Origin of the sequence: Streptococcus sinensis (genome assembly GCF_000767835.1) — a bacterium.
In the GTDB taxonomy this organism is placed as follows: domain Bacteria; phylum Bacillota; class Bacilli; order Lactobacillales; family Streptococcaceae; genus Streptococcus; species Streptococcus sinensis.
In genome coordinates this window covers 1-50,287 of the sequence record NZ_JPEN01000109.1, presented here as the reverse complement: position 1 = coordinate 50,287, position 50,287 = coordinate 1, and the positions used below count along the sequence as shown (strand labels likewise).

Annotated in this window: 43 protein-coding genes and 2 pseudogenes; 40 read left to right on the top strand and 5 right to left on the bottom strand. The window is 40.1% G+C overall.

Features of this window, described 5'->3' with window-relative positions:
* Together SSIN_RS09385 and SSIN_RS09380 are read right to left on the bottom strand one after the other, a co-directional pair.
* Nucleotides 1–544, bottom strand: a 544-nt coding sequence (locus SSIN_RS09385) for an RDD family protein (RefSeq protein ID WP_084578640.1), incomplete at its 3' end; no start/stop codon positions are given.
* A pseudogene (locus SSIN_RS09380) lies at nucleotides 528–1,031 on the bottom strand (helix-turn-helix domain-containing protein). The pseudogene SSIN_RS09380 and the gene SSIN_RS09385, both read right to left, overlap by 17 nt.
* A 169-nt stretch (nucleotides 1,032–1,200) precedes the next feature.
* On the opposite strand from SSIN_RS09380, the gene ruvA reads away from it, so the two are divergent.
* The 4 genes and pseudogenes from ruvA to SSIN_RS09360 all read left to right on the top strand — a co-directional run bounded on the left by ruvA (nucleotide 1,201) and on the right by SSIN_RS09360 (nucleotide 3,650).
* Entirely contained in the window at nucleotides 1,201–1,791 is a 591-nt protein-coding gene (ruvA, locus tag SSIN_RS09375) for a Holliday junction branch migration protein RuvA (RefSeq protein ID WP_037618313.1), read from the top strand.
* A 10-nt stretch (nucleotides 1,792–1,801) separates the two neighbouring features.
* A complete protein-coding gene (locus tag SSIN_RS09370; protein ID WP_037618310.1) occupies nucleotides 1,802–2,356 on the top strand; it encodes a DNA-3-methyladenine glycosylase I in 555 nt (184 codons plus the stop codon).
* Between the two features lie 4 nt (nucleotides 2,357–2,360).
* Nucleotides 2,361–3,021: pseudogene (locus SSIN_RS09365) on the top strand (CPBP family glutamic-type intramembrane protease).
* Between the two features lie 71 nt (nucleotides 3,022–3,092).
* The gene (locus SSIN_RS09360) at nucleotides 3,093–3,650 is read left to right on the top strand and encodes a GNAT family N-acetyltransferase (protein ID WP_037618307.1); all 558 of its coding nucleotides are present in this window, start codon (nucleotides 3,093–3,095) and stop codon (nucleotides 3,648–3,650) included.
* A 43-nt stretch (nucleotides 3,651–3,693) separates the two neighbouring features.
* Here SSIN_RS09360 and SSIN_RS09355 read toward each other — a convergent pair whose 3' ends face one another.
* Nucleotides 3,694–4,104: a helix-turn-helix domain-containing protein gene (locus SSIN_RS09355; RefSeq protein WP_037618303.1), complete on the bottom strand. Its 411-nt coding sequence runs from the start codon at nucleotides 4,102–4,104 to the stop codon at nucleotides 3,694–3,696.
* Between the two features lie 268 nt (nucleotides 4,105–4,372).
* On the opposite strand from SSIN_RS09355, the gene SSIN_RS09350 reads away from it, so the two are divergent.
* The 33 genes from SSIN_RS09350 (at nucleotide 4,373) to wecB (ending at nucleotide 37,640) form a co-directional block, all read left to right on the top strand.
* Nucleotides 4,373–5,629, top strand: coding sequence for a competence/damage-inducible protein A (locus SSIN_RS09350; protein ID WP_037618301.1), 1,257 nt, complete (start codon nucleotides 4,373–4,375; stop codon nucleotides 5,627–5,629).
* A 54-nt stretch (nucleotides 5,630–5,683) separates the two neighbouring features.
* The gene (gene recA, locus SSIN_RS09345) at nucleotides 5,684–6,832 is read left to right on the top strand and encodes a recombinase RecA (RefSeq protein WP_037618299.1); all 1,149 of its coding nucleotides are present in this window, start codon (nucleotides 5,684–5,686) and stop codon (nucleotides 6,830–6,832) included.
* 85 nt (nucleotides 6,833–6,917) lie between these two features.
* Entirely contained in the window at nucleotides 6,918–7,316 is a 399-nt protein-coding gene (spx, locus tag SSIN_RS09340) for a transcriptional regulator Spx (RefSeq protein WP_037618297.1), read from the top strand.
* A gap of 183 nt (nucleotides 7,317–7,499) precedes the next feature.
* Nucleotides 7,500–8,066 carry an SP0191 family lipoprotein gene (locus SSIN_RS09335; protein ID WP_037618295.1) on the top strand — a complete coding sequence of 189 codons (567 nt, stop codon included), beginning with the start codon at nucleotides 7,500–7,502 and terminating at the stop codon, nucleotides 8,064–8,066.
* An 89-nt stretch (nucleotides 8,067–8,155) separates the two neighbouring features.
* Nucleotides 8,156–8,713 carry an SP0191 family lipoprotein gene (locus SSIN_RS09330; protein ID WP_037618293.1) on the top strand — a complete coding sequence of 186 codons (558 nt, stop codon included), beginning with the start codon at nucleotides 8,156–8,158 and terminating at the stop codon, nucleotides 8,711–8,713.
* Nucleotides 8,714–8,880: 167 nt separating this feature from the next.
* Complete coding sequence (locus SSIN_RS09325; protein ID WP_005592119.1) at nucleotides 8,881–9,147, top strand: IreB family regulatory phosphoprotein; 267 nt, start codon at nucleotides 8,881–8,883, stop codon at nucleotides 9,145–9,147.
* Nucleotides 9,147–9,566, top strand: a complete 420-nt coding sequence (ruvX, locus tag SSIN_RS09320; protein WP_037618291.1) for a Holliday junction resolvase RuvX — start codon at nucleotides 9,147–9,149, stop codon at nucleotides 9,564–9,566. Before SSIN_RS09325 ends, ruvX begins: the two co-directional genes overlap by 1 nt.
* 22 nt (nucleotides 9,567–9,588) lie before the next feature.
* A complete protein-coding gene (locus SSIN_RS09315) occupies nucleotides 9,589–9,900 on the top strand; it encodes a DUF1292 domain-containing protein (RefSeq protein ID WP_037618287.1) in 312 nt (103 codons plus the stop codon).
* 144 nt (nucleotides 9,901–10,044) lie between these two features.
* Entirely contained in the window at nucleotides 10,045–11,277 is a 1,233-nt protein-coding gene (locus SSIN_RS09310) for a bifunctional folylpolyglutamate synthase/dihydrofolate synthase (RefSeq protein WP_037618285.1), read from the top strand.
* Between the two features lie 60 nt (nucleotides 11,278–11,337).
* On the top strand, nucleotides 11,338–11,823 hold the full coding sequence (locus SSIN_RS09305; protein WP_037618283.1) for an SP_0198 family lipoprotein: 486 nt from the start codon (nucleotides 11,338–11,340) through the stop codon (nucleotides 11,821–11,823).
* A 114-nt stretch (nucleotides 11,824–11,937) separates the two neighbouring features.
* Nucleotides 11,938–13,473: a cardiolipin synthase gene (gene cls / locus SSIN_RS09300; protein WP_037618281.1), complete on the top strand. Its 1,536-nt coding sequence runs from the start codon at nucleotides 11,938–11,940 to the stop codon at nucleotides 13,471–13,473.
* Between the two features lie 256 nt (nucleotides 13,474–13,729).
* On the top strand, nucleotides 13,730–15,307 hold the full coding sequence (locus tag SSIN_RS09295; protein WP_037618278.1) for a heme transporter CcmD: 1,578 nt from the start codon (nucleotides 13,730–13,732) through the stop codon (nucleotides 15,305–15,307).
* A gap of 121 nt (nucleotides 15,308–15,428) precedes the next feature.
* Nucleotides 15,429–17,624, top strand: coding sequence for an anaerobic ribonucleoside-triphosphate reductase (gene nrdD, locus SSIN_RS09290; protein WP_037618275.1), 2,196 nt, complete (start codon nucleotides 15,429–15,431; stop codon nucleotides 17,622–17,624).
* A 1-nt stretch (nucleotide 17,625) separates the two neighbouring features.
* A complete protein-coding gene (locus SSIN_RS10625; RefSeq protein ID WP_002894059.1) occupies nucleotides 17,626–17,766 on the top strand; it encodes a hypothetical protein in 141 nt (46 codons plus the stop codon).
* A gap of 52 nt (nucleotides 17,767–17,818) precedes the next feature.
* Nucleotides 17,819–18,316, top strand: a complete 498-nt coding sequence (locus SSIN_RS09285; RefSeq protein WP_037618272.1) for a GNAT family N-acetyltransferase — start codon at nucleotides 17,819–17,821, stop codon at nucleotides 18,314–18,316.
* A gap of 9 nt (nucleotides 18,317–18,325) precedes the next feature.
* Nucleotides 18,326–18,850: a GNAT family N-acetyltransferase gene (locus tag SSIN_RS09280; protein ID WP_037618269.1), complete on the top strand. Its 525-nt coding sequence runs from the start codon at nucleotides 18,326–18,328 to the stop codon at nucleotides 18,848–18,850.
* Nucleotides 18,837–19,436 (top strand): anaerobic ribonucleoside-triphosphate reductase activating protein, encoded by a 600-nt coding sequence (nrdG, locus tag SSIN_RS09275; RefSeq protein ID WP_037618267.1) that lies wholly within the window; start codon nucleotides 18,837–18,839, stop codon nucleotides 19,434–19,436. The genes SSIN_RS09280 and nrdG overlap by 14 nt, the downstream gene beginning before the upstream one ends.
* Nucleotides 19,437–19,807: 371 nt before the next feature.
* On the top strand, nucleotides 19,808–21,265 hold the full coding sequence (cpsA, locus tag SSIN_RS09270; RefSeq protein WP_037618264.1) for an LCP family glycopolymer transferase CpsA: 1,458 nt from the start codon (nucleotides 19,808–19,810) through the stop codon (nucleotides 21,263–21,265).
* Nucleotides 21,266–21,268: 3 nt separating this feature from the next.
* Nucleotides 21,269–22,000, top strand: a complete 732-nt coding sequence (gene cps4B, locus SSIN_RS09265) for a capsular polysaccharide biosynthesis protein Cps4B (RefSeq protein WP_037618261.1) — start codon at nucleotides 21,269–21,271, stop codon at nucleotides 21,998–22,000.
* A 62-nt stretch (nucleotides 22,001–22,062) separates the two neighbouring features.
* Nucleotides 22,063–22,758 (top strand): CspC family polysaccharide chain length determinant protein, encoded by a 696-nt coding sequence (locus SSIN_RS09260; RefSeq protein ID WP_037618258.1) that lies wholly within the window; start codon nucleotides 22,063–22,065, stop codon nucleotides 22,756–22,758.
* Nucleotides 22,759–22,767: 9 nt separating this feature from the next.
* Nucleotides 22,768–23,478, top strand: a complete 711-nt coding sequence (locus tag SSIN_RS09255; protein ID WP_037618256.1) for a tyrosine-protein kinase — start codon at nucleotides 22,768–22,770, stop codon at nucleotides 23,476–23,478.
* Between the two features lie 15 nt (nucleotides 23,479–23,493).
* Nucleotides 23,494–24,870, top strand: coding sequence for a sugar transferase (locus SSIN_RS09250; RefSeq protein ID WP_037618253.1), 1,377 nt, complete (start codon nucleotides 23,494–23,496; stop codon nucleotides 24,868–24,870).
* Nucleotides 24,871–24,900: 30 nt separating this feature from the next.
* Nucleotides 24,901–26,079: a beta 1-4 rhamnosyltransferase Cps2T gene (gene cps2T, locus SSIN_RS09245; RefSeq protein WP_037618248.1), complete on the top strand. Its 1,179-nt coding sequence runs from the start codon at nucleotides 24,901–24,903 to the stop codon at nucleotides 26,077–26,079.
* Entirely contained in the window at nucleotides 26,079–26,975 is an 897-nt protein-coding gene (locus tag SSIN_RS09240; RefSeq protein WP_037618244.1) for a LicD family protein, read from the top strand. Before cps2T ends, SSIN_RS09240 begins: the two co-directional genes overlap by 1 nt.
* On the top strand, nucleotides 26,976–27,695 hold the full coding sequence (locus SSIN_RS09235; RefSeq protein WP_037618241.1) for an IspD/TarI family cytidylyltransferase: 720 nt from the start codon (nucleotides 26,976–26,978) through the stop codon (nucleotides 27,693–27,695).
* Between the two features lie 2 nt (nucleotides 27,696–27,697).
* Complete coding sequence (locus SSIN_RS09230) at nucleotides 27,698–28,756, top strand: NAD-dependent epimerase/dehydratase family protein (RefSeq protein WP_037618239.1); 1,059 nt, start codon at nucleotides 27,698–27,700, stop codon at nucleotides 28,754–28,756.
* A gap of 10 nt (nucleotides 28,757–28,766) precedes the next feature.
* Nucleotides 28,767–29,723 (top strand): glycosyltransferase family 2 protein, encoded by a 957-nt coding sequence (locus tag SSIN_RS09225; RefSeq protein WP_156956322.1) that lies wholly within the window; start codon nucleotides 28,767–28,769, stop codon nucleotides 29,721–29,723.
* Between the two features lie 43 nt (nucleotides 29,724–29,766).
* Nucleotides 29,767–30,843: a glycosyltransferase family protein gene (locus SSIN_RS09220; RefSeq protein WP_037618237.1), complete on the top strand. Its 1,077-nt coding sequence runs from the start codon at nucleotides 29,767–29,769 to the stop codon at nucleotides 30,841–30,843.
* A 16-nt stretch (nucleotides 30,844–30,859) separates the two neighbouring features.
* On the top strand, nucleotides 30,860–32,119 hold the full coding sequence (locus SSIN_RS09215) for a hypothetical protein (protein WP_052076782.1): 1,260 nt from the start codon (nucleotides 30,860–30,862) through the stop codon (nucleotides 32,117–32,119).
* Nucleotides 32,112–33,017 (top strand): glycosyltransferase family 2 protein, encoded by a 906-nt coding sequence (locus SSIN_RS09210; protein WP_037618234.1) that lies wholly within the window; start codon nucleotides 32,112–32,114, stop codon nucleotides 33,015–33,017. Before SSIN_RS09215 ends, SSIN_RS09210 begins: the two co-directional genes overlap by 8 nt.
* A gap of 96 nt (nucleotides 33,018–33,113) precedes the next feature.
* Complete coding sequence (locus SSIN_RS09205; protein WP_037618231.1) at nucleotides 33,114–35,051, top strand: HAD-IA family hydrolase; 1,938 nt, start codon at nucleotides 33,114–33,116, stop codon at nucleotides 35,049–35,051.
* Nucleotides 35,041–36,486 (top strand): flippase, encoded by a 1,446-nt coding sequence (locus SSIN_RS09200; protein ID WP_037618229.1) that lies wholly within the window; start codon nucleotides 35,041–35,043, stop codon nucleotides 36,484–36,486. Before SSIN_RS09205 ends, SSIN_RS09200 begins: the two co-directional genes overlap by 11 nt.
* 65 nt (nucleotides 36,487–36,551) lie before the next feature.
* The gene (wecB, locus tag SSIN_RS09195) at nucleotides 36,552–37,640 is read left to right on the top strand and encodes a non-hydrolyzing UDP-N-acetylglucosamine 2-epimerase (RefSeq protein ID WP_037618227.1); all 1,089 of its coding nucleotides are present in this window, start codon (nucleotides 36,552–36,554) and stop codon (nucleotides 37,638–37,640) included.
* A gap of 131 nt (nucleotides 37,641–37,771) precedes the next feature.
* On the opposite strand, the gene SSIN_RS09190 is transcribed toward wecB, so the two are convergent.
* Both SSIN_RS09190 and tyrS read right to left on the bottom strand, forming a co-directional pair.
* Nucleotides 37,772–38,620 (bottom strand): methyltransferase domain-containing protein, encoded by an 849-nt coding sequence (locus SSIN_RS09190; RefSeq protein WP_037618316.1) that lies wholly within the window; start codon nucleotides 38,618–38,620, stop codon nucleotides 37,772–37,774.
* Between the two features lie 55 nt (nucleotides 38,621–38,675).
* Entirely contained in the window at nucleotides 38,676–39,932 is a 1,257-nt protein-coding gene (tyrS, locus tag SSIN_RS09185; protein ID WP_037618224.1) for a tyrosine--tRNA ligase, read from the bottom strand.
* A gap of 195 nt (nucleotides 39,933–40,127) precedes the next feature.
* On the opposite strand from tyrS, the gene pbp1b reads away from it, so the two are divergent.
* The 3 genes from pbp1b (at nucleotide 40,128) to rpoC (ending at nucleotide 50,220) form a co-directional block, all read left to right on the top strand.
* On the top strand, nucleotides 40,128–42,506 hold the full coding sequence (pbp1b, locus tag SSIN_RS09180) for a penicillin-binding protein PBP1B (protein ID WP_037618221.1): 2,379 nt from the start codon (nucleotides 40,128–40,130) through the stop codon (nucleotides 42,504–42,506).
* A gap of 462 nt (nucleotides 42,507–42,968) precedes the next feature.
* Complete coding sequence (gene rpoB / locus SSIN_RS09175; protein WP_037618218.1) at nucleotides 42,969–46,535, top strand: DNA-directed RNA polymerase subunit beta; 3,567 nt, start codon at nucleotides 42,969–42,971, stop codon at nucleotides 46,533–46,535.
* Nucleotides 46,536–46,575: 40 nt separating this feature from the next.
* On the top strand, nucleotides 46,576–50,220 hold the full coding sequence (gene rpoC / locus SSIN_RS09170) for a DNA-directed RNA polymerase subunit beta' (RefSeq protein ID WP_037618215.1): 3,645 nt from the start codon (nucleotides 46,576–46,578) through the stop codon (nucleotides 50,218–50,220).
* Nucleotides 50,221–50,287: the final 67 nt, after the last annotated feature.

Genomic DNA, 50,287 nt, shown 5'->3' with positions numbered 1-50,287 from the left:
ATTTGAGGTCGGACTTTTGTCCCAGACTCTGTTTTGAATTTTTGAGCTGAACTTGTGTTCCAGCAAGCAAATCAGCTGGATGACGTTTGTCCTTGCGAAGCAGTCCCATCAGCAAAAAACTTAAAAATAGAATCCCTGCTGAAGTTGACAAGAAAATTGACAGGGTATCTGCTTGATAAGCACTACGGATAGCTCCCATATGTCCCAGTTGCCAAGGGAAAAACTTGATAGCAGAGCGCAAAAGGCTGTGGGAAAGGCTCCTATATTTGTAAACCAACTGTAAACCTGCCCAACACTTGCCAAAACTGCCTTTTCGATAGTCTAGCCAAGCAAAGATGATAGTTAGAGGCAGGACTGAGGTAGAAAAAGCCAGAAGCTGGCTCTGGGCTTCAGTGAATACAGGAATGTCTCCTAGAATCAGATAGTAAAGACCCATAGCTAGTAAAAAAAGAGCAATGAGGTAGCCCGAGATGAAGAGCCAGTCGCCAAAGAGTTCTTTCAGACGAGTTTTGACGGGTATGGGATTGTCAGTTTTTAGTTTCATCTTTAGCATCTTCTTTTTTAGAATCATCAAAGCCGATAACCTTGTCCAGATACTTTTCCTTAATCTTTAGCGCCTTGTTAATAGCCATTGCTGATGCGACTAGGAGGAAAAAAGTTAACCAGACCAGGACAGTGAATTTTGCTGGAAAGATAGAACCTGCGGAAAAGAGATAAATAGCCAAGGCTGATACAAGAATATACAAAATATGCCAGAAGCCATAAGATTTTACTTGCTTATAGTAGCGGTCTTTTTCGTCTTTTGAGAGGACGGGTTTTATTTCCGGCTTGTCATTTTCTTCTAAAAGTAGATAATCTGTCGTCACCTAGAAAATCTTGCTCAGTTCTACAATTTTTTCCAGCTCGGGCAGTGCTTGGCCAGATTCCCACTTGGAAATGCTCTGGCGAGAGACATTGATCTGTTCAGCCAGTTTTTCTTGTGACCAGCCTTTTTCTTTTCTTAGTCCAAATAATTTATCGGCGAGTTTCATGTTCGCAGCCTCCTTTTCTTTGCTAACTCTATCCTAACAGCTTTTAGTTATCTTTAGAATACAGCTTCCTGTACATTTTGTCAACCACTGGTTGCACTTCTATTTGCAGTTTCTAGACCAAAAATATGATATACTAGATAGGCAAAATGATACAAAAAGAAGGAAGATTATGTACGAATATTTTAAAGGAATCATCAGCAAAATTACAGCCAAGTACATCGTATTGGAAGTCAACTCTATCGGCTATATTCTTCATGTGGCCAATCCCTATGCTTACTCAAGTCTGGTCAACCAAGAAACTCAAATTTATGTACATCAAGTTGTCCGTGAGGATGCGCAGCTGCTTTATGGCTTTCGCTCAGAGGAGGAGAAGCAACTCTTTCTCAGCTTGATTTCAGTCTCAGGTATTGGCCCAGTGTCTGCTCTGGCAATTATTGCGGCTGATGATAATGCTGGCTTAGTACAGGCCATTGAGCAGAAAAATATCACCTATCTGACCAAGTTTCCTAAGATTGGCAAGAAGACAGCCCAGCAGATGGTGCTGGACTTAGAGGGCAAAGTAGTCGCGGCGGATGGTCCGGCAAAAAGCAAGGCGCCTGTCCAGACTGTGGATAATCAGGAGCTGGAGGAAGCTATGGAAGCCATGCTGGCTCTGGGCTACAAGGCTGCTGAACTTAAGAAAATTAAGAAATTCTTTGAAGGAACAACGGATACAGCTGAAAACTATATCAAGTCTGCTCTCAAGATGTTGGTAAAATAGGAGAGGGAATATGACCAAACGCTGCGGCTGGGTAAAAATGAACAACTCCTTGTATGTGGCCTATCATGATGAGGAGTGGGGCAAGCCCCTCCATGATGATCAGAAATTATTTGAACTGCTCTGCATGGAGACCTATCAGGCCGGACTTTCTTGGGAAACCATTCTGAATAAACGCCAAGCTTTTCGGGAAGCTTTTCATTTCTACGATGCCCAGAAAATTGCTCAGATGACAGATGCAGATCTAGATGGTTTGTTAGGCAATCCTGATATTATTCGTAACAAGATGAAAATTTATGCGACCAGGGCTAATGCCCAAGCTTTTTTGGCTGTTCAAAAGCAGTTTGGCTCCTTTAATGACTATATTTGGTCCTTTGTAGATTTCAAAACGATTGACAATGAAATTTTGGACTACAAGGAAGCCCCAACTAAAACTGAGCTATCAGAAACCATGTCCAAGGCGCTGAAAAAGCAAGGCTTTAAATTTGTCGGTCCAGTTTGTGTCTATTCATTCCTAGAAGCAGCTGGCCTTATCAATGATCATGAAAATGATTGTGACTGGAAGTAGACCAATGAAAACAAGAAAATTTCTCCTTATTTTTATCACCCTCTATACGATCTTATTCCTAGGTAGAGGCTTGCAACTGCTTGGGATAAATTGGTTGATTTACCCAGTTTATTTACTTTTATTTATCTTGGGAATCTTAGCTTATCGTGAAGAATTAAAGGAGCAGCTAGCCTTGATTCTGACGAAGAAGAAGGAATTTCTAAAAACAATTTCCTTGTATATGGTCTTTGTTTTTCTCTTGTCAATTGCCTGCAATCTACTTTCAGGTTTCATTAAACAGAGTTTGGGACTTGCCATTGCAGGGGCAGAATGAAGCCAATATTCAAGGTGCCTTGTTGAAAAATCCCTTTCTAATCTTGCTTATCGGCTGCTTTATTGGCCCAATCGTTGAGGAGTTTTTCTTCCGTCGCTTTTTCCTGGGCACCTTCTTGGAAAAATTCTCTAACTGGATAGGTATTGTGTTAACAACCTTTCTATTTGCTACCCTTCATATGCACAGCTGGGCCCTGTCAGAGTGGGTGACAGCCATTTCCTATGTTGCTGGGGGCCTTCTTCTATCCCTTCTGTATCTGAGAAAGGACAAAAATATCTGGTATCCAATTGCCCTCCATTGTTGTAACAATATCATTGCTTTTGTGATTACAATTTTTTCAATAAGCCAGTAGACTGCTAAGTCAATAAAAAGAAGATATTGTGTTCTAGTCATTTTTAAGATTATTCAGAAAGGAAATGAAGGATGGATAATAGAGTCTTAGTATATTTAGCAGAGAATCGTATCTTGGAGACGGAGCGTCTCCTCCTACGTCCCATGACTATGGATGATTTGTTGGATTATCATGAATATACTTCAGATGGAGAATTATTAAAATATGATTATCCAGAGCACCAAAGCATAGAAGAGAGTCGAGAGAGTCTTGTTTTATATAATTTAAGCGCTCCTTTGGGTCGCTACGGTATCGAGTTGAAATCTGAAGGTAAACTAATTGGCAATATCTCTCTTCGAATAGATACAGAACAAGAAACAGCGGAAATAGGCTATACTGTCAATGCTAACTATCACAGAAAAGGCTACGCTACTGAAGCAGCCTTAGCCTTGAAAGAATTGGTTCAGAAAATGCCTGGGATAAAGATATTTCTTGCCCACACGACTAAGCCTAATCTTGCTAGTCAAGGAGTTTTAGAAAAAATTGGGATGACCCTGATGTGGGAAAAGGCGGGATTGAGCCTTCGAGGAGAGCCGACCATCCGTCTACGCTACGAAAGTAAGTTAAAGAATGACGAGAAAGAAACCTAGACAAATATCTTGTCTAGGCTTTTTCTATACCCTGTGAATATTCTTACTCCTCTTTTTGCATCCAAATCTTTTCCTTGATAAAGATGCGCAGCTCATAGAAGAGCATAAAGAGGGTGGAGATGAGGAAGCCCGCCATAAAGATATGGTGCAAATAAGCAAAAATAGCAATCTCAACCAAAGCGGAGAAGAGATAGAAAATGACTAAATAGTGCCATTTCTTAGCCTTACTGTCTTCAATGACCTTTTTCTCCAAGCGCTCATCCTCCTTGATGAGCTGGTCCAGACTGAGATCAAACTCGCGGCTGATAGCTATCAAGTTGCCAATATCGGGGATTCCTTTTCCGCTTTCCCAGCGAGCAATGGCAGAGCGGGAAACCTTGAGTTTTTCCGCCAAGGCTTCCTGAGTGAGTTGATGTTGTTGACGGATGTCTTTGAGAACTTGAGAAATTTTCATGATGATTCCCTTTCTAACGAAATAAATGAGTTTTTCTTTACTTTTTTCATTTTTATTATAAAAAGAAAAATCTTCTTTGCCAATAGTATCTGCCTAACAATCCAGTTATTCTCCATAACAAACAGCTTTTTAAAAGTTTTCCACAGGATGTTGACAAGTTTGTCAATAAAGTTGACAGCTCTTTTTATTTCCTGAAATGAAAATCAACTTTTTTGCTCTTTTTTGTGATAAAATAAAGCCAATTCCGAATAGTAAGGTAGGAGGTTCTATGAAAGCAGAAATTATTGCTGTGGGCACAGAGATTCTAACAGGTCAGATTGTCAATACCAATGCCCAATTTTTATCTGAAAAGCTAGCGAGTCTAGGAATTGATGTCTATTTTCAGACAGCAGTGGGAGACAATGAAAACCGTCTTCTCTCTGTCCTAGAAATTGCCAAAGAGCGCAGTGATTTAATTGTCCTAACAGGAGGCTTGGGGCCAACAGAGGATGATTTGACCAAGCAGACCTTGGCCAAGTTTGTAGGGCGGGAGCTGAGTTTTGATCCAGAGGCTGTGGAGAAGCTAGACCGTTTTTTTGCCAGCCGTCCGGATTATACTCGAACGCCCAACAATGAGCGTCAGGCTCAGTTGCTTACAGGCTCAACTCCTTTACAAAATGCAACAGGTCTCGCTGTTGGTGGCTTGCTAGAAGTTGACGGAGTGACCTATGTAGTTCTGCCAGGTCCTCCTAGCGAGCTTAAGCCTATGGTCAATAACGAACTAATTCCGCTACTTTCCACAGGTCAAAAGCTGTTTTCACGGGTGCTGCGCTTTTTTGGCATCGGTGAGAGTCAGCTAGTGACCATTTTAGCAGAAATGATTGATTGTCAAAGCGATCCGACCATTGCGCCTTATGCAAAGACAGGAGAGGTCACCTTGCGACTGTCTACCAAGGCTCTGAGTCAGGCAGAAGCAGATGCCAAGTTTGAGGCTGTGGAAAAGTCTATTTTGGCTCATGAGACTTTCGAGGGGCAGCCCTTGTCTGAGGTTTTCTACGGTTATGGGGACGACAATTCGCTTGCTCAAGTTGCCTTTGACTTGCTCAAGAGTCAAGGCAAGTCAATTTCAGCGGCGGAGAGTCTCACAGCTGGTCTCTTTCAGGCAACCTTGGCTGATTTTGCTGGAGCCTCTTCCATTTTTTCAGGTGGCTTCGTCACCTACAGCATGGAGGAAAAGAGCCGGATGCTGGATATTCCGCTGGCAGATCTAGAGAAGCACGGCGTTGTTTCCGCTTTTACAGCTGAAAAAATGGCAGAGCAGACCAGAAAGCTGACACAAAGCGACATGGCTATTAGCTTGACAGGCGTGGCTGGTCCAGACTCACTGGAAGGCCATCCAGCTGGGACCGTTTTTATCGGCTTAGCCACTACGACTGGAACGGAAATTATTGAAGTCAATATTGCTGGCCGTAGCCGACGTGATGTGCGGAAGATTGCCGTCATGCACGCCTTCAACCTCGTACGAAAAACTTTATTAAAGAACTGATTTTTGATATAATGTAAAGATGCTCAAAAGATTATTTTAAAACAGGAGAAATAAATGGCAAAGAAACAAAAAAAATTAGATGAAATCACAAAGAAATTCGGCGATGAGCGCCAAAAAGCCTTGGATAATGCCCTGAAGAACATTGAAAAAGACTTTGGTAAGGGCGCTATTATGCGTCTGGGCGAGCGAGCTGAGCAAAAAGTTCAAGTCATGAGTTCAGGCTCTCTAGCTTTGGATATCGCCCTTGGTGCGGGTGGCTATCCTAAAGGACGGATTATTGAAATTTACGGTCCAGAGTCTTCTGGTAAGACCACAGTTGCTCTCCACGCTGTTGCTCAAGCTCAAAAAGAAGGCGGTATCGCAGCCTTTATCGATGCAGAGCACGCTTTGGATCCGTCATACGCTGCGGCTTTGGGGGTAAATATTGATGAGTTGCTGCTGTCTCAACCTGACTCTGGAGAACAGGGGCTTGAAATTGCTGGCAAGCTGATTGACTCTGGAGCGGTTGATTTGGTGGTCATCGACTCGGTGGCTGCTCTGGTACCGCGTGCAGAAATCGACGGAGATATCGGTGATAGCCACGTCGGATTGCAGGCTCGGATGATGAGCCAAGCCATGCGCAAATTGTCAGCCTCTATCAACAAAACCAAGACAATCGCAATCTTCATCAACCAGTTACGCGAAAAAGTTGGTGTCATGTTCGGAAATCCTGAAACGACGCCAGGTGGCCGTGCACTGAAGTTCTATGCTTCTGTCCGTTTGGATGTCCGTGGTAATACTCAAATCAAGGGCACTGGTGATGAGAAGGATACCAACGTTGGTAAAGAAACCAAGATCAAGGTTGTTAAAAATAAGGTAGCTCCGCCATTCAAAGAAGCCTTCGTGGAAATCATGTACGGAGAAGGTATTTCTAAGACAGGTGAGTTGATTAAGATTGCGACTGATTTGGATATCATAAAAAAAGCTGGTGCTTGGTACTCCTACAATGATGAAAAGATTGGCCAAGGTTCTGAAAATGCCAAGAAATACTTGGCTGATCATCCAGAGGTTTTTGACGAAATTGACCGTCAAGTCCGTGTACGTTACGGTTTGATTGAAGTCGATGAGTCAGCAGAAGTAGCTCAAGGTAAGATTGAAACTCCTGTGGAAAAACTGGAAGAAGTGACTCTTGATTTAGATGATGCCATTGAAATTGAGGAATAATTTTTCAAAATAGGTCGCAAGACCGATGGTTTTTGTGGTATAATATACTATGATAATAGTATCGCGTAGCGAAAGGAGCACTTACATGATTACAATCTATACTGTCTCAAGTTGTACTAGTTGTAAAAAAGCAAAAACCTGGCTAAACGCACATCAGCTGACTTACAAGGAGCAAAACCTTGGGAAGGAAGGGATTACTAAGGAAGAAATCTTAGATATTTTAGCAAAAACTGAAAATGGAATTGCTAGCATTGTATCTTCAAAAAATCGTTATGCGAAAGGACTTGGTGTTGACATTGAAGACCTCAGTGTCAATGAAGTGATTGATATTATCATGACAACACCGCGGATTCTGAAAAGTCCGATTTTGCTGGATGATAAGCGTCTCCAAGTAGGCTATAAGGAAGACGATATTCGTGCTTTCTTGCCGCGGTCTGTACGAAACGTAGAAAACGCTGAAGCTCGTCTGCGAGCTGCGCTCTAACATGAAAAAAGGGGGACTGTTTAAAGTTGCCCCTTTCTTGCGTGGAGTTTTCTACATTAGCTAAGGAGAGAACTGAACGATATTAAACGGTTATTGTTTCAAATATATTTTTATATTGAATTTACTGGAAAATAATTGACATGTAGCGGAACTGTGATAGAATAATACTTGAGGAGACTTGCCATGAAAAAAATTTTACTCGTCCTGGGGCTTGTAACGCTTATATTGACAGGATGTGGACAGAAAAAAGAAGAAAAAGCAAAGGGAAATAAAGAAGATATCACTACCAATCTTCCGATTATCAACAATGCTGAGCAACAAGAAATTATTACAAAGAAACTAGTATTTCCCAAAGATGAGAAAGGATCTCAGTCAAGTCAAACGATAACTTATCAAGGGAAGCGCTTTTTGACGGTTGTGATGGAGAAGATTGTGCCGACTGAAGGAGAGCTAAAAGAGGCCATCAAAGAAGTTGGTATAGAGCAAGCTCAAAAGTACTTGGATGAGTCGGTTGCTAAAGATGAAGAATATGCTCAGGCTAAGACGGTTTCAGGTTTTACAAGTTCGGTAGTCATTGCGAATGAAGATGAACTAAATATCACATCCACCTATGATTTCGAAAAGTTGGATATTGAGAAAGCTTCTTCAATGTCTTATTTTAAAAATGTTGATTTAAAGGGAATGGAAAAAATGTCTCCTGAGGAATACATCAATAATTTACTGATGAACGGAGCCGAGGAGCAACAATAAAACTTCCATCTTGAGCAGTTGATGGAAGTCTTTTGCGTATTTGTATGTTTTGTCAACAATGTAATAAAAATTTTAAAAGGAGAAAAGAAATGAAAAAATCATTCATTCTTTTAGTAGCTAGTTTGGCGGTGCTGACAGCTTGCAGTCAACAATCAAATGGCGGGCAGTCTGGTGGCAATCAATCTTCTCAAAATGCGGGCAAGGAGGCTTCAGTTACAAAATCTTATCAGTTAGATCAGAAAGTAGAAGGCCTTGATCAAACGATGACATTGACAGTTACATACAAAGGCAAGAAATATGAAAAGGTCAACATTCGTATTGACCAAAACTTGCCGGAGGAAAGCAAGGAATTCTTGGCTAATCAGGATCTGTCTTCACTAAAAGACGAGTTGATTTCCACAATTAAACAGGGTGCTGGAGTGGATAAGCTTGAAAAGGTCAAAGGCATTGAAGTTAAGGTGGACATTACTGAACAAGGTGTTGTAAATATTGAATTTATTATTGATCCTACAAATCTTGATTACGATGCTGCTGCTAAGATCCCTACTTATGGACAACTCTTTACTCAAATGAAGTCTCAGACGCCGGAAGAGTTTATCAAGTCATTTAAAGATGAAGGTGGCAAGGAAGTCGCAAATCCATCCTAATTCTGCTGATGAAAACTAGCCTTTGAAAAAGGGCTGGTTTTTTTGAACTGGTCATATGGAAAACAGTTAGAAAATGCTGAAAAAATAGAAAATTAACGTTAATTAAATTTGTGAAAAGCCTGTAAATATGCTATAATAGTAATATTCTAAAGAAAGAGGGTGTAATTGTGGGATTTACAGATGAAACTGTACGTTTTAATCTTGATGATTCAAATAAAAAAGAAATTAGCGAGACTTTGACCGATGTCTACAAGTCGCTCAATGACAAAGGATACAATCCAATCAATCAAATCGTAGGCTACGTACTGAGTGGCGATCCTGCTTATGTGCCTCGTTATAATAATGCTCGGAATCAGATTCGTAAATATGAACGAGATGAAATCGTAGAAGAATTAGTGCGTTATTATCTGAAAGGGCAAGGCATCGACCTCTGATGAGAATTATGGGACTGGATGTCGGCTCAAAAACGGTGGGTGTTGCGATTAGTGATCCACTCGGTTTTACTGCTCAGGGACTTGAAATTATTCAGATTAATGAGGAAAAGGAGCAGTTTGGTTTTGAGCGTTTGACGGAACTTGTCGAGCAATACAAGGTGGATAAGTTTGTAATTGGTTTGCCAAAAAATATGAATAATACCAGCGGTCCGCGAGTGGATGCTAGTAGAGCCTATGGTGAAAAAATTGCAAAGCTTTTTCAAATCCCGGTAGACTATCAGGATGAGCGTCTGACGACGGTAGCGGCGGAGCGCATGCTGATTGAGCAGGCAGATATTAGCCGCAGCAAGCGAAAAAAAGTGATTGATAAGTTGGCTGCTCAGCTGATTTTACAGAATTATTTGGATCGAAACTTTTAGAAAGAACTGAGGAAATAGTAGTATGGCGCATGATCATAACCATGACCACGAACATGAAGAACGTGAGTTAATCACACTGGTAGATGAGCAAGGAAATGAAACCTTGTTTGAAATTCTCCTGACCATTGATGGCAAGGAAGAATTTGGTAAGAACTATGTTCTTTTGATTCCAGCCAATGCTGAAGAAGATGAGAATGGCGAGGTAGAAATCCAAGCCTATTCATTCACAGAAAATGAAGATGGAACAGAAGGGGATCTCCAACCAATCCCAGAAGACTCTGATGCAGAGTGGGATATGATTGAAGAAGTCTTCAACAGTTTTATGGAGGAGTAAAAAGGTTCGAGGGACCTTTTTGATCTGTGAAAGATATTTCTGTTAAAATTTAAGCTGAAATGCAAAGAATAGAAAATAAGGGAGAAGCGAGTTGCGATTCACATTTGAAGTCTGCTTCGCTTCTCTTTTTATATAGGTGAAAAAATGAATGAAATTGAAGAATGGCTGAACAGCCGTATTGGTCTAAACTTTCGCTCAGGTCTTGATCGGATGCGGCGAGCAGTAGATTTATTAGGGAATCCTAAACGAGCTTACCCAGTCATTCATGTAACGGGAACCAACGGCAAGGGGTCGACAATTGCCTTTCTGCGGAATCTTTTTACAGATCAGGGAAAGAAAGTAGGTAGTTTTACATCGCCGCATATGGTCAGCATTCATGACCGTATCTGTATCAATGGCCTTCCGATTTCAGATGCTGATTTTATCCGCTTGGGGCGGCAGATTCAGGAGATGGAAATAGAATTGGTCAGGAGCCATGATCAGCTATCCTATTTTGAAATTTTAACCTTGCTAGCCTTTCTTTATTTCAGGGAGGAGAGGGTTGATCTGGCTTTAGTCGAAGTTGGGATTGGCGGGCTTTTGGATACAACCAACGTGCTGGATGGCCAAGTTGCAGTAGTGACATCAGTGGGGTTGGATCATCAGGAGACGCTGGGGCAGACGCTTACAGCTATTGCTGAGCAGAAGGCTGGAATTTTCAAGAAAGGTTGTTCTGCAGTCATTGGTCCCTTGCCGGAAGAAGCTCGGCTGGTCTGTGAACAGCGAGCAGCAGCCTTGGGCTTAGATTTTTATGAATATGGCAAAGATTTTTCTTTTTCCAACGGCTCATTTAAAAATGGAGACCTTCTCTTATCGCATGTAGTCTTGGGTCTGCAAGGTGCTTATCAGGAAGAAAATGCAGCTCTGGCCTTGCAAGCTTTTCTACTTTTTATGAAACAAAGGGGCTGGGAGATTGATTTTTCAGTTCTTCCTTCTTCTTTGCGGGAGACTCATTGGGCGGGTCGTCTAGAGGAGATTAGTCCGGGGATTTATTTGGACGGTGCCCATAATTTGCCAGCTCTGACTCGTTTGGTGGAGTTTATCAAGGAACAGAAGGGGAAGAAATGCAATCTTCTTTTTGGTGCTTTGAAGCGCAAGGATTACAGCGGTATGCTGGCCTATTTGCAAGAGGCTTTGCCGGAAGTTCAGGTGACAGTGACTAGCTTTGCCTATGGAGAATCCGTAGGACAAGGAGAAGCTGCGAACTTTGATTATGTAGCAGAACACAGAGAATTTATAGAGAGTTTTAAGCGGGAGCAAGCTGCTGACCAGCTCCTTTTTATCACAGGATCGCTTTATTTTATTGCTGAGGTTCGAGCCTATCTTAATCGTGTATAAGTTGACCTTGGGAAGACCTGTTTGGTAAAATGGAAGTGGAACGAAGAAAGGAGAAACGATATGAAGTTTTCGAAACAAATAGTTCTTTCAGCCTTTACGGCTATGACTGTTTTTGTATTGGTGGCTTGTGGAAATTCTGGTCCGAATCAATCAAAGCAATCCTCTCAATCTCAAGCGAGTTCCTCTGTTCCTCAGTCATCTGAGACGGTATCCTCAAATAGCAAGGCAAACAGTAGCGCAAATAGTAGTAGTTCAGAGGCTTCTACTTCCAGTCAAACTGCTGTCGGTGACTTAGATGGAGTCTATAAGGCGACTCATGAAGGAGATTCCCTGACCCTAGAAATCTCTGGAAATAAAGGGACGCTGACAAAAATCGAACGCGATGGTGATCAGGAAATTAAGCAGGTGCAGATTGATCCGACTAATCAAACCATGATCGTTGGGAACGACGTTAAGCGCTATCGATTAGAGGATAATCAACTAACTCTGGAAGATTTGTCGCAGGAAAATGATGATGATGACACAATTGTCTTTACAAAAGAATAAAAATTGATAGGAAGGTCCTGTTAAAAGGGGCCTTTTCATTTTTAGCAGAGTGAAGATTGTGTTAATCTTCATTTACTGTTATACTAGAATATATGTAAAAGGATGGGAGCGGGAATGAATTTCAGAAAATTTCGTTTGTTAATGTCCAAGTATGGGTTCAGTATTATTATTATGCTGCTGGAATTGATTCTGGTGTTTGTGGCTTTTTTCTATTTTAGTCAGCTTGTTCCCAATTGGTTATCAGCGCTTGTGATTATTTTTCTGTATATTGGAACGATTTTAGCGATTGTCAATCGCAATATGCCGCCAGAAAGCAAGGTAACTTGGCTGTTAATCGCAGTTGTGCCGATTTTTGGCTTCCTGCTTTATCTGATGTTTGGAGAGCGGCATTTGTCCAAAAAGGAAGTCCAGCAACTAGAAAATATGGACTCGGTGAAGTTTCGAGAAGATAATAGCTATGATTTGCGGGTAGAGCTCAAGCAGGAGAATAAATCGGCTTTTGGGATTGTGAAATCTCTTTTGAGTATGGACCATAATGCAGATGTCTATGATGGGACAGCCTCGCAGTATTTCGCTACAGGTGAGGAGATGTTTACGGCCATGCTGGCTGATTTACGGTCAGCCAAGAAGTTCATTTTTCTGGAGTTTTATATCATTGATGAAGGCTTGATGTGGAATCGTGTGCTGGATATTTTGCTTGAAAAGGTCAAGCAAGGTGTTGAGGTTAAGCTGCTTTATGATGATATTGGCTGTATGGCGACTCTTCCTGGTGATTATACTCAAAAATTACGCAACCTAGGAATTGATGCCCATAAGTTTAACAAAGTGATTCCGCGGATGACGGTAGCCTATAATAATCGTGACCACCGCAAGATTTTGGTGGTTGATGGGCAAGTTGGCTATACGGGTGGCATTAATCTAGCGGACGAGTATATCAATCATATCGTTCGTTTCGGTCATTGGAAAGATGGCGGTATTCGCTTGGAAGGTCAAGCGGTGAAGGCTTTGACGCGTCTTTTCTTGATGAACTGGTACATCAATCGTGGGGAAATTACGGATTTTGACCGTTACCATTTTGATAGCCAGCGGGTTGAAGGCAAGGGGCTCTATATTCCGTATGGCAGCGGGCCTAAGCCGATTTATAAGGAACAGGTGGGGAAAGCTGTCTACCAGAATATCATCAATCAAGCCATCGATTATGTCTATATCACAACCCCTTATTTGATTATCGACTACGATTTGACAGAGGATATCAAGAATGCAGCCATGAGAGGGGTGGATGTGCGCATTGTGACACCATTCATTCCTGATAAGAAGCTGATTCAGATTGTTACGCGCGGAGCCTATCCAGATTTAATGGAGGCTGGTGTTAAGATTTATGAGTATACGCCAGGCTTTATCCATAGCAAGCATGTTGTTTCAGATGATGAGCTGGCCGTGGTGGGAACGATTAATTTTGATTATCGCAGTCTGATTCACCATTATGAGAATGCTGTATTGATGTATCAAACGGAGACGATTTCGGTTATTAAGCAGGATTTTGAAGAAATGTTTGAAATTTGCGAAGAAATCTTGCCTGAGAACATGAACCATTCTTGGTATAAACGCTTAGTGAAAGAAATTATGCAGTTGTTTGCACCAATGTTGTAAATGAAAGATCTGAGATTCATTCAGGTCTTTTTTTGTCTCTTTTCCGAATAGTAAAAATAAAGGAAAGATTTCATGACGTTGCTGGAGATACTGTATGCAGGCCAAGAGATTTATGAAAGGAGGGCGTATCAGCGTTTTCGAGATTTAGAAAGAACAGCTCAAAAGAGTAAAAAGCAAAAAGGAATGCAGGATAAGGCTGACAGAAAGGAAGCTTTTTGATATACTATATAGGACTGATATCAAGGAGAAGCTTTTTATGCATGATATAAATGAACAACAGAATCTGGAAATTCCTGAAATGAAGACAGAAATTTCTGAAGCAAATGTAGAAGTCTCAGAGCAGGAAGGAACTCAGCGCTTTCGTAAGAAAATGAGTCCTGTTCCGCTTTTTAAAGTGCTTTCTTGGAGTATTCTTGTTAGTCTGTTCAGTGTTGTCAATCCGCTTTTGACGAATTTAGCTACAAACTTACAATCTCAGAATCTCTATGCCGGCTGGGCTATGGTACAGGGCCAAACGATTTATTCCCATATCTATGGAACTAGTGGTTTGCTCTACTATCTTATTAATTGGGCTGGCAGTATGGCCTTTGGTCAAATCTTGTTTTTGATTTTTCAAGTCCTTGCCCTTGTTTTAGCGGGAGTCTATTTATTTAAAACGATTTCCTACATTACCACAAACTCCAGTCTTGCGCAAAACCTGCTGCCCTTGTTTTACTTGTTGACAGCGACGCTTGGATTTGGTGGTCTCTACTCCAGTATTTTTGTTTTTCCTTTTGTATTTTGGAGCATGTACTTTTTGGTGCGTTATGTACAAAATGCGGTGAAAGATGAAGTTTTCATTTTATATGGTGCTGTAGGAGCCTTATCTTTCCTTGTCGAACCAATGCTGAGTATAGTCTTTTATACCCTAGCAGCTCTAGTTCTGTTTGCGTATAATATTGCATCCAAGCGCAAAGCAAGGGGGCTTTATCAATGTTTAGCTGTCCTGCTTGGTTTTTCTCTGCTCTTTTATCCTTTAGGATATTACACGGTGTGGAATGGCTCTTTTGGGGTAGCCATTAGTCAGGTTACCTATGCCATTGATGCTTTTAAATTGACGGGCAGCCAGCTGCCGAGTAATGCTCTCTATTATGGTCTGCTGACGATTGGGCTAGGCTTTGTAACAGCTTTCGTTTTGGGCTTTCAATTTAAAAAAGAAGCTGCAGTTGTTCGTCTTATGCGTATTCTCAGTTTATTTGGTTTTCTGACCGTCTTCATTGGAGCGCTGGGCTTGCCTGAACAGGGGGCTTACCAATTACTCCCGGCTTTGCCATTTGTTATTATCTTGTTTGCCCTATGGTTTAACAAAAATGGGGAAACTAGCGTAGAAAACGAAGGGAGACGCCGTCGTGAACGGCACAAGACATCGGTTTGGAATCGTTATTTTTCAAAACAGGTCTTTTTGCCTCTTGTGGCGATGATTTACTTGATTGGCTTTCCTCTTGTACAGGAGTATATTCTGTCTAATGGTGTTTCTGGCGAAAGAGCGATGGCTGCTCGGTACATCCGGGAGAATAGTTCCGCCAAAGACACGATTTATGCTTGGGATAGTACAGCTAGTCTCTATCAACAGAGCCAGCGTCTGTCTGCTGTTTCAATTCTGACTCCGTCCCTTTACACAGGAACAGAGGAAAATCAGATTTATTTGCGAAATACCCTAAATCAAGTTGAACCAAAATTTATTTTAGTAAATAATCATATTCAACTTCTGCCTGATGTAGATACAAAAATTTCTAAAAACTATAAAGAAACAAACCTTAAACTCAGTCACTTCAAGCTTTATCAGCTCCAATAATAAAAACAATATGTTGTGTGTAAAATAAAAAAACGACATTTTCACCACAACATATTGATTTTTTATTTTGGAGTGATATAATGTTTGGTAGATGACTTATTAAGAAGAGGAAGTGTTCGTGATGATTTTAAGAGAAACAAAATTTGATATAGCCCCAACCATCTATGTTGAAAAACGGGATGGCCGGAGAGTAAATTTTGATGTCAGTAAGATTTACAAGGCCATGGTGCGGGCAGCTCAAGACATTGGCCCCATGACGCCTATGCTGGAAGCTAAACTGGAAACCATCACGGACCGTGTTGTGGCAGAAATCAGCAGTCGCTTCGCTAAGTATGTCAAAATCTATGAAATTCAGAATATCGTTGAACATGAGCTTTTGAATGCAAAGGAATATGCCATCGCGGAGAACTACATCACTTACCGCACCCAACGGGATTTTGAGCGCTCAAAAGCGACAGACATTAATTTTAGCATTGACAAGCTTCTCAACAAAGATCGTACGGTAGTCAACGAGAATGCCAATAAAGACAGTGATGTTTTCAATACTCAACGGGATTTAACAGCTGGGATTGTCGGCAAGTCCATCGGCCTTAAGATGCTGCCGCCTCATGTGGCCAACGCCCACCAGAAGGGGGACATCCACTACCATGATTTGGACTACAGCCCTTATACACCGATGACTAATTGCTGTCTGATTGACTTTGACGGCATGCTGAAAAATGGCTTCAAGATTGGCAATGCAGAGGTAGAAAGTCCCAAGTCTATCCAGACTGCGACGGCGCAAATCTCACAGATTATTGCCAATGTAGCTTCCAGCCAGTACGGCGGTTGTTCGGCCGATCGGATTGACGAAGTCTTGGCGCCCTATGCTGAGCTTAATTATCAAAAGCATCTCAAGGATGCGGAGCAATGGGTTTTGCCGGATAAGCAGGAAGAGTACGCCTGGGCGAAGACCAAGAAGGACATCTACGATGCCATGCAGTCGCTGGAGTATGAGATCAATACTCTCTTTACCTCTAACGGTCAGACTCCTTTTACCTCGCTGGGCTTTGGTCTGGGAACCAATCGTTTTGAGCGGGAAATTCAGAAGGCCATTCTCAATATCCGTATCAAGGGACTAGGAAGCGAGCACCGCACAGCAATTTTCCCTAAGCTGATTTTCACCCTTAAGCGTGGGCTCAATCTCGAGCCGGGAACGCCTAACTACGACATCAAAGAACTGGCTCTGGAGTGTGCCACTAAGCGCATGTATCCAGATGTGCTTTCCTATGACAAGATTATCGACTTGACTGGATCGTTCAAGGTACCGATGGGCTGCCGTTCTTTCCTACAAGGCTGGAAGGATGAAAATGGTCAGGAAGTCAACTCTGGCCGTATGAATCTGGGTGTCGTTACTGTCAATCTGCCGCGGATTGCGCTTGAATCCGAGGGGGATTTGGATAAATTCTGGGAACTCTTTAACGAGCGGATGAATATTGCTGAGGACGCTTTGGTCTACCGAGTGGAGCGGACCAAAGAAGCCAGTCCAGCCAATGCACCGATTCTTTATCAGTATGGGGCTTTTGGCCAACGTCTGGGCAAGTATGATCAGGTGGATCAGCTCTTTACTCACCGTCGTGCAACGGTCTCCCTAGGCTATATCGGTCTGTATGAAGTAGCAGCAGTCTTTTACGGCGGTAATTGGGGGACAAAACCAGAAGCCAAGGACTTTACGATTGCCATTGTCAAAGATATGAAGCGTAGGGTGGAAGAGTGGTCAGATCAGTATGACTATCATTTCTCTGTTTACTCGACACCATCTGAAAGTCTGACCGACCGTTTCTGCCGTTTGGATACAGAGAAGTTTGGGGTTGTTCCGGATATTACTGACAAGGAATACTATACTAACTCCTTCCACTACGATGTGCGCAAGAATCCGACGCCTTTTGAAAAGCTGGACTTTGAGAAGATTTATCCTGAAGTGGGTGCTTCTGGTGGCTTTATCCACTACTGTGAATACCCTGTTCTGCAGCAAAATCCGAAGGCACTGGAAGCTGTCTGGGACTATGCCTATGACCGGGTTGGCTATTTGGGCACCAATACACCGATTGATCGCTGTTATAAGTGCGGCTTTGAGGGAGACTTCACGCCGACCGAGCGGGGCTTCACCTGTCCAAACTGTGGCAACAGCGATCCCAAAACGGTCGATGTGGTTAAGCGGACCTGCGGTTACTTAGGAAATCCGCAAGCCCGTCCAATGGTCAACGGCCGACACAAAGAAATATCAGCTCGGGTCAAGCACATGAATGGCTCGACCATCAAGTACGAAGGAAATTAAGATGGGAAAGTATCAATTGGACGACAAAGGAAAGGCTCAGGTGCAGCGTTTCCATGAAAAGCATTCGCAGGGCGGTAGCGGCAAAAAAGAGCGGTTAGCTAAACTGCGCCAGCAATTTTTAGAAAAGAACAAGAAACAATAGAAGTCAGAGTGGGGCGCAAGGCGGTCTCACTCTCTTCGTATCAGGAGGAAGTATGGAACTGAGACGACCGAAGCTAGAAGACAAGGAAAAGATTTTAGAGATGCTGGCTGACTTTGAAGCAGCTGGTAGCCGACAGGACGGCTTCTTTGGCGGAGCAGATTTTGTCTATGAGGATTGGCTGGAGACGATTCAGCTAGCTGAGGCAGGTCTAGGCTTGCCGCAAGGTTTTGTGCCTTACATCCAACTAATCTCTTTTGCTACGGATGGTCAGGCTGTGGGCTTTCTCAATCTGCGCTTGCGGCTCAATGACCATTTGCTCCAAGAAGGCGGGCATATTGGCTATAGTATCCGTCCCTCTGCGCGTGGACAAGGATTTGCCAAAGAGCAGCTGCGACAAGGCTTGCAAGTAGCCAAAAGTAAAAATATAAAACGAGCTTTGGTGACCTGCGATTGTGATAATGCTGCCAGTCGAGCAGTGATTCTGGCTAATGGCGGAGTATTAGAGGATGTTCGAGGCGGTAAAGAGCGTTACTGGATTGATATCAATTAAGGAGGGAGCATGGAGCTTAGACGACCAACTTTAGAAGATAAAGACGCGATTTTAGAAATGATTGCTGAGTTCGATGCTGCAAAATCCTATATGCACGGTGGCATGGGTGCTACTTGGAAACGAGCAAAGGGTTATGAAGATTGGTTACGAATGGTAGAGCAGCAGGAGGATGCTGCCAAGCTGCCAGCAGGTTGGGTTCCTGCAATCCAATTTTTATCCTTTGATGAGACCGGCTTGCCTCTGGGTTTTTTAGCTTTACGCCTGTCCTTAAATGACAAATTATTTGTGGAGGGTGGGCATATTGGCTATTCTATCCGGCCCAGTCAACGCAGAAAGGGATTGGCTAAGTTGCAGCTAGAGCTAGGACTAGCAGAGGCTCGACAGCAAGGATTGGAACGAGTACTGATTACCTGCGATGAAGACAACGAAGCCAGCCGATGCACAATTCTTTCTGCTGGCGGTGTTTACGAAAATACAATTGACAGAAGTCAGCGTTACTGGATAAGTTTGGAGGATAAAGATGAACAATCCTAAACCCCAAGAATGGAAAAGTGAGGAGTTGAGTAAGGGGCGAATCATTGACTATAAGGCCTTTAACTTTGTAGATGGTGAAGGCGTCCGCAACTCCCTCTATGTCAGTGGCTGTATGTTTCACTGTGAGGGCTGTTATAATGCAGCAACTTGGTCTTTCAATGCTGGCATTCCTTATACCCAAGAGCTGGAGGAGCAGATTATGAAAGACTTGGCGGAGCCCTATGTGCAGGGGCTGACTCTCCTAGGCGGTGAACCTTTTCTCAATACAGGTATCCTCCTGCCCTTGGTCAAGCGGATTCGGCGTGAGCTGCCGGACAAGGACATCTGGTCCTGGACGGGCTATACCTGGGAGGAGATGATGCTGGAAACGGAGGATAAGCTGGAGCTACTGAGTCTGATTGACATCTTGGTGGACGGCCGTTTTGATATCACAAAGAAGAATCTCATGTTGCAGTTCCGCGGTTCTTCTAATCAGCGCATCATTGATGTGCAGAAGTCACTTCGGGCAGGTGAGGTAGTCATCTGGGACAAGCTCAATGACGGGCTGCAGGCCTATGAACAAGTTGACCGAGACAAACTAGTGTAATGAATAAAGTGTAACCAATGGGTTTAGTATTTTATCCTTATTAGAAATCAAAAAAGTGTAGATTCATACCGCTAGCAATTCAAAGCGCTATTTTTGACGAAAGAATTACTTTTTTTAAGTCAATATCCAAGACTAGCAGAGTAATGATCGTCGCTATTTTTATACATATTTCCGAAACGAGCGGTGCCTATTTTAAGGCATCGTTTTCTTATTTTGATTTTAAAAAGGGCATCTATTTTAGATTTAAAATTGTTCACAAAAAAGTAGAAACTTTTTACAATTATGTAATATTCTTAAGAATTTCTTAAAAAAGGGGGACTTTTGTGATATAATAAACTAGAGTAATTTCACATAGAAGGTAGTTAACGGTAATGTCTCATAAAAGAAGGATCTCGTCAAAGAACACAAAACGTTTTAGAATTCTGAACAGTGCACTCTTGGGTGTCTATGCTTTGTTAGCAGCCCTGCTAATTTTTACGATTATTCGCTACAATTTATTGGCTTTCCGATATTTGAATATTGTCGCCATTTTTTTCATTCTGCTGGTAGCAGTCGCATCGGCCTTTCTTATCTTTAAAAATAAGGCGCGTGTTACTACCAGCATTGTTCTTATTCTGGCTCTGTTTGCGGGATCCATATCTATGTATGCTTTCAAGGAAGTCATGGATTTATCGAGTGGTTTGAATTCTACTTCTAATTATTCAGAATATGAAATGAGCATTGCTGTTCTGGCAGACAGTGAAATTACAGATGTTAAGGATTTAACAAATGTTTTAGCTCCGACGGGGACAGATGCTGACAACATCAATGCGCTGACACAGAATGTAGCTCAACTAAAAAAAGTTGACTTGACAGTTGACACAGCAACATCTTACTTAGCTGCCTATCGGTCTCTGACAAACGGGGAAGCAAAGGCCATTGTTTTGAATAGTGTGTTTGAGGATACGCTTCGCAGTGAGGATCCAGACTACGCTTCCAAGATTAAGAAAATATATTCTTATAAATTAACTAAAAAGATTGAAACAGCCATAGGGAAACAAGATCCAAATGCGGATGTCTTCAATATTTATGTTAGTGGAATTGATACGTACGGGCCGATTTCATCTGTGTCTCGTTCCGACGTAAATATCATTATGACAGTCAATCGTAAGACTAAGAAAGTCTTGTTGACGACAACACCACGGGATGCCTATGTGCCAATCGCAGACGGCGGTCTCAACCAATCTGACAAATTAACCCATGCTGGGATCTACGGTGTTGATGCTTCCGTTCACACCCTAGAAAATCTTTATGGGATCGACATCAATTATTATGTTCGTCTCAATTTCACCTCTTTCTTGAAATTAATCGACTTACTTGGTGGAATTGATGTTTATAATGATCAGGAATTTACAAGTCTCCATGGGAATTACCACTTTGCTGTTGGTAATGTTCATTTGGACTCAGAGCAAGCACTTGGTTTTGTTCGGGAACGATATTCCCTTAGCGGTGGCGATAACGATCGCGGAAAAAATCAAGAAAAAGTCATTGCGGCCATTATCCAGAAATTAACGTCAACAGACGCCTTGAGAAATTACAATGGTATTATCTCTGGTCTGCAGGATTCTGTGCAAACGGACATGGGCCTTGAAACCATGGTTAACTTAGTGAATACACAGCTAGAATCTGGTGGTAGCTATAATGTAGTTTCCCAAGCCCTAACAGGAAATGGAACGACTGGCTTGCCATCTCATGCCATGCCAGATGCCAGTCTTTATATGATGGAAATTGATCAAAATAGCTTGAATGCGGCTAAAGCAGCCATTCAAGATACTATGGAAGGAAAGTAAAACATGATTGATATTCATTCTCACATTGTTTTTGATGTTGATGATGGTCCGAATACGATTGAAGATAGCAGAGCTTTGCTAGAAGAAAGCTATCGCCAAGGAGTGAGGACGATTGTTTCAACTTCTCATCGCAGAAAAGGAATGTTTGAGACTCCGGAAGAAAAGATTGCAGCAAACTTCAAGCAAGTACAGGAGTTGGCTAAGGAAATTGCAGATGATTTGACGATTCTTTACGGAGCAGAAATTTATTATACAAGTGATATCCTAGAAAAGTTAGAGCAGGGGCGAATTCCCAAATTAGGGGGGACGACTTACGCTTTGATTGAGTTTAGTATGAATACTCCTTATAAGGAGATTCACTCAGCTTTGAGCAATGTTTTGCGTCTGGGTCTGACTCCGGTAGTTGCTCATATTGAGCGTTACCATTGCTTAGAGAATGATGAGAAAAGAGTCCGTGATTTGATAAATATGGGTTGTTATATGCAGATTAACAGCTCCAGTGTTCTGAAGCCAAAATTGTTTGGTGACAAATATAAATTTATGAAAAAACGAGCTCAATTCTTTCTTGAACATGATTTGGTGCATTTTGTAGCGAGTGATATGCATAATTTGGCTTCCCGTCCACCATATCTAAAAGAAGCCTATGATATCATTGCTAAGAAATACGGAGAATCATATGCAGAACGAATATTTAGAAAAAATCAAGAAATTCTGTTAAGTGATGAGTTTATTTAATTTGCGGAGCGGTTCCTCGCATTGGTAAACCATCAATCTTAATTTAGGAGAAAAATAGGAAAATGAATCAAGAAAATCAAATGGTTGAAATTGACGTCTTGTCCTTGTTGAAAACAGTCTGGAAAAGGAAGTTTCTGATTGTTTTGACAGCTTTAGTAATGGCTATTTTAGCATTGGGTTACAGTGTGTTTTTAGCGAAACCTTCTTATCAGAGCACGACACGGATTTATGTTGTCAATCGTCAGCAATCTGACAACAATGCTTTGACAAATCAAGATTTGCAAGCAGGGGCTTATCTGGTAAAAGACTATAAAGAAATCATTTTATCACAAGACGTTTTAGCGAGCGTGATTTCAGAGCTAAATCTGCCAACGACACCGGCTGGACTGTCGGCAAAAGTGACTGTTGCAGTACCGACCGACACACGGATTGTATCAATCACGGTAGCGGATGGGAATCCGAACGAGGCTAGCCGCATAGCCAATACGCTTCGCGAAGTGGCTGCAGAAAAAATCATTGCGGTTACTAAAGTGTCAGATGTTACAACCTTGGAAGAAGCGGAAGTACCTAAAGAGCCATCTTCACCAAATATCCGCCGCAATGTGTTGCTTGGTTTCCTTGCGGGAGGCGTTGTGATGGTTGTAGTTGTACTGTTGGTAGATATTCTAGACGACCGAGTGAAGAGGCCAGAAGATATTGAAGAAGTGATGGGCTTGACCTTGCTTGGAGTTGTACCTGACATGAGTAAACTGAAATAAGGAGATAGTATGCCGAGATTAGAATTATCAAGAAGCAGAAAAGCTTCTATTGAGAAGACAGAAGAGTATTACAACGCCCTTCGTACCAATATCCAGTTGAGCGGGGACAACCTCAAAATTATTGCCTTGACCTCTGTTCAGCCAAATGAAGGAAAGTCAACGACTTCAACAAATCTGGCCATTGCCTTTGCCAGAGCTGGTTATAAAACTATTTTGATCGATGCGGATATCCGAAATTCAGTCATGTCTGGGGTCTTCAAATCAAAAGAGAAAATAACTGGTTTGACAGACTATTTGGCAGGAAAAACGGACCTTTCCCAAGGTTTGTGTGAAACGGATGTAGAAAATCTCTTTGTCATTGAGTCTGGACAAACCTCTCCTAATCCAACTGCGCTTCTTCAGGGCAAAAACTTTGACTCTATGATGAATGTTTTACGCAAATATTATGATTATATTATTGTCGATACACCGCCGATCGGTCTTGTTATCGATGCAGCCATCATTGCACAAAAATGTGATGCTTCTCTCCTGGTCACAGAGGCAGGAGCTGTCAAACGCAAGCTGGTTCAAAAGGCTAAAGAACAGCTGGAACAAACAGACACACCATTCCTAGGGGTTATTTTAAATAAATACAACGTGGCTATGGATAAATATGGCTCATACGGAATCTATGGTGCGTACGGCAATTACGGGAACTATGGGACGAAAAAAGAGAAATAGACTATAGGAGTTGCTATGTTTGAGAAACAGAAAGAAATTCAGAAATTGGGAATAGCAGTAATCCAGCTGTTGGTGGTTATACTGGTGGCTATTTTAGTGAGCTTTATTTCAAATTCTGATTTGACTCGATCAAGCATTTTTATATTGGCTCTGCTTCATATGGCTGTGTTTTATATCAGCGATTTCTATAATCATTTCTTACAAAGGGGTTATCTTATAGAAATGATTCAGACACTCAAATATAGCGCCTTTTATATTTTTGCCATAACATTTTCTTCATTTATGATGGAAGAACGTTTTTCTATCTCTCGTAGAGGATTGATATATTTTATTGTATTAAATGCTTTATTTATATATAGTACAAATGTCTTGGTTAAAAAATATTATTCTTCTGTTTATCCCAAATCAAAAAATAGCAAAAAACTTTTCATTATAACAATAAAATCTCGTTTAAACCGAATCCTAACTCAGTTTGAGCAAGCACAGGATTTTGTTGGAGAAATAGTGGCAATCACAGTTGTAGATGACCCGTTCTTTGAAAGTCAGGAGTTTAATGTCGTAGCTGAAAAAGATATGATCGAATACGCGACTCGCGCAGTTGTTGATGAGGTATTTGTTAATGTCCCAAGTGAATTGTACAAGTTGGACAAACTGGTCTCACAATTTGAACATATGGGAATTGATACGACTATTAATATCAATGCCTTGGACTTCCCAACCAATAGTGAGAAAAAGGTTCGGAAAGTTGCAGGCTTCAATGTAATAACTTTTTCAACGAAGTTTTACAGTTATCACCACGTTTTATTAAAGAGACTTTTGGATATTATCGGTTCTCTTTTTGGCCTTATTTTTTGTGGGCTTGCAGCAATTTTCTTAGTGCCTCAGATAAAAAAAGATGGTGGTCCTGCTATTTTTGCTCAAGATCGAGTTGGGAAAAATGGTCGTATTTTTAAGTTTTATAAATTCCGCTCAATGTACATAGATGCTGAGGAACGAAAAAAAGAATTGATGGCTCAAAATACGATGACAGGCGGAATGTTTAAGATGGATAACGATCCACGCGTTACACCTATTGGTCGCTTTATCCGTAAGACCAGCCTAGATGAGCTTCCACAATTTTGGAATGTTCTTAAAGGTGATATGAGCTTAGTTGGTACGCGCCCACCAACTGTTGATGAGTACGAAAAATACACACCAGAACAGAAAAAACGCCTCAGTTTTAAACCGGGCATTACAGGTTTATGGCAAGTCAGTGGTCGTAGTGGAATCACGGATTTTGATGATGTCGTAAAATTGGATGTGTCTTATATTGATGACTGGACCATTTGGTCTGATATTAAAATTTTGCTAAAGACTGTCAAGGTCGTGCTAATGAAAGATGGAGCGAAGTGATTCAATTAGTTTCAGATTGCTAGGAGAAAAATGAAAAAGTCAGTTTATATCATAGGTTCAAAAGGAATCCCTGCTAAGTATGGGGGCTTTGAGACCTTTGTTGAGAAATTAACAGAACATCAGAAAGACATTAACATACAATACTATGTAGCTTGTATGCGTGAAAATTCTGCAAAGTCAGGACTGACAGCAGATACATTTGAGTACAACGGTGCTATTTGTTACAACATCGATGTGCCTAATATTGGTCCATCTAGAGCCATTGCCTATGATATAGCTGCTGTGAATAGAGCGATTGAAATAGCCAAGGAAAATAAGGATGAAGCTCCAATTTTCTACATTCTAGCTTGCCGTATCGGCCCTTTTATAGCTAGACTTAAGAAAAAGATTCAAGCTATCGGAGGCAGCTTGTTTGTCAATCCAGATGGGCATGAGTGGCTTCGGGCTAAATGGAGCTTGCCAGTTCGGAAGTATTGGAAGTTTTCAGAACAGCTGATGGTCAAACATGCAGATTTACTAATCTGCGATAGTAAGAATATTGAGAAATATATTCAAGCTGACTATAAAAAGTATCAACCTAAAACGACTTATATCGCCTATGGAACAGATACAAGTAGGTCTACGTTGCAATCTAGAGACGAAAAGGTTCGTAGCTGGTATCAGGAAAAAAACATAACTGAAAATGGATATTATTTAGTGGTGGGACGGTTTGTACCTGAGAACAACTATGAAGCCATGATTCGTGAATTTATGAAGTCTAATTCTAAAAAAGACTTTGTTCTCATTACAAATGTGGAACAAAACAAGTTTTATGATCAGTTGCTCAAGGATACAGGTTTCGATAAAGACCTGAGAGTTAAATTTGTTGGAACTGTCTATGACCAAGAATTGCTCAAATACATCCGAGAGAATGCTTTTGCCTATTTCCATGGCCATGAAGTCGGTGGAACCAATCCGTCGCTTCTTGAAGCTTTAGCATCAACTAAGCTTAATTTATTACTAGATGTTGGCTTTAATCGTGAAGTGGGTGAAGATGGAGCGATTTATTGGAAAAAAGATGAGCTAGCGCATGTAATCGAAGAAGTGGAACGATTTGATGAAGATGCTATTTTGGAATTAGACGAAAAGTCTAGTCAACGAATTGAGGATGCATTTACGTGGGAAAAGATAGTGGCGGATTATGAGGAAGTATTCAAGAGGGAGAAGTAATGACAGTCAAATTAAAATATGACAAATCGGATATTATTTTTCTTAATGATGAAGGTTTGAAGAAATATCAAGCGGAACTGCTTAAAATGATTTCAGATATCTTTAAATTCTTTGATAAGCAGGGGATTAGCTACTCCTTGAGTGGTGGGAGTATTTTAGGTGCGATTCGTCATAAGGGCTTTATTCCATGGGATGATGATGTGGATATCAATATTCCTCGTGAAAGCTATGATAAGCTTGTTTCTCTTTTAAATACCTGCAAAGATTTTAGTAATTATTATTATCTTCAATCACCAAATAGTCACCCTGAACTTGGGCTCCATGTTTCTCAAATTCGTAAGAAGGGAACAGTAGCTCGTAGAAAGTATGATTATGCTGCGGATGAGTGTGGAATTTCAGTAGATTTATATATTGTGGAAAATGTCTTCGATAATCCAGTAAAACGCTTCTTTCAAGGATATACGAGTATGTTTTTGACCTTTGCTTTGGCTTCAGTTCGTGAGACAAAAAATCATGCCTTAATGAAAGAAATGTTTCGTCTTGAAGGAAGAAAGCTTAATTATTCAGCGGGTAAATTAATGGTAGGCTGGTTCTTTGGAATTATTCCTATTAAAAAGTGGTTAAGCTGGTTAGATAAATGCAATTCAAGTTGTAAGGATTCAAATACCAAATATGTCTCGATACCGACAGGTCGAAAACATTTTAGACGAGAGACGTACTTACGAGAAAACATGAATGTCTATAAGAAAGTCCCCTTCGAGACAGAAATGGTTAATATTCCTGTTTGGTCAGAAGAATATTTAGAAATGTTTTACGGGAAAGATTATATGGTTGTTCCTTCTGAAGATAAGAGAGAACAACACTTGTTTTTAGAGCTCAAATATGAAGGAGAATAAATGAAGATTGCAATTTTAACAGCATCGGGAATTGGTAGTCGTATTGGTCAAGATATTCCAAAACAATTCATTCATGTTGAAAATAAACCAATCATTATCTACACTCTTGAAAAATTTCAAAATCACCCAGAAATTGATGAAATTTGTATTGTGATTCTAAAAGGTTGGGAGCAGATGGTTAAAGCCTATGCAGAACAATTTGGGATTACAAAACTTAAACTAATTACTTTGGGAGGTAAGTCCGGTCAAGAGTCTATCTATAATGGTTTGAAAGCAGTCAAAGAAGCTCACCCGAATGAAGATGTTACTGTTTTAATCCACGATGGCAACCGTCCTTTGGTAAGTAGTGAGATTATTAGTGACTCCTTAGCGACTTACCAACAATTTGGGAATGCTGTAGCTGCTATTCCGACAACAGAAGTTGTCTTTGTTTTAGATGAGCCACGTTCTACATCATCTATTGAAGCATTGAATCGTGATTTGTTGCTTCGTACACAAACACCTCATGTTTATCAACTTGATGTCATTCTGGCGCTGCACAAAAAGGCTTTAGAGAACGGCATTACAGATGTCGCAGCTTCTTGTCAGTTGATGCAATTATTTGGCAAGAGGAGTTACTTCTCACTTGGATCTGAGAAAAACCTTAAGATTACAACTGTTGAAGATTTAGATATTTTTAAAGCCTTGTTAAGTTCGACACGTGATAACTGGATTAAATAATCATGGTACTATTATCAAATTATTTCTATAAAAGTGATGTCAAAGAGTCATTGTCAACAATTGTTAATGTAGCTGATTTGAAAGAGAAATCAATCCTAATAACAGGTGGGTCAGGCTTAATTGGTTCTTCTATTGTTGATCAGCTCTTACTTTTAAATGATCTAAGAAATTTTAATATTAAAATATATTGTTGTGGTCGTAATCTTAGCTATTTAAAAGAGCGCTTTGGTGCAGAAACAAGCTTCTTAAAATTTGTAGCTTATGATGCAGCAGTGATTCCAGATTTTGATTTTGATATTGATTTTATTATTCATGCGGCAAGTCCAGCAAGTCCAGAGTTGTATGTCAATCAGCCAGTAGAAACAATGACTAGTAATTTTTTAGGGATGTACAATCTCTTGTCTTATGCCAAGAATGCTGGGGTTTCTAAGGTGCTTTATGTGTCATCCAGTGAAGTTTATGGACTGAGTTCGAGTGATCAACCTTTAGAGGAAAACTATATCGGGCTAGTTGACCATCTTAATGTTCGTTCTTCTTATGCTAATTCTAAGCGAGCGACAGAAACTCTTTGTGAAAGCTTTGTGTCGGAATATGCTTTGAACATTACTATTGTACGTCCAGGGCATATTTATGGGCCAAGTGCTAAAGTAACAGATAACCGTGTTTCTTCATTCTTTATGAATGAGGCTATTGCTGGTCGTGATATTGTTATGAAGAGTACAGGGAGTCAGTTAAGATCCTATTGTTATAGTTTGGATTGTGCCAGTGCTATTTTAAGTGTTCTCCTTTCGGGTAAGTCAGGGCAGGCTTATAATATTTCCAATCCAAATTCAATTATTACTATAAAACAGATGGCTGAAATTATTGCTCGAGTTGGCAATGTGAAACTCATCATGGATATTCCTAGTAAGCAAGATCTTAAGCAGGCTAATCCCATGCAGAATGCCAGTCTTAAGAGTGATAAGATCGAAAGTCTAGGATGGAAAGGATTATTTGATGCTAAGGTTGGATTTGGGAATACTTATAGGATTTTAAAGGAGTTCACTAGTGCAAACAAGTAAGATACTAATCATGATGGCGACCTATAATGGTGAAAAATATCTTCGTGAGCAGTTAGATAGTATTATAAATCAAACCGTAACCGATTGGGAATTGATTATACGTGATGATAATTCGTTAGATCAGACTGTTGATATTGTTAAAGAGTATATAGCTAGAGATAGACGTATCCAATTGATTCAAAACGACTCAGAATTCCATGGAGCTTATTACAATTTCTTTGGTCTAATCAATGCTGTGCGAGCGCAAGAAAAAGCTTACGATTTCTATATGTTTGCAGATCAAGATGATATCTGGGATAGAGATAAACTAGAACTTTTACAAAATTTTTATCATGAAGTTCATGCACAAGGACCAACCATGATTTATGCAGATATGAGAATTATTGATAGTTATGGGGAAGAAACTTCTTCAAGTATGGATCAATTAATGGGGATTAGTTATACTAATCCAATAACGGCTTACATGGCACATAAAGTGTACGGTTGTAATACTTTTTTTAATCATGACTTATTTTCAATACTTCCTCGAATCTCAAATGATGCAGCTGAGCTAGCTTACTTATCACACGATAATTTTACAACTAAAGTAGCTGCCTTAAAGGGTAATGTTTATTTTTATTCTGAAACAGTCATGGGATATAGACGTTATGGAAGTAATGTTACTAGCAAGCATGAATACAATTTCAAAATGAGCCGTATTATAAAAAGATTGTCTAAAGTAAATGATTTGGCCAAAGATCATGCCTCGACCTATAAACAAACTTTAGCCACTATTAATCTGCTGAAAGAAGAGAAACTGACAGATCATCAAGCTACATTCATAAAGACTGTTGAGAAGATTATCAGAAAAGGTGGACTATATGCTCTATTTTATGCTAATAAGGAAAAAGTAGATTGGGGGAAGCCGGTAAAGAATATCAGTCGTCGATTTATTCTATTGTCAGGTCTTTATAAAAAATATTTATAGGAACAATCTTTTTATAATAATGAGACGGGGGTGGAGAAATATTATGAAGAAAATTTTTTATGTATTAAATATTGATTGGAATTGGATTAAACAAAGGCCGCAATTTTTAGCTGAAGGTTTGTCAAAGTTGAATAATGTCTTAGTTGCTTATCGGTATAAATATAATCGAAAGAACTTAACTATAGATAAAAATATAAACAAGGTACACTTATCTCGCATATATACAATTCCATTTATAAATAACAAAAAAATGGCAAAAATTAATGAGAGACTATTTCAGTTCGCTATTTCTTCAAAAATTAATAAATTTAAACCAGATTATATCTATTTTACTAATCCAAGCCAATATGAGGGACTTCATTTACAACAAAATGTTAAGATTATCTATGATTGTATGGACTACCATCATGCTTTTATTGAGGATGAAAAAGAGCGTAAAAAATTGCAGTCTTTTGAAAAAAAATTAGTTCATGATGCAGACTTAATAATAGTATCAAGTGAAAAATTGAAAGAAAACTTGATATTAGAATACTCGTTAGAAGTTGAAAACGATAAAATTAAAATCATTAGAAATGGCTATGATGGAAAAATATTAGAAACGGCACAGTATGGACAGAAGGGGGAGAAATTTATTATAACTTATGTAGGAACTATTAGTCATTGGTTTGACTTCGATATTATACTAAAAAGCCTAGAGGATTTCGTTAATATTGAATTTCAAATTGTTGGTCCAATTAGTAAGACACAAGTAGTGAATGATGAAAGAATTCATTATTTAGGAAGTGTCCCACATGAAAGTTTAGAAAATATTGTTAAAGAATCTTCGTTATTAATAATGCCTTTTAAGGTTAACGAGATTGTAGAAGCAGTTGACCCTGTAAAGTTATATGAATATATTAATTTCAATAAAAATATACTTAGCGTTAAATATAAGGAGATTGAAAGGTTTGAAGACTTTGTATATTTTTATACAAACTATGAAGAATTCAAGGAGAATTTAGAACGACTTCTTAAAAATAATACATTAAAATATAGTGACGAAGATAGAAGACGCTTTTTAAAAGAGAATTCTTGGGAGAAGCGAGTTGAAGCGATAGAAGAATTGCTAAATAATTTATAATATGGTGGAGAATGGGATGAGACGTGAGAAATACGGCGTTATTGAATTGATTTATTACTTTTTGGTAATGTTATCGGTAGGTTTGTTTTTAATATTTCCTATAAAGTTAGATACACTTAGAAATTTACTCACAGTAGGAGTTATTTTTTTACTTGTGTTATTTTTTCCAATATTAATTGCAAACGTTAAAAGATTTTCAAAATCTGCTTTTATGTATGCTCTCTTTGTCTTGATAAGTGTCCTATATGAACTGTATAGGGCGAGTAATATTTATAATTATTCTTTACTCGATATTTTTTTTGCTTCCAGGCAATATATATGGATTTTTTTATTTTTAGTAATTCTGTACCTTTTTAACAACACTGACAATAATATGTATAAAATTTTAAGAAATACATTAAATATTTTACTTTGTTCATTGGGACTTCGTACTATTTCATGGGGGTTATATACCTTTTTTAAAATAGAAATGTTTTCCTCTATACTGAGGGAGTACGGAGATTTATGGTATAGAAATGAGCATTCAATCAGAATTGACGGAACTCCACTAATCATTATTGGTATATTGATTGCTACTTTTTTATATATAAAAAAACGTGAAACAAGATATTTGTATTCACTGCTAGTAATTTTGGCATATATATTTTTTGTAAATCAGACAAGAGTTCTGGCATTTTCTATTGTGATCTCTATAGTTCTGATGTTTATATACTCTAAGGAATCTACTTTTAAGTTCTCAAAAATATTATTATTGGGATTAGCTCTTAGTTTTTTTGCACTTGGCGGAATTAATTATTTAACAAACCTGATTGATTCTAGTCTTATGTTACAAGATAGAGGATTGGGATATAGATATTGGGAATTGGATTATTATATCAATTTGCTTAAAAATGGAAATTGGGTAAATGGAGTGGGGGTTCTCACCTCTACTAATTTAAATAGTAGTTTCGTTTTATATGGGAATTGGATAACTAAAATGTATCTAGATGATCTTGGTTTTTTAGAACTATTTGTTCAATTTGGTTTGTTGTCTATTCCTATGTATCTTTATCCTTTGTTAAAATTAGTTTTCTTAATAAAGAAAATGTCAATAAAATGCTGTGATGTGGAGAAGGGGTTATTAGTAGGAATTTTAAGTAGTTTAGTACTGACTTCAATCTCCATGAATGTTTTTGGTATACAAAGAAGTTTTTCTTTAGCAATTATTCTTGCTATAATATTTTACTATGATTATAAATTGAAACATAATATAGAAAATCAGGTGTGCGATGGATAAGGTATGTATAGTTATTCTTAATTATAATAATTGTGAAGATACAATTGAATGTGTGCAGAGTCTGCGAAGTGCAATAAATTCGGAAAAGTACAAGATTGTGATTGTTGATAATGCCTCAACGAATGATAGTGTAAGTAAGTTAAATAATATATTGTCTCCTATAGAGATCATTGTAAGTTCAGAAAACAGAGGATACGCACATGGTAATAATATTGGAATAAAATATGCTGAACAGGCAGGATATGAGTATATTTGTATCCTAAATAATGACACTATAATTGATGCTGATTTTATAGAAACTTGTAAAAATGAACTAAAAAATAATTCTCAAGCGGCTTTTGTCAGTCCAGCATTAGTTGAGTATAAGGATAATAATTTAATCCAGTCAACTGGTGGAGATATCTTTATTAATAAAGGAATCGTAACTTTAAAGAATCATGGTGCTAGGAGGGTAGAGCTTCTTCCTAAAATTGAAAGCGACTATATTGGAGGCGCTTGTATCATGTTTCGGACCTCTATTTTGAAAAGTGTTGGATATATTCCTGAAAATTATTTCTTATTTTTTGAAGAAACAGAATGGTGCTATAAAGCACAAAAAATAGGCTATAAAAATATATGTTTGACTGATAGTTACATTTACCATAAAGGTTCGGTCTCAATTAAATCAGTTTCTGGCTTACAGGAATATCTAATGGCGAGAAATAGGGTTGTATTTGTTAGACGAAATATTGATAGTAGAATAAGATATTACTGTTTCTTGTTATATCTATTTTTACAACAAGGTTACCATTTTTTATTAAGAAAGAGTAATGCAAAAAAGAAAATAAAATATTATCTAGATGGAGTTTTTAATAGGGTCGATCCTTCTTATCCTTTTGTTATTGTGGAGAAAGAATGATTCATAGATGTTTGGTTATGCTTTTGCTTATAAAGCTTATTAGGGCATAGTATATTGCTAATAATCAACGAACACTAAAAAGGAATATGGTGAAATATGGAGTTAATAGATATTTCTAAAATAAATACTAAAACGGTCGCATTTGATTTTTTTGACACAGTAGTACATAGAGATTGTCATCCTGAAGAAATATTATATCAATGGTCGAAGCAAATGGCTTTTGAAATGAAATTTGAGATATATCCATCAATACTATATGATTTAAGAAAAAATGTTGAGAAGACTTATAAAAATTCTGGTATTGAAGAAATCGAATATGATACTCTTTTATCAAGTATTTATAAGAGAATTGAAAATCAATCAGAGATTATGAGTCAAAAGGAATTTATAGAGAAAGCTAAGAATATAGAATTAAATATAGAATTACAGCATATATATTTAGATTCTGAAATTTTAGAAGCTTTAAAATTTCTAAAAAAAGAATCAAAGAGAATCATACTAGTTTCGGATTTTTATACTGATAAAAAGTTTATAGAGGAGATACTAAGAAAGTTCAAAATTTTAGATTATTTTTCAGAGATTTATATTTCTAGTGAGAAATCTTATCGTAAATCAACAGGTAATCTCTATAAGTTACTTTTAAAAGAGTTAGAATTATCTCCTGAGGATGTAACTATGATAGGCGATAATTTCCAATCTGATTATGAAATCCCAAAATCTCTTGGTTTAAAAGCAATTTATAGGAAATATGAAGATACATACACTATCATAGGAAATAGAGAACTAACTAGATTATATAAGCAAATCTTATTTGGAGACAGTATGAGGGCTCCCTTTAATGTTTTTTTGGCAGATATTATATTCTTTATTTCGGAATTGCACAGAAGTCTAGTTAAAGACGGTGTTCAAATTGCTTTATTTTGTTCACGCGAAGGCCAATTGTTAAAACAGCTATTTGATATTTATCAAAATATTTTCTTTTGTGAAAATCAAAGAATTAAGACAGAATATTTTTATGTTTCTAGGCGATCTACCTTATATCCTTCTTTCACAAGTTTGGAGGATGAAAAGTTTGAGATCATTTTTCGACAATATAAAAAAATAACAATTCAAAATTTTTTGCTAAATTTGAATTTTACTGATAATGAAATTACTTCAATTACTCAAGATATGAATATAGAATTCACAGATATCTTAACAGTTGATGCTAAGTTGTTACTGGATTTAAAAGCTCACCCAGTTTTTATTTCAAGATTTAATAAAGAAAAAGAAGATGGTTTATTACTGAAAAATTATGTGGAAACATTAACTTTGGGTCAGGATGAAATATATATTGTTGATGTTGGATGGAAAGGGACTATACAGGATAGTTTACAAAGAGCTGTTCCAAATAAGAAAATTATGGGCTATTATTTAGGATTAATTCTAAAGGAGTATTCAGTACAGAACAAAGATAATAAATTTGGTATGCTTTTTTCTGATTATCCTAACAAATCTCCATTTTTTGATATTGTCAGTAGAAATTTTGAGTATTATGAAGATATTTTTGTGGCAGATCATGGCCCAACTTTAAAATATAAACAGGAAGAAATGATTGTTCCGGTTCTAGATGAAAACGAGAAGCATGTAAAAATATATGGAGCTGTGCAAAATTATCAGAAACAGATGGTTGAAGGATTTGTAAATATAGCTGAAGCATATAAGAATTTGAGCTTTCTTCCGTTTGAGCAAAGAGGACTCTGGTTGACGATGTCATTAAAAAAAGAGTGTATTCAGCTTCCTAAGTTATTATCCTTTTCAAGGTTGTTAAAGGAACAGGTAGCAGAGAATTTTGGAGAAATTGTGACTAAAAATATATCTAAAAAATCGCTTAAAAGATTAATTAAGGAGAAAAAGAACTTTTTCTGGGTTGATTTTGCTTATAAGCCCTTCTTTGGGACTAATTTTTTGTTTATTCCAGAATTGTATACTAGGCTGATATATTTGATAAAGTATGCCGATTTAAAATTGAGGTTGAAAAAATATGAGGGATAAATCAATTAGATTGAATGCACTATTGAATATCATTTTGACGCTTTCAAATATTGTTTTTCCTTTGATAACATTCCCATATGTATCTAGAATATTAAATCCTGAGGGTATAGGCGTGGTATCTTTTTTTTCCTCAATAGGTAATTATGGCATTTTAGTTGCGTCATTGGGAATATCGACTTATGGAATCAGAGCGGTTGCAAGTAATAGAGAAGACAAAGATAAACTTTCTAAAACAGTGCAGGAGCTGGCAGTCATAAATGTTATAATGTCGGGATTGGTAACTCTGTTATTATTAGGGATGGCGCTAGTAGTAAAACAATTGAGTAAAGAATCTTCACTATTATTGATAACTTCTTTAACCATTTTATCTTCACCGCTTGCCTTAAATTGGCTATATAGCGGAATTGAGGAGTACGCCTATATTACGAAACGATCATTAATATTTAAGGTATTTTCGTTGATATTAATATTTTTATTTGTCAAAAAACCAGCGGATTACATTGTTTATGCTGGGATTACCCTGTTTTCAACTTTAGGTTCAAACATTTTAAATGTATGGTATAGCCGTAAATTTGTTTATATAAAACGTTACAAAAATTTAGAATTTAAAAAACATTTTAAGCCGATGTTTTATCTTTTTGCTTCATTACTTGCTGTTAATATTTATACCAATTTAGATACAGTTATGCTTGGATTTATTAATGGAAATGAAGCAGTGGGTTACTATTCTGTAGCGTCGAAAGTTAAGTGGATTTTACTTTCACTGATAACTTCAATTAGTGCAGTTCTCTTACCACGATTATCATTTTATATTAGCAAGAAAAATACTTCAAAATTTAATAAGATGCTAAAGGAGTCTTCAGCAGTTATTTTCTTTATTGCTATTCCTTTAGTTGCATTTTTTATCGTAGAAGCACAAAATAGTATTCAATTACTAGGAGGAGAAAAGTATATTTCTGCGACACTTTCAATGCAAATTCTCATGCCGATTTTGGTTATATCGGGGTTTTCAAATATTACAGGCAATCAAATTTTAATACCTATGAATAGGGAAAAATATTTCATGTTTGCTGTTTCGTTAGGTGCTCTTGTTAACCTTGGTTTAAATTTAATTTTGATGCCTAAATTAGGAATTATAGGAGCCTCAATGGCTACCCTATTTGCGGAATTAACACAAATGACAGTTCAGTTTATCTACTCTTATAAATACTTAGCAGGTAATATTTCAAAAAATAATTTACGAAATGTTATACTAGCGACAGTTATTGCAACCATAATCTTAATATTAGTTAAAAATCAAATTGTACTAGCCACTCCATTTTTATCTCTTTTTATTGCAGGAAGCACTTTCTTCGCTATATACTTAGGTGTCTTACTTTTGCTAAAAGAGGAGGTTACTATTCAATTATTACAATTTATAAAGTTAAAGCCGTAAACTGTTAGAAATTTGTTGAAGTTATTATATTAATCGGTTTATAAATAATAATTTAGGAGGAGATTATGAAAAAAATAATGCTAGTTTTCGGTACACGTCCAGAAGCGATAAAAATGTGTCCATTAGTAAATGAATTAAAGAAGCAAGATGATATAGAAACTCTTGTTTGTGTGACAGGTCAACACAAAGAAATGGTGAGTCCTGTTTTAGAACTGTTTGGTGTTAAACCAGACTATGATTTGGAGGTTATGAAGGTAAATCAAACTTTATTTTCCATTACAACGAGTATTCTAGATAAAATAAAACCTGTTTTAGAAAATGAACGACCAGACATTGTACTTGTACATGGTGATACTACTACTACTTATGCAGCAGCTTTAGCAGCCTTTTATCTAGGAATTAAAGTGGGTCATGTAGAGGCAGGATTGCGCACCTACAATTTACAGAGTCCTTTTCCAGAAGAGTTCAATCGTCAGTCGACATCGATTATCGCAAACTGTCATTTTGCACCGACTGAATTGGCAAGAGAAAATCTCGAAAAAGAAGGACGCGACAATGTATATGTTACTGGAAATACTGTGATTGATGCGCTTAAAACGACGGTTAGAGAGGATTATTCACATCCTGTCCTAGATTGGGTTGCTGGAAGTCGCCTCATACTTCTGACTGCTCATAGACGGGAAAATCTTGGAGAACCTATGAAACATATGTTTCGGGCTGTCAAGCGTGTTTTAAATGAACATAAAGATGTTAAGGTTATTTACCCAATTCATAAAAATCCTTTAGTCAGAGAAACAGCAGCTGAGATTTTTGGAGATATCGAACGTATCCAGATTATAGAACCCCTAGATGTTCTTGATTTTCATAATTTTATGAACCGTAGTTACATGATTTTAACGGACTCTGGTGGAGTTCAAGAAGAGGCTCCGTCTTTAGGTAAACCTGTTTTGGTTATGCGTGATACTACAGAAAGACCGGAAGGTGTGGCGGCTGGAACTTTGAAGCTAGTAGGAACAGAGGAAGAAACGATTTATCAGAACTTTAAGTTGCTTTTAGAAGATCGTACTGAATACGAAAAAATGAGTCGGGCTAGTAATCCCTACGGGGATGGGAATGCTTGTGGACAGATTGTCGACATCTTGAGAAGTATATAGCTATATTGTTAAGTTGACTACTGCAATCTCCCTCTACAATATCACATTCTAGTCAATTACTTTATATTGGGAGTGGTTAGTGATGGAGGGGGAATGGGAAAGAACCTGAAACTTTTTGTCTCAGGTTCTTTTTATTTCACTTTCCCTATAAGAATGGTAGCTGCAATGGTCACTTGGGTGAGGTCAGTCCAGTCTATCTGGTCTTGCTCGACATGAAAGAGTAGCGGTGTCATTGCTAAAAGAGCTGTTCGACTTTCAGCAGTCAAGGACTGGCTGGACTCGACAGTAATCTCGGAGATAATATCGAAATGCTCTTGGAAATGCTGGATGACTTCTTGGTTAGAGTAATCCTTGTTGTTGAGATGTCTAGCGGCTTTTTGGCGAATTTCCTGAAGATGTTGCTCAGTGGGGATGACTTTGATGAGGAGGGCACTGTCAGACATGACCCGCTGAAATTCCTGATAGTTAGCTGGCGAAAAGATATCTAAAATGATGTCCATACTTGCATCCTGCAGGGGCAGGTTGGCTAAATCTCCAACGAACCAATTGACTGCGAAACTGCCGTCGCTTTTGGCTGCCAACTGGACGGAATCTTTCGAAATATCGAAGGCATAGAGCGTCTTATCTGGGAAGTGCTCTTGGATCTTTCTAGCGTAGTAGCCTTCGCCACATCCAACATCGAGGACAGTCTTAAAAGCTGGCTCTTCCTTCAATAGCTGGATAAGGCTGTCGGAGATTTGCTGGTAAAATCCAGCTTCTAAAATCAACTGCCGATTCTGAAAGCTTGTCTTATCGTAGTCTTTAGATTGTTTGACTTGGGGTGCCAGATTGACATAGCCAAACTTGGCCAAGTCATAAGAATGCCGATGGTGACATTTGAGGCTGTTTTCCATCAGTTGCAGTTCTTCCTTGCAGATGGGACAGGCAAAAGCGGTCGCTGTGGTAAAGCGAGCGAGTTTTGGTTTCAAGTTTGTATTCATAGTTTTAAGTCTAGCAAAAAAAGGACTGGATGGCAAATGCCTCCAGTGTGTTTTATTAGTATGTAAGGACGAAGTATTTTTTCTTTCCGCGACGAATAACAGTTAACTCGTTTTCGAGTTTATCTACATCGCTCAAAACATAGTCAAGATCTTGAATGCGCTCACCATTGACATAGATAGCTCCGTTTTGAACATCTTCGCGGGCTTGGCGTTTTGAGTTGACCACACCAGAAGATACGAGGATTTCCACGATGTTAAGGTTCTCGTCAGCTTGGACTTGGTAGTTTGGTACGCCACGAAGTCCTTGTTTGAGTTCTTTGACAGAAAGGTTTTTGATATTTCCAGCAAAGAGTTGCTCAGTGATGTTAAGGGCTTCTTTGTAAGCTTCTTCGCCGTGAACAAGAGTCACGACTTCACGAGCCAAGACTTTTTGTGCCAAGCGTTCATGTGGAGCTGCTTCAAACTGTTTGCGGATGTCTTCAATCTCATCCAGTGACAAGAAAGTAAAGATTTTCAAGAAGCGAACAGCGTCAGCGTCCATGACATTCATCCAGAATTGGTACATTTCGTATGGAGAAGTCTTGTCAGCATTGAGCCAGACTGCGTTTCCTTCTGATTTACCAAATTTTTTACCAGTCGCATCAGTGATAAGGGGAACAGTGATAACGTGACCTGTCTTGTCCGCTTTGCGGCGCATAAGCTCAGTGCCGGCGGTCATATTGCCCCATTGGTCAGAACCACCGATTTGCAGGGTTACATTGTAATCTTGGTTAAGGACAAAGAAGTCGTAACCTTGCATAATTTGGTAAGCAAATTCAGTATAAGAAATTCCTGTTTCAATCCGTTTTTTCACAGATTCCTTGCTCATCATGTAGTTGACAGTGAAGTATTTGCCGACATCGCGCAAGAAATTAATAAAGCTAATGGAGCCAAACCAGTCGTAGTTATTAACCATCACAGCCTTATTTTCGCCGTTTTCAAAATCAAGAAAACGTGACAGTTGCCCTTGGATAGACTTGACCCAGCCATCAACGGTTTCCTTGGTTTGCAAGCTACGCTCTGCATCTTTAAAGGATGGATCGCCAATTAAACCAGTTGCACCGCCGACAAGGGCGTAAGGCTTATGGCCGGCTAACTGTAAGCGACGGCTGGTCAAAATAGCCACCAAGTGACCTAAGTGAAGACTGTCTGCTGTTGGATCGTATCCAGTATAATAAGAGACTGGCCCTTCTTCTAAGGCTTTACGCAAAGCTTCTTCATCAGTCGTTTGAAAAATCAAACCACGTTCTTGCAGCTCATCAAAAATGTGCATATCTGTCTCTCCTTTTCTAAAATAGCAAAGATTTTTCCCTTGCTCAATTATTTTTTTGTTTTATCCCTCTATTTTATCACAAACCCGATAAATAGCAATGACTAGTCAAAAAATAATTGGTCTAAAAGCGCTAGAATCAGCTATTTCTTGATATAAACTGCTAATGTTTGTTATAATAGTCAAGAAGGAGAATCTATGTTGAAACAAGTAATGGAAAAATTAACGCTGTTTTGGAAGCAGTTCAAACAATTTTTAAGAAAAACATATTTTGCAGAAACAAATGAGAAGGAACGCTGGGGCTTGGAGGATATAGCTGCTCTTATTTTGCGAACTCTCAAATTGTTGGTGAATGTGGCTTTCGTCTTTATTCTTTTTGGGATGGTTTTAGGAGCAGGAATCGGGGTCGGCTATGGAGCCAGTCTCTTTAGCAAAACAGAAGTTCCTAATAAGGAAGAACTTCTCCAGCAAGTTTATAATATTTCCGGCATTTCGAAACTGACCTATTCAGACGGTAGTTTGATTTCAGAGATAGATAATGATTTGCTGCGGATTCCAGTTGAAAGTGGAGCGATTTCAGATAATGTCAAGAAAGCCGTGATTGCGACGGAAGACGAAAATTTTGAAAGCCATAATGGTGTTGTTCCCAAGGCGGTGCTTCGGGCGACATTGGGTTCGGTTGTAGGCGTTGGCTCGTCTAGTGGTGGTTCTACGCTCACGCAACAGCTGATTAAGCAACAAGTCGTTGGTGATGCTCCGACTTTTAAACGAAAAGCAGCAGAAATTGTGGATGCTCTGGCTTTGGAACGCTATATGACCAAAGATGAAATTTTGACGACCTATTTGAACGTTTCGCCTTTTGGACGGAATAATAAAGGCCAGAATATTGCAGGAATCGAAGAAGCGGCCCAAGGGATTTTTGGTGTTTCGGCCAAAGATTTAACTGTTCCGCAGGCAGCCTTTATTGCAGGTTTGCCACAAAGTCCGATTGTTTATTCGCCTTATGCAGCTGATGGCAGCTTAAAAACTCCAGAGGACATGTCTCTTGGTTTAACGCGGGCTAAAAATGTTTTATACAATATGTACAGAACAGGGAAATTGAGCGAAGCGGAATATCAAGAATACCTCAATTATGATTTGACGAAGGATTTCAAACCCTCAGAAAGCGCGGAGAAATCTTCTCATGATTATCTATATTTCACTGCTTTTGAGGAAGCTCAAAAGGCCATGTATGATTATTTGATTCAACGAGACAATGTTTCGCAGCAAGAGCTGAAAAATAATGCTACCGTTAAATCCTATCGCGAACTTGCAGCTAAAGAGCTGAGAGAGGGTGGCTATACCGTCACAACAACCATCAATAAGAGAATCTATGAAGCTATGCAAAATGCAGTAGCCAATTATGGTGGCGTCTTGGATGACGGAACTGGTACAGTTGAAGTGGGAAATGTCCTCATGGACAATAAAACCGGTGCTGTGATTGGCTTTGTGGGAGGCAGAGATTATGCTTCCAATCAGAACAATCATGCCTTTGATACGGAACGGTCACCGGGTTCAACTATTAAGCCGATTCTGGCTTATGGGATTGCTATTGACCAAGGTCTGATGGGCAGTGCCAGTGTCCTGTCCAACTATCCGACGAATTTCTCTAGCGGAGAGCCGATTATGCACGTGGATAGCCGTGGGACAGCTATGATGAATCTCCAAGAAGCTCTCAATACTTCATGGAATATCCCAGCTTATTGGACTTACCGCGCACTGCGTGAGAAGGGAGTCAACGTTCGTGGCTATATGGAAAAAATGGGCTACTACATTGATGACTACAGTATTGAGAGTCTGCCGATGGGTGGGGGAATTGAAGTTTCTGTTGCCCAGCATACCAATGGCTTCCAGACTTTGGCCAACAACGGAACCTATCAAGAGAAGTATATGGTAGAGAAAATCACGGATAAAGATGGCAAAGTAGTTTATGAGCATAAGGCAAATCCTGTTCAGGTTTATTCACCTGCAGCTGCAACTATTATGCAAGACTTGATGCGCGGTGTTCTCAATTCTGGCGCGACCACTACCTTTAAATCACGAATCAGTCAAGTCAATGGAACACTGGCGGGAGCAGACTGGATTGGCAAGACAGGAACAACCAACAGCAACGGTGACATGTGGCTCATGCTGTCAACTCCGAAAATGACACTAGGCGGCTGGATTGGTCACGATGATAACACATCAATGGCCGCCTTAACGGGTTATAATAACAATGCGGCTTATATGGCCTATATGGTTAACGCCATCTATGAAGCGGATCCAAATGCCTGGGGAGTTGGAGACCGATTTAATCTTGATTCTAGTGTGATTCACTCATCTGTTTTAAAAGCTACTGGCGAAAGACCGGGTACGGTTACGGTGAATGGACGCTCCATCACCCTAAGCGGTCCGACTGTTACAAGTTATTGGGCTAAAAATGGTGCTCCAACGACAAGCTATCGCTTTGGTATCGGAGCAACAGACTCCGACTATCAAAAAGCATGGTCCGCTATTTTGGGAGGTAGTACGTGGAATACTAATCGTAACACTCGTTAATTTATCGATTGGTGTGCTGAAAATAAATAGTAAGTACATTGATAAATAAATTTAGGCAAGGCGAGTTGAAACTCTTGAATTTTTACATAATTATGGTATAATGATACTAATAATTTGTCGTGTGCTTTATTTGAAATATTGTCCAATTAAAGCCTACAGCAGTTAAATCAAACTTTAAATAAGTCAGATTTAGCTGCTCTTTTTGTGTCTATTTTTAGGAAAATAAATTGAGTAATGTAAATTTAAAGATTCTGAAAATTATGCAGAAAGGACTAATTGTAGCTGTCTTGGTGTACATCAAACGGCAAAACAAAAGGGTGCTACCCTTAACCACAATTAATGAGTGAACTTGAGAGTATTCAAAAGAAAGACAAACTATTTTCATTTACCTGAAAAAACCTTATTAGCTAATTTCTCGAACTCTTAATTTTCTCATCATCTTTACAAAAAGGAGTTAGAAACTTGGCAGGACATGAAGTTCGATACGGGAAACACCGTACCCGTCGTAGTTTTTCGCGAATCAAGGAAGTTCTTGATTTGCCAAATTTGATTGAAATCCAAACGGATTCATTCCAAGATTTTTTGAATCATGGTTTGAAGGAAGTATTTGAAGATGTGCTTCCTATTTCAAACTTTACAGACACCATGGAATTGGAGTTTGTCGGCTATGAAATCCGTGAGCCTAAGTACACGCTGGAAGAAGCCCGCATCCACGATGCCAGCTATTCAGCACCAATCTTTGTGACCTTCCGTCTGATTAATAAGGAAACTGGTGAAATCAAGACTCAGGAAGTCTTCTTTGGTGACTTCCCGATCATGACTGAAATGGGAACCTTCATCATCAACGGTGGTGAACGGATTATCGTATCCCAGCTGGTGCGTTCGCCAGGTGTTTACTTTAATGATAAAGTAGACAAAAATGGGAAAGTCGGTTACGGTTCGACCGTTATTCCTAACCGCGGAGCTTGGTTGGAGCTAGAAACAGACTCAAAAGACATTGCCTATACTCGTATTGACCGGACGCGTAAAATTCCGTTTACTACTTTGGTTCGTGCGCTTGGTTTCTCAGGTGATGATGAGATCTTGGACATCTTTGGTGACAGCGACTTGGTGCGCAACACCATCGAAAAAGACATCCACAAGAATCCAATGGACTCTCGTACAGATGAGGCCCTGAAAGAAATCTATGAGCGCCTGCGTCCAGGTGAGCCTAAGACGGCTGAAAGTTCACGTTCTCTCCTTGTGGCTCGTTTCTTTGATCCACATCGTTATGACTTGGCAGCAGTTGGTCGTTATAAGATTAACAAAAAACTCAACATCAAGAACCGCCTGCTTAATCAGACATTGGCAGAGCATCTGGTAGATGCTGAAACAGGGGAAATCCTTGTCGAAGCTGGTACAGTTATGACCCGCAGTGTGATCGACAGCATTTCAGAGCAGCTGGACAATGGCTTGAACAAGATTACTTATATTCCAAACGATTCAGCCGTTCTTCTTAAGCCAGTTGAATTGCAGAAGTTTAAAGTTGTGGCTCCGACTGATCCAGATCGCGTTGTCACTATTATTGGTAACGCGAATCCGTCTGACAAGGTTCGGATTGTAACACCAGCTGATATCTTGGCTGAGATGAGCTATTTCCTCAATTTGGCAGAAGGCATCGGTCGCGTGGATGATATTGACCACTTGGGGAACCGTCGTATTCGTGCGGTTGGTGAGCTTTTGGCTAACCAAGTTCGTCTGGGACTTTCTCGGATGGAGCGTAATGTCCGTGAACGGATGAGTGTTCAAGACAATGAAGTACTGACTCCACAGCAAATCATTAACATCCGTCCAGTAACTGCAGCTATTAAAGAATTCTTTGGTTCTTCTCAGTTGTCTCAGTTCATGGACCAACACAATCCGCTGTCTGAGCTTTCTCACAAGCGTCGTCTGTCTGCCTTGGGACCTGGTGGTTTGACACGTGACCGCGCTGGATATGAAGTGCGGGACGTGCACTATACTCACTACGGTCGTATGTGTCCGATTGAAACGCCTGAAGGACCAAACATCGGTTTGATCAATAACTTGTCTTCTTATGGACACCTTAACAAATATGGCTTTATTCAAACGCCTTACCGTAAGGTAGACCGTGAAGCTGGTGTGGTAACCAACGAAATCGTTTGGCTGACAGCTGACGAAGAAGATGAATTTATCGTAGCGCAGGCCAACTCTAAGCTTAATGAAGAAGGTGGCTTTGCAGAGCCTATCGTGATGGGACGCCACCAAGGTAATAACCAAGAATTCCCATCAGACCAAGTAGACTACATGGATGTATCGCCTAAGCAGGTAGTTGCCGTGGCGACAGCATGTATTCCTTTCTTGGAAAACGATGACTCCAACCGTGCCCTCATGGGTGCCAACATGCAACGTCAGGCTGTGCCTTTGATTGATCCAAAAGCACCTTATGTCGGTACGGGTATGGAATACCAAGCTGCCCACGACTCTGGGGCAGCAGTCATTGCTCAGCATGATGGTAAGGTTACCTATGCGGATGCAGACAAGGTTGAAGTCCGCCGCGAAGATGGCTCACTTGACGTTTACCAAATTCAAAAATTCCGCCGTTCGAACTCAGGAACTGCTTATAACCAACGTACCTTGGTGAAAGTTGGCGATGTCGTTGAAAAAGGTGACTTTATCGCTGACGGACCTTCTATGGAAAAGGGAGAAATGGCCCTGGGACAAAACCCAATCGTTGCCTACATGACATGGGAAGGTTACAACTTCGAGGATGCGGTTATCATGAGTGAGCGTCTGGTGAAAGACGACGTCTACACCTCTGTTCACTTAGAAGAATACGAATCAGAAACTCGCGACACCAAGCTTGGCCCTGAAGAAATTACCCGCGAAATTCCAAACGTAGGGGAAGATGCCCTGCGCAACCTGGATGAAATGGGGATTATCCGCATCGGGGCGGAAGTCAAAGAAGGCGATATCCTAGTCGGGAAAGTCACTCCAAAGGGTGAAAAAGACCTTTCTGCTGAAGAGCGTCTGCTTCATGCCATCTTTGGTGACAAGTCTCGTGAAGTCCGTGATACTTCTCTGCGTGTGCCACACGGTGCTGATGGTGTCGTTCGTGATGTGAAGATCTTTACCCGTGCTAATGGTGATGAGTTGCAATCTGGCGTAAATATGCTGGTTCGCGTCTACATCGCTCAGAAACGTAAAATCAAGGTCGGAGATAAGATGGCCGGTCGTCACGGAAACAAAGGGGTTGTATCCCGTATCGTTCCTGTGGAAGACATGCCTTACTTGCCAGACGGAACACCAGTTGATATCATGTTGAACCCACTCGGGGTACCATCACGTATGAATATCGGTCAGGTTATGGAGCTCCACCTTGGTATGGCAGCTCGTAACTTGGGCATCCATATTGCAACACCAGTCTTTGATGGAGCTAGCGCAGAAGACCTCTGGGATACAGTCCGCGAAGCTGGTATGGACAGCGATGCCAAGACGATTCTTTATGACGGACGTACCGGTGAGCCATTTGACAACCGTGTATCTGTCGGTGTCATGTACATGATCAAGCTCCACCACATGGTAGATGATAAACTCCATGCCCGCTCAGTAGGTCCTTACTCAATGGTTACCCAACAGCCGCTCGGAGGTAAAGCTCAGTTTGGTGGACAACGTTTTGGTGAGATGGAAGTTTGGGCCTTGGAAGCTTACGGTGCTTCTAACGTTCTGCAAGAAATCCTGACTTACAAGTCAGATGATGTCAACGGACGTTTGAAGGCTTATGAAGCTATTACCAAAGGAAAACCAATTCCAAAACCAGGTGTGCCAGAATCCTTCCGCGTTCTTGTCAAAGAATTGCAATCTCTTGGTTTGGATATGCGCGTTCTTGATGAAGATGACAATGAAGTAGAATTGCGTGACCTAGACGAAGGTGAAGATGATGATGTGATTCACGTTGACGATCTTGAAAAAGCGCGTGAAAAAGCAGCTCAAGAAGCGAAAGCAGCTTTTGAGGCTGAAGGAAAAGAATAAGAATTCACACTGATTAGAAAATGAAGAAAGGTAAGAAATAGTGGTTGATGTAAATCGTTTTAAAAGTATGCAAATCACCCTAGCTTCTCCCAATAAGGTCCGTTCATGGTCTTATGGGGAAGTGAAGAAACCTGAAACAATCAATTACCGAACCCTGAAACCAGAACGCGAAGGCCTTTTTGACGAAGTGATCTTCGGTCCAACCAAGGACTGGGAATGTGCCTGTGGTAAGTACAAACGAATTCGTTACAAAGGAATCGTCTGTGACCGCTGTGGTGTTGAAGTAACCCGCGCCAAGGTTCGTCGTGAGCGTATGGGGCACATCGAATTGAAGGCACCTGTTTCACATATTTGGTACTTTAAAGGAATTCCAAGCCGCATGGGGCTCACTCTAGATATGAGCCCGCGCGCTCTGGAAGAAGTCATTTATTTTGCGGCTTATGTGGTGATTGATCCTAAGGATACACCGCTAGAGCACAAGTCAATCATGACGGAACGTGAGTACCGTGAGCGTTTACGCGAGTACGGTGCAGGCTCATTTGTAGCTAAAATGGGAGCAGAAGCTATTCAAGACCTCTTGAAACAAGTGGACTTGGAAGCTGAGATTGCTGTCCTCAAGGAAGAATTGAAAACTGCTTCAGGCCAAAAACGGGTCAAGGCTGTTCGTCGTTTGGATGTTTTGGACGCCTTCTACAAGTCCGGCAATAAGCCAGAATGGATGGTTCTTAACATCCTGCCGGTTATTCCGCCAGATTTGCGCCCGATGGTTCAGCTGGATGGTGGTCGTTTTGCGGCTTCTGACCTCAATGATCTCTATCGCCGGGTTATCAACCGGAACAACCGTTTGGCTCGTTTGCTTGAGTTGAATGCACCTGGTATCATCGTTCAAAATGAAAAACGGATGCTACAGGAAGCGGTTGATGCTTTGATTGATAACGGTCGCCGTGGCCGTCCAATCACTGGACCAGGCAGTCGTCCACTCAAGTCTCTGAGCCACATGCTCAAAGGGAAACAAGGTCGTTTCCGTCAAAACTTGCTGGGTAAACGGGTTGACTTCTCAGGTCGTTCCGTTATCGCCGTTGGTCCAACTCTTAAGATGTACCAATGTGGTGTGCCACGTGAAATGGCGATTGAGCTCTTCAAGCCGTTTGTGATGCGTGAAATCGTTGCCCGTGACATCGTGCAGAACGTAAAAGCTGCCAAACGCTTGGTAGAGCGTGGAGATGAGCGTATCTGGGATATTCTGGAAGAAGTAATTAAGGAACACCCAGTGCTTCTGAACCGCGCACCGACTCTTCACCGCTTGGGAATCCAGGCCTTTGAGCCAGTTCTGATTGACGGTAAAGCTTTGCGTTTGCACCCACTGGTCTGTGAAGCCTACAATGCCGACTTTGACGGTGACCAAATGGCCATCCACGTACCATTGTCTGAAGAAGCGCAGGCTGAAGCTCGTATCCTTATGCTGGCTGCTGAGCATATCTTGAATCCGAAAGACGGAAAGCCAGTTGTAACACCATCTCAGGATATGGTCTTGGGGAACTACTACCTGACCATGGAAGAAGTTGGCCGCGAAGGCGAAGGTATGATTTTCAAGGATATGGATGAGGCGGTTATGGCCCTCCGTAATGGCTATGTTCACCTGCATACCCGTGTTGGTATTGCAACGGACAGTCTGAATAAGCCTTGGACAGAAGACCAAAAGCATAAGATTCTCATGACAACGGTAGGTAAGATTCTCTTTAACGACATCATGCCGCAAGAACTGCCTTATCTGCAAGAACCAACTAATGCTAACTTGACAGAAGGCGTACCAGCTAAATATTTCTTGGAGCCAGGTAAAGACATCAAATCTGCTATTGAAGCACTAGAGCTAAATATTCCGTTCAAGAAGAAAAATCTAGGAAATATCATCGCTGAAATCTTCAAACGCTTCCGCACGACGGAAACATCTGCTCTGTTGGACCGCTTGAAAGACCTAGGTTACCACCATTCTACTCTGGCTGGTTTGACAGTGGGTATCGCTGATATCCCAGTTGTTGAAGATAAGGCTGAGATTATTGAGGAATCCCACAAGCGAGTGGACCAAATTACAAAGCAATTCCGTCGCGGTATGATTACTGATGACGAACGCTACAATGCAGTTACTGCCGAGTGGCGTTCTGCCCGTGAAAAACTGGAAAAACGTTTGGTTGCCAACCAAGATCCAAAGAACCCAATCGTTATGATGATGGACTCTGGAGCCCGGGGTAACATCTCTAACTTCTCCCAGTTGGCCGGTATGCGTGGTCTGATGGCTGCGCCAAATGGACGTATCATGGAGTTGCCAATCTTGTCTAACTTCCGTGAAGGTCTGTCCGTTCTGGAAATGTTCTTCTCTACCCACGGTGCTCGTAAGGGTATGACAGATACGGCCCTTAAGACAGCCGACTCAGGTTACCTGACTCGTCGTCTGGTTGACGTTGCCCAAGATGTGATTATCCGTGAAGACGACTGTGGTACAGACCGCGGCTTGCTTATCACTTCTATCACAGAAGGCAAGGAAATGATCGAATCTCTGGAAGAGCGTCTCAATGGTCGTTACACTAAGAAAACAGTTAAACATCCAGAAACTGGTGCTATCATTATTGGTCCAAATGAATTGATCACAGAAGATAAGGCACGTGAAATCGTTAATGCTGGTGTTGAAGAAGTGACCATTCGCTCTGTCTTTACATGTAACACCCGCCACGGTGTCTGCCGTCATTGTTACGGTATCAACTTGGCAACGGGTGATGCGGTTGAAGTCGGTGAAGCAGTCGGAACCATCGCTGCTCAATCTATCGGGGAACCTGGTACACAGCTGACTATGCGTACCTTCCACACGGGTGGTGTTGCCTCCAATACCGACATCACGCAAGGTCTTCCTCGTGTCCAAGAAATTTTTGAAGCCCGCAATCCGAAAGGGGAAGCGGTCATCACAGAAGTCAAGGGTGAAGTTACTGCTATCGAAGAAGATGCTTCAACTCGTACCAAGAAGGTATTTGTCAAAGGTGCAACTGGTGAAGGTGAATATGTGGTGCCATTCACAGCCCGCATGAAGGTAGAAGTGGGCGACCAAGTTTCCCGCGGTGCTGCCTTGACCGAAGGTTCTATCCAACCGAAGCATTTGCTGGCTGTTCGTGATGTCTTGTCTGTTGAAACCTATCTGCTTGCTGAGGTACAAAAAGTTTACCGCAGCCAAGGGGTAGAAATCGGCGACAAACACATTGAGGTAATGGTTCGTCAGATGATCCGCAAGGTTCGTGTCATGGATCCGGGAGATACCGATCTTCTTATGGGAACTCTGATGGATATTACAGACTTTACAGATGCTAACCGTGATGTGGTTATCTCAGGCGGTGTGCCTGCGACAGCCCGTCCAGTCCTCATGGGAATCACTAAAGCTTCCCTTGAGACAAACAGCTTCCTGTCTGCGGCTTCCTTCCAGGAAACAACTCGTGTCCTGACAGATGCTGCTATCCGTGGTAAGAAAGACCATCTGCTCGGACTCAAGGAAAATGTTATCATCGGTAAAATTATTCCTGCTGGTACTGGTATGGCTCGTTACCGTAACTTGGAACCACAAGCAATCAATGAAGTTGAAATCATTGATGAAGTTGTGGAAACAGCTGAGACTGAAGAAGTTGAAACAAGCGTAGAATCATAATGTAGCTCTTTTCTACCATTTGTCAAGTCTGTCAAGGCTTTAAGTGAAAAATGAGATAAGACAGTAG

Bases quoted from the DNA above. Each gene is read 5' to 3' on its own strand.
- SSIN_RS09230 (WP_037618239.1), top strand. From the start codon at position 27,698: ATGGTACTATTATCAAATTATTTCTATAAAAGTGATGTCAAAGAGTCA.
- recA (WP_037618299.1), top strand. From the start codon at position 5,684: ATGGCAAAGAAACAAAAAAAATTAGATGAAATCACAAAGAAATTCGGC.
- pbp1b (WP_037618221.1), top strand. From the start codon at position 40,128: ATGTTGAAACAAGTAATGGAAAAATTAACGCTGTTTTGGAAGCAGTTC.
- SSIN_RS09310 (WP_037618285.1), top strand. From the start codon at position 10,045: ATGAATGAAATTGAAGAATGGCTGAACAGCCGTATTGGTCTAAACTTT.
- SSIN_RS09295 (WP_037618278.1), top strand. From the start codon at position 13,730: ATGCATGATATAAATGAACAACAGAATCTGGAAATTCCTGAAATGAAG.
- cls (WP_037618281.1), top strand. From the start codon at position 11,938: ATGAATTTCAGAAAATTTCGTTTGTTAATGTCCAAGTATGGGTTCAGT.
- SSIN_RS09255 (WP_037618256.1), top strand. From the start codon at position 22,768: ATGCCGAGATTAGAATTATCAAGAAGCAGAAAAGCTTCTATTGAGAAG.
- SSIN_RS09225 (WP_156956322.1), top strand. From the start codon at position 28,767: ATGATGGCGACCTATAATGGTGAAAAATATCTTCGTGAGCAGTTAGAT.
- nrdD (WP_037618275.1), top strand. From the start codon at position 15,429: ATGATTTTAAGAGAAACAAAATTTGATATAGCCCCAACCATCTATGTT.
- SSIN_RS09350 (WP_037618301.1), top strand. From the start codon at position 4,373: ATGAAAGCAGAAATTATTGCTGTGGGCACAGAGATTCTAACAGGTCAG.
- SSIN_RS10625 (WP_002894059.1), top strand. From the start codon at position 17,626: ATGGGAAAGTATCAATTGGACGACAAAGGAAAGGCTCAGGTGCAGCGT.
- cps2T (WP_037618248.1), top strand. From the start codon at position 24,901: ATGAAAAAGTCAGTTTATATCATAGGTTCAAAAGGAATCCCTGCTAAG.
- cps4B (WP_037618261.1), top strand. From the start codon at position 21,269: ATGATTGATATTCATTCTCACATTGTTTTTGATGTTGATGATGGTCCG.
- SSIN_RS09235 (WP_037618241.1), top strand. From the start codon at position 26,976: ATGAAGATTGCAATTTTAACAGCATCGGGAATTGGTAGTCGTATTGGT.
- spx (WP_037618297.1), top strand. From the start codon at position 6,918: ATGATTACAATCTATACTGTCTCAAGTTGTACTAGTTGTAAAAAAGCA.
- SSIN_RS09260 (WP_037618258.1), top strand. From the start codon at position 22,063: ATGAATCAAGAAAATCAAATGGTTGAAATTGACGTCTTGTCCTTGTTG.
- SSIN_RS09335 (WP_037618295.1), top strand. From the start codon at position 7,500: ATGAAAAAAATTTTACTCGTCCTGGGGCTTGTAACGCTTATATTGACA.
- SSIN_RS09360 (WP_037618307.1), top strand. From the start codon at position 3,093: ATGGATAATAGAGTCTTAGTATATTTAGCAGAGAATCGTATCTTGGAG.
- SSIN_RS09355 (WP_037618303.1), bottom strand. From the start codon at position 4,104: ATGAAAATTTCTCAAGTTCTCAAAGACATCCGTCAACAACATCAACTC.
- SSIN_RS09240 (WP_037618244.1), top strand. From the start codon at position 26,079: ATGACAGTCAAATTAAAATATGACAAATCGGATATTATTTTTCTTAAT.
- SSIN_RS09250 (WP_037618253.1), top strand. From the start codon at position 23,494: ATGTTTGAGAAACAGAAAGAAATTCAGAAATTGGGAATAGCAGTAATC.
- SSIN_RS09285 (WP_037618272.1), top strand. From the start codon at position 17,819: ATGGAACTGAGACGACCGAAGCTAGAAGACAAGGAAAAGATTTTAGAG.
- SSIN_RS09280 (WP_037618269.1), top strand. From the start codon at position 18,326: ATGGAGCTTAGACGACCAACTTTAGAAGATAAAGACGCGATTTTAGAA.
- nrdG (WP_037618267.1), top strand. From the start codon at position 18,837: ATGAACAATCCTAAACCCCAAGAATGGAAAAGTGAGGAGTTGAGTAAG.
- SSIN_RS09220 (WP_037618237.1), top strand. From the start codon at position 29,767: ATGAAGAAAATTTTTTATGTATTAAATATTGATTGGAATTGGATTAAA.
- wecB (WP_037618227.1), top strand. From the start codon at position 36,552: ATGAAAAAAATAATGCTAGTTTTCGGTACACGTCCAGAAGCGATAAAA.
- SSIN_RS09210 (WP_037618234.1), top strand. From the start codon at position 32,112: ATGGATAAGGTATGTATAGTTATTCTTAATTATAATAATTGTGAAGAT.
- tyrS (WP_037618224.1), bottom strand. From the start codon at position 39,932: ATGCACATTTTTGATGAGCTGCAAGAACGTGGTTTGATTTTTCAAACG.
- SSIN_RS09315 (WP_037618287.1), top strand. From the start codon at position 9,589: ATGGCGCATGATCATAACCATGACCACGAACATGAAGAACGTGAGTTA.
- SSIN_RS09370 (WP_037618310.1), top strand. From the start codon at position 1,802: ATGACCAAACGCTGCGGCTGGGTAAAAATGAACAACTCCTTGTATGTG.
- SSIN_RS09215 (WP_052076782.1), top strand. From the start codon at position 30,860: ATGAGACGTGAGAAATACGGCGTTATTGAATTGATTTATTACTTTTTG.
- SSIN_RS09305 (WP_037618283.1), top strand. From the start codon at position 11,338: ATGAAGTTTTCGAAACAAATAGTTCTTTCAGCCTTTACGGCTATGACT.
- SSIN_RS09200 (WP_037618229.1), top strand. From the start codon at position 35,041: ATGAGGGATAAATCAATTAGATTGAATGCACTATTGAATATCATTTTG.
- ruvX (WP_037618291.1), top strand. From the start codon at position 9,147: ATGAGAATTATGGGACTGGATGTCGGCTCAAAAACGGTGGGTGTTGCG.
- SSIN_RS09330 (WP_037618293.1), top strand. From the start codon at position 8,156: ATGAAAAAATCATTCATTCTTTTAGTAGCTAGTTTGGCGGTGCTGACA.
- ruvA (WP_037618313.1), top strand. From the start codon at position 1,201: ATGTACGAATATTTTAAAGGAATCATCAGCAAAATTACAGCCAAGTAC.
- SSIN_RS09190 (WP_037618316.1), bottom strand. From the start codon at position 38,620: ATGAATACAAACTTGAAACCAAAACTCGCTCGCTTTACCACAGCGACC.
- SSIN_RS09205 (WP_037618231.1), top strand. From the start codon at position 33,114: ATGGAGTTAATAGATATTTCTAAAATAAATACTAAAACGGTCGCATTT.
- cpsA (WP_037618264.1), top strand. From the start codon at position 19,808: ATGTCTCATAAAAGAAGGATCTCGTCAAAGAACACAAAACGTTTTAGA.